Origin of the sequence: Agreia sp. VKM Ac-1783 (assembly GCF_900177765.1) — a bacterium.
Taxonomy (GTDB): Bacteria; Actinomycetota; Actinomycetes; order Actinomycetales; family Microbacteriaceae; genus Agreia.
This window is the reverse complement of sequence record NZ_FXWI01000004.1, coordinates 55,947-113,301: the sequence shown is the minus strand read 5'-3', so window position 1 is coordinate 113,301 and position 57,355 is coordinate 55,947. Positions and strand designations below refer to the sequence as shown.

Below are 57,355 nucleotides of genomic sequence, written 5' to 3'. Positions count from 1 at the left end.
CCGCGCCGGGAACGAAGAAGAAGTCGGGGTTCGGGTGCCACGACTCGGGGCCGGGGCCCTGGAATGCGGTCATCGCCGTGAGCGGCCGGCCGATGTCGCCGCGCGCGATGGCGCGGAGTGCGCTCTGCACGCCGGGGCCGAGAATGGTGTCGGGTGCGACGCCGATACGAAGACCGGATGCCGCGGCCTCGTCGAGCAGAGCCTGTCCGCTCTCGCGGTCGAGACTGATCGGCTTCTCGCTCCACACGTGCTTGCCGGCGCTGAGCGCGGCCGACGAGAGTTCGGCGTGCACGGCCGGGATCGTGAGGTTGATCACGATCTCGACGTCGTCGTCTTTCAGAACCTCGTCTGCGCGTCCGGAACGCGGCACGCCGTATTTCTCGGCCTGCTGCGCGGCTCGTGCGACATCCAGATCGCCGATCATCACGACGCGCACGTCAGGGAAGGTCGTGAGGTGGGTGAGGTACTGGTCGCTGATCGCGCCAGCGCCGATAATGCCGATGCCGACGGGGCCGGAACCGACAGGGCTGTAGGTGGCGGGGCTGTAGGCGGCGGTGCTCATCAGCGGAGACCCCTCTCGACGAGGAACTGTCTGGCTTCGGCGATGCCGGCGAAGAGGTCGCCCGAGTAGACGTCGAACTCGACGACGGCGAACTCGAGGTCGGGAACCGCGTCGAGGCCTGGGGCGAGGGGGACGACGCCCTGCCCTGCGGGGAGCTGGCTCGAGAGGTGCTCGGGCTGCTCGAGGGAGGCATGCCCGGCGGGTACCTGGTTGGGCAGGTCGCCGGTGAGCGATCCGTCTTTCACGTGGATGAACTTGATACGGTCGGCGTTGCGGGTGAGGAACTCGACGAGGTCTTCGCCTCCCGCGGCCACCCAGTAGGCGTCGACCTCGAGAACGACGGCGGGGTCGAGCAGGCTCGCGAAGTGGTCGAGGCCGGTGACGCCCTCGACGCGGTTGCGGATCTCGCCGTCGTGGTTGTGGTAGCCCACGCGCATGCCGCGGGCGGCGGCGGGCTCGACCGCGGAGTTGAGGCGGTCGGCGAGGCGGGCGATGTTGTCGGCGCTCTCCCAGAGGGTCGGCGGGGTGAACGACTCGATCACCGTCTTCACGCCCAGGCGCTCGGCCAGGTCGAAGGACTCCTCGAGCTCGCCGGTCGCGAGCGGCACGTGGGCGCTCGGTGCGCTGAGGCCGTGCTTCGGGAGCCCCGCGGCGTAGGCGTCGCCGAACTGCTGCAGTCCGTAGAGCTCGACGGCCGTGAAGCCGAGGTCGGCGATCCGCCCGAGCGTCGCATCCGGATCGGCGGCGAGCGCCTCCTTGACCGTATAGAGCTGGAGCGAAATGGTCGCGGTCATGCGTCTCCTCAGTGAGTGCGTGCGGGGTGTGCGACAAGCCTAGTTGGCGCGGTGGGATGCGCATACATTCCGGCCGTTAGCCATTGCGAAGTCGTCGCGTTGCCGACATCGTCGGTGACCGCGCGTCTATTGGGGTGGGACGTGTTTCCAGCGACCGCCGTGGCGCCGAGATTGGATCCGAGTGCGGTCGGCGCGAAAGATATCGTTGGCCAGCTCCATCCACGCGCCCGACTGGCTCTTCGTCATACGCCAGATGCTGAATACGGGATCTCCGGTCTCTATTCCGAGTTGGCTGGCCTGTGTCGCTGACGCGGCGATCACATCGATGGATTCGTCGGCTTCGACGGGACGTTGGTTGTAGCGATGAGCGAGCGTTTCGTAGAGGGATTCTGTGAGATCGTTCTCCGTCAGTCGGGGGTAGAGTTTGGCCGGCAGAACAGCTGTGTCAACGGACAGGGGAACATTGTCTGCTTCTCGGAGTCGTACGAGTCGGTAGACATTGTCTCCCTCGTCCAAACCGAGGTTGCGGCGTTCGAGCGGGGATCCGATCGTGATCGTGAATTCGAGGACGTGGGTTCGGGAGAGCATGCCTTGGCGCCGCAGCATGCTCGGTACGCCTTCGATGGTGTCCAGCTGTCGCTCGATCTTGCGGCTAGGGATGAAGATGCCCCCGCTTCGACCCATGGAGCGGTGGATCTCGCCGGAGGCCTCCATGATTGCCAGAGCAGCGCGAATCGCTGAGCGCGGCGCCTGCAACGCTTCCGCGAGAAGTCGTTCAGTGCCGATGCGTTCGCCTGCCGAGAATTCTTCGGCAGCGATCCACTCCCGAATGCGCTCGACAAGGTTGCTGGCCGTTGAACTCACGTAGCTCCCTCCTCCCGGATGGTTAGAGTTTTATCACAGGAGCGTCGACTTCTGATTCGGGTAGTAGTTCGCCAGAGGTCGCCCTGGCACGCCTGACAAGGAGCGCTACGACAAGTCCGGCCCCGTAGAAGACGGCGGCGATCGAGAAGAGAATGATGAATGTCGACGGCGGTAGGACACCGTCAGGCCTTGTCGATCCGCTGACTATTGCTGCGGTGGTCGCGATTCCGACAGAGTTGCCGACGGTCTGCATAACGACCGAGAGGGAGACGATCGTTGCCAGCAGGGCGGGCACATTGATGGTCGCGCCTTCGACGACAGCATTCATCACGGAGGCGAAAGCCCATCCGGCGCCGAGACCGGCAGCTGCCTGGATGACGTAGATGAATTCTGCGGGGAACGGAACCCATCCCATAACCAGTTGTGAGGCCGCTGCGATCCCGAAGCCGATCGCCATCGATTTTCCACTTCCGATGAGCCGTGTCACTACTCCGGAGAGTGGGGCGCCGAGCACGGCGAAGATCCCGGTGAAGGCGACGACCACACCGATCGCGTCGGATGTCCAGCCGAAGCCACGACCGCTTTCTGCCGGGTTTGCGAGGAAGTAGGGCAGCATGTAGTAGTCGAAGATCGTGGCGACGGAAAACAGAGTCACGAGCAGGAGTGACATCCACACGGACCGGGACTTCAACACGGCGAGTGGGATGAGCGGGTTGGCGGACCGGCGGCTGGAGACAACGAACCCGATGAATGCGGCGATGCTCAGCGCGATGCAGCCGACGAACGAGAGGGACGACACCCCCCAGACGTTCACTTCGCTGAGAGCGAGGATGAAGGTGAAGAATCCGATCGTCAGGAGCGAACTGGATTTCCAGTCCAGTGGTTGCCTGGTCAGATTCTCGTCCTTCTTAGCGAACACCAGGGTGAGGATGAGTCCAGCGGCGGCGAGGGCGGCGGGTATGGCGAAAACTGTCTGGAAGGGCAGATTCACGAGCAGGAAACCGCCGAGCAGCGCCCCTGTGAGAGAGCCGATGCTTTGGGAACCGTACTGCCAACCGATGGCGACGGGGACATGCTTGGGCGCGACCTGCTGCTGGATGATCGCGGATGCCAGGCTCGGTGTAGCCAGAGCGGCGCCTTGCAGGGTCAACGCGATCAGGAGCAGCCACGGGCCTCCCGCGATGAGGGCAAGTAGCGATCCGATGACGGACAAGGAGTAGAGGATGACCAAGACACGTTTCCGCCCATACGAGTCTCCAAGCCGGCCGGCGACCAGGGAGATCAGGACACTGAACATCTGGCCGCCAAGGAACAGCCAGCTGGTGAACTCGATTCCAGCTTTCAATTCTCCTTGGATTTGAACAATGCCGACGTTGAGAAAACCCAGCATGAATGCGTACTGGATCATGGACATCGACACGGCCAGAACGAGGAAGAAGGTCCCCGTAGGGCCTCTCGTCGAGGCTCCGGTAGGCGACGGGTGTGAATCAGTGACAGGTGCGTTGGAGCGGATTGGTGCAGGCATTTTTGGAGCCTTCCGGTTATTGTCTGCCAGGCGGGGCAGATGTTGCAGTGATTCGGCGAGGAGCGCCCTTCTCAAGAGGTGCGGGCGGCGGGTCTGAGCCAACCGTCCACCGGATGCCCGGTGGACGGTTGGGCGCAGAGGGTCAGAGCTGCAGCGACTGTGCGAAGGTTGCGGTATCGGGACTGGAGTCGCTGAGGATGATGGGCGTCACGGAGGGGCCGTCGCCGAAGACCGCGATCTCCGAGACCCCGTCCGGGCCCGGTCGGAGGCGCGCGTCGAACACGTGCGACGGGGCTGTTATCCACATCTGCCCCGCGTCCAGCCGCATAGTGGATTCCTGGTAGTAGCCGTCGAGGATGTAGAGGAAGGTCCAGCCCTCGTGGCGGTGATCGGGCCACTTGGGCATGTCTTCGCCGCCGGGGATAACCGTCTGGCTGAGGAACGGGTTCGAGCTGGCGACGATATCCGGGTGCGCGGGTCCGATCTTGTCGGAATCAATCCACCCCATCGGGCCGGACTCCCACAGCTTCGAGCTGTAGAACGGAGTGTTGAAGCGGTTCTTGTCGTTGTCGAGGTAGAACTCACGCTCGCCGGTCGGCGCCTCGATAGTCGACGTGAACGCGATCACATCGGGCTCGAATATCCCGAAAAGCCGCTGCAGCGTCTCGCTGTCGGCCGGAGCACTCGTCAGGTGAGGGTAGACGCCGGGGCCATCGTTGAAGAGGGTGAACTCCTCGTACCCGTCTGGTCCGCTGACGAATTCACCGGCCTCCGCCCATGGCGGAGAGATGATCACGTCGCCCGCTTTCAACGTGTGGCCGTCGACGGTTCCGCTTCCCGCGAGAACGTAGGTGGAGTACCACGATGAGTGCGCCGCTGCTGGAATCGTCATGCCCGCATCGATCTTGGCGTGAACGATGTGGGGGAGGGTAGAGGCAAGGCCAGGCCACACTGTCTCATCGCCGAACTCGCTGAGTTCGACGATGCGAAAGTCAACGCCGGCCCCACCAAGTCGCCTCTCGGACATTTCGAGCTTGATGTCGGAACTTGTCATTACCATGGGGTTCTCCTTGATGATCTTGTGTTGTTCCCCCGCGTTTCGGTGCGGGTGGGTCAAGCTTCCCGGGTGAGTGCCCGCCAGAAGCCGCTGAGTGTTTCGGGTGTGTGAACTAGTGGCCGTCGCATGTGAATGGCATGTTTCGGCTTCTATCCGTCTACGAGCCACGAGCTGTTCGCGAGGTACCGTGAAGCGATCTCGACGGTTCCTGGCGCATTTTCAGTCCACAGGTTCTTCGGCAGGGCGTCCTCGCGGTGGGTTGTTGCCCACCCGAGCATCGTCAGGCGTCGTATGACAGAGAGCGCCGCGGCGTGCTTGCGGTCCTGAATAGTCAGGGGAACCAGAGACGAATACCCCTCGATCCAGTTGGCCGCCATTTCTGGGGCCTCCGGGGTGTGTTCGTAGAAGGTCAAGGCTGAGGCGAAGTCGTAGAGGAACCAGCTGAAGCCTGCATCGTCGAAGTCGATGACTGTGAGTTCGTTCCCCTCGAGCATGAGATTCGAGGGACGAAGGTCGGAGTGGATAAGGCCCCAACTCCTCACTGATTTAGTGAGGCCGGACAGGTCGCTCAGAGCCTGCTCTTCGGCTCGCTTCACCAGCGCATGTTCTGCACGTTTCAGGGGCCAGTTCTCCCAGTTGCCCCAGCGGGCGGTAGGGCCGACCATATCGGTCAGGTTCCAGTCGAAGCGTTGGAACCCGGGAGGTAGTTTCCACGACCGGGCCTGCTGGTGAAGCACAGCGGTAAGCCTCCCGATCTGCGCGAAATGCGGCACCAGGTTCGTGTGCTCTTCAAGAATTCGGCCGGAAACGAATTCGAAAGCGACTGCGCTCCAGTTCCTGGAGTCCGGTCCCGGAAACGACTGGACGAAGTCGCCATCGACACCTCTGACGGGCGGTGGTGTGCGAAGCGGCGTGCTCGTCGAGATCGCTTCGACCCAGGTGAGTTCCGAGCGCGCGTTAGCCAGATCGCCGACATAACCCGGTCGGTGAAGGCGCACGACCATGCGTGGCAGTCCGTTGACCGAGACACGGAAGGTGGCGTTTTCGGAGACCGCGATCAGCACGGCATCAACGTTCATCTCAGCCAACTGCCAGCGAGCGCAGATGCCGTGCATGATCCAGGCGGGCGCCGCCGCTCCCCGCTGCAATGAGTCGAAGACAGTCAGCGGCGAAACGCCGCTGAGCGCGGAGGGAATTTCTTGATCGGTACTTATTACCACGATGAGCCCTTAGTGATCGGGCCCGGCGCCTCACCTTCAGAAGATTACGGCTGTCCTCGTCTTCGAGGGTGGTCTGGCGGTCGTTCTTAACATCGACTTAATCGGGGAAACAAACCATTCATGTTGGCCTCGGTCTCCGTTACATGACGGAAACCTAGCTGGGGCGCGAGCGCAAGTGTTTGCGGGATGGTGGGTGTTCACACCAATCAGAACCGGTCTGGTGCCTCACCTCGCCCGACTCAATGACAGCGCCTCCGGGCGCCGCCCCACTACGAACGGACTCCCCTTGTCGACACGATCCACCATCATGGACGGGAACAGCTTCCGCGCCGAGAACGAAGGAGGTCTCGACGAATCGACCCGGCTCATGACAGGCAAACGAGCCGATGTCCTCGGCGCGTCCTACCGACTGTTCTACCGAAATCCCGTCCATCTCGTCCGCGGTGCTGGCGCTTACCTGTGGGATGCCGACGGGCACAAGTACCTCGACATGTACAACAACGTGCCAAGCATCGGCCACGCGCATCCCCGCGTGGTCGAAGCAGTCACGCGACAGATGAAACTCCTCAACACGCACACCCGCTACTTGCACGATTCCGTCCTGGCATACGCAGACGACGTCCTGTCGACCCTGCCCGACGATATCGACCAGATCATGTTCATGTGTACAGGCTCGGAGGCGAACGACCTCGCTATCAGAGTCGCACGCGAATACACCGGAGGCCGAGGCATCATCGTGAGCAATGAGGCCTATCACGGCAACACAGAGCTCACATCCGCTCACTCGCCCGCACTCGGGTCGAATCAGCCCCAGGACGCCACATCGCGATCGATACAGGCACCCGACACGTATCGCCTAGGCCCCGACGTCGGAGCGGCGTTCGCTCAGGAAATGCAACGCACGATCAACAGAATGCGCGAGGACGGCGTTGCTTTCGCCGGGTTCATCGCGGATTCCGTGTTCTCCTCGGATGGCGTTTTCACCGGCAACCCTGGCATGCTCGCCCAGGCCATCGATGTCGTTCATGCAAACGGAGGAGTCTTCATCGCAGACGAGGTGCAACCCGGGTTTGCACGCACCGGTGAATCCTTCTGGGGCTTCGGTCGGCACGACGTCATCCCGGACATTGTCACCATGGGCAAACCTATGGGGAACGGGATGCCGATCTCTGGAATGGCAGCCCGACGCCACGTCCTCGAGGCTTTCAGCACCAAGATCCCGTACTTCAATACCTTCGGCGGCAACCCCGTCTCAATCGCAGCGGCACAGGCGGTCCTTGATGTCATTCGCGACGAAGGACTTCAGGATCGCGCGATGACGGTGGGAAATGAGGTCAGGCGCGGATTGGCTGATCTCGCACAGCGCCACGAGGTGATCGGCGACATCCGCGGTTCGGGACAATTCACCGGACTCGAGCTCGTCCTGGACCGATCATCGAAGACGCCAGCGACTCAACTCGCCTTGGATGTGGTCGAAGAAATGCGTAACCGACACGTTCTCACCTCCGTAGCGGGTCCGGGAGGTAGTGTCCTGAAACTGCGCCCCCCGTTGGCATTCGCCTCAACCGACATCGACTGGCTGCTTTCGAGTATCGACGCCGCAATCGGCGCGGCCACGCGGTAGCCCGGCGGGACAGGAGAGACTAGACCCCGCGCCGTGCAACGGCACACGAGAGGGAGGGGCGCCCCCCTGGGACTCATGTGACCAGTGGGCCGTTTTCCATGGTCAGTGCGACGAGCAGTTCGTATGACAGCCGATATTCCTCGGGGGACAGGTCGTCCCAGATGGACGAAACGGCGAGGCCCTCCGCCGCACGGGAGATCACGAGAACGCGCTGGGGGTGCAATCCGTCCTCTGCGAAACGTTCCCGCAGCCAGCGTTCATCTTCGGAGAGGAGCTCAGGTACGCCGGGAGCACTGTGCAGCGAAGCCCATAAGCCCGTAGGGTCGAACCACTCGCGCGCGCTCCGGGCGTCTAAAGCGGTGCGTAAGTATGCGCGCAATACTCTGCCCGGGCTATCGTCCTCCGAATCTATGCTGTTCAGCATTCGAGAACGAGTGAACTCGACGATGTCTTCCGCTACGGCAAGGAAAAGCGCATCCCGTGATGCGAAGTGGTGCAGGAGGCCGCTTTTGGACACACCTGCCGCCGCGGCGATCTCCGCGAGAGCGACTCCACCTCCGCGCTCTCTGATGACCTCTCGAGCCGCTCCAAGAATCGCCCGACGGGTTGTCTCAGAGTTTCTCCTACGGACGACTCCCGACATCTTTTGGCCCCTCGTACGGACGTGTATGGAACAGTAGCAGCCTCATGGACGGTCTTGGTCGCTATCGGCACGTCTCACTGCAGCCGCATCAGTGGCCATCAGAGGAGTGCCGAGTGGCTGGGATCAATCGCCACGCAATGACTGCCGCAATCGCTGTGAGAGCCGCCGCGATCAGCGACGTGTTCTGCATCGCCGAGACGAAAGATTCTTGAGCCATGAGATACAGGTGCTCGGGCGCGTGGCTCGCCGATGCCAGCGAGTCTCGAATCGTTGTCTCCGTCTTCGAGTCCAGTCCATCCGGGAGGCTGAGCCCCGAGCGATAGTTTGACGTGAGAATTGAGCCCAGGATAGCGATTCCGAGGGCGATTCCCAGTTCGTATGCTGTTTCGGAAACGGCCGACGCGGCGCCTGCCCGCTCGCGGGGAACGGCAGTCATGACGGCATCAACAGATACTGTCATGGCAACGCCGGCACCCACCCCGATCACCGTCAGCGCAAGAACCAATATGCCGATCCCCTCTAAGGGCTCACCGCCTGCCAAGATCACCATTCCGACGGCCGCTGTGCCGAGGCCGGCACCGATGACAGGACCTCGGCCCCACTTCGAGACCATGGTGCCGATGACGATGACGACAAGGAGCGACGCTATTGTGGCCGGAAGCTCGAGAAGGCCCGCCTGCAGAGGTCCAAAGCCGCGGACCAGTTGAAGGTACTGGGAGAAGAAGAAGAGAACTCCAACGAACGCGAAGATGGCCATGGTGTTCGAGATGACCGCCCCACTGAAGGCGGGTTTTTTGAAAAGGGCGATGTCGATCATCGGATGAGCGAGGCGTCGCTGGCGTAGAACGAATATCGCTCCACAGAAGGCGCCAAGTACAGCTGCGCCTACTCCCTCTGCCGAGACGCCGGCGGTCGCGAACGTCTTGGCGGAGTACACGATCGGAACTATTGCGCAGAGGGAGAGGATGGCGGACACGACGTCGATGCGACCGGCGCGGACATTCCGAGATTCCGGCAAGAGGAAGATCCCGGCTGGTACGAGGATCAAGACGACGGGGACGTTGATGAGAAATACTGATCCCCACCAGAAGTTCTCGAGGAGGACGCCCCCGACGAGAGGACCGACAGCGGCACCGCCCGTCGCTCCCGCGGACCAGATAGCTATGGCTCGGGTGCGCTGACGCGCGTCAGGGAAAAGGTTCCGCACGATCGACAATGTCGAGGGCATGATCGTCGCACCACTGATGCCGAGCAATGCGCGAGCCGCGATGAGCAGTTCAGGTGTGGGTGCGAAGGCGGCAATCGCAGAGGCCAGACCGAAGCCGACGGCCCCGATGAGGAGAAGGCGCTTGCGTCCTATGCGGTCGGCGACATTTCCCATCGTGATAAGAAGACCCGCCAGAGCCAACGAGTATATGTCGCCGATCCACAGGATCTGCGTTGCCGTGGGTGCAAGAGACTCCGTGAGAGACGGCACGGCTAGCGCAAGTACCGTCCCGTCTATGGCCAGAAGAACAACGGCGAGGGTCACGACGGCAAGAGCCATCCATTCTCGATGCCCTGCGCGGCGGACGGTGGCGGGTGGCTGAACACTCATGCCGCAATGCTAACCGACTAAATGGTCGGTAAAGAGATCCGTGATCGCCGGCGCGACGATCGTGACCACTTGTTTCAGGGGTGGGGCCAGGGTGCAGGCTTGAGCTAGTGAATGATGCGCTTGATCAGATTGAGGCTGGCGCCGATGTCGACCGAGGGGTCGAGGAGCCACTGAACCTGCAGTCCATCGAACGCAGCGAGAATGAGTGCGCTCACGTTCTCCAGGTCGACGTCTGTGAGGCTGTGTCGCGCCGACATCTCGCCTCTGAGGGCCTCTACAAGGTCGCGCCGCGCTAATTCGTACCTCTCGCGAAAGTACTTCGTCGCATCCTCGCTGTCTTGCTCGACGCTCATTGCCATGAGGCTGGTGAACAGCGCCACCAGGCCGGGAACTTGGATATTCAAGGCGGCACCGGCCATCATTCCATCGATGACCGAGGGCTGGCTCCCGATGTGTTCCTCGACGTCATTGTCGTGCTGGCGTATGACTTCCACCAATAGGGCTTCGCGGGAGCCGAAATAGTGTGTGAGTACCGAGTGCGAAACGCCAATGGTCTCGGCTATTGCTCGCAAAGAGGTCTGATGCACTCCGCGATTGACAACGACGTCAAGGGTCTTGTCGAGGATCTCTTGCCTGCGCCGGATCCCTTTCGCATAAGGCCCTCGAAGGCTCGCGCCTTCCCCGCGCGTCGCTGTCATCCTCCCCACGCTACACGCGGTCCCGAAGGCGACCCGTCAGATTGAAAGTATCCATGTGGCCATTTTGCTGATATGTTCCTCGCTTAGACGACTGTGCTAATACCCGGGTCGTTATTCGAAGAGGAGTCATCGTGGACGAACCCCGCGCATCATCACCGCTAGGCGAAACACCCGCTTTCCCGCTCTCGAGGATGCCCGAGACGAGAAGCGTCGGTGCCGTGCCTCAGGCGCTCTACCCCATGATTGCGATCCCCATAGCAATGCTGGGCCTGATGGTCGCGCTTCTGGCGCCCATGCTCGTAACGATCGCGCTCCGACTCAATGAGTTGGAACCGCAGAACGTCGCGGGGAACTTCAGTCTCGTGCTCGGCATCAGTGCGCTCTTCGCCTTTGTGGCCAATCCGATCGGCGGGCGGCTGTCAGACCGTTCGATGAGCCGATTCGGGATGCGCAAGATCTGGATTGTCATCGGCTCCGGGATCGGATACGCCGGGATCATCGCTACCGGCCTCGCGCCGAATGTGGTCGGGGTCGTGGCAGGCTTTTCACTCGCTCAAGTCGGTTTCAACTTCGCTCTCGCGGCGCTCATCGCCATGCTTCCCGACCAGGTTAGGTCGAGTCGCCGCGGTCGAGTCGCTTCCTTCGTCAGCCTCTCTCAGAATTTCGGATCGGTCGTCGCAACATTCCTGGTCCAGCTGATTCCTGCAGGATTGACGCAGAGCCTGCTTCCCAGTGCTATCGGCCTCGCATTGATGTTCGCTTTTGTTCTGCCGATGAAAGACAAGGTCCGAGCCGAGCGATCACCCGAGGCCTTCGGAGTCAAGGTCCTGTTCATGTCATTCGTCTTCAATCCGCGAAAGTACCCTGACCTCGGATGGGCGTGGCTCACACGTTTTTTGATGATCGCGGCGGGAACCGCAGGTGGAAGTTACCTACCTCTTTTTCTCATCGATCATCTTGGGGTGTCCGAGGCCGAAACTCCCAACCTTGTCTTCCAGGCGACACTCGCGAACGGCGTCGGCGTCATCGTCATGACTGTTCTCCTGGGCTGGTTGAGCGACAAACTCGGTCGTCGCAAGCCTTTCGTCATCCTCTCGGCGATCGCGGTCGTCATCGGGCTCGTGCTCATGGCGTTCGCAAATGACTTTTCTCAACTTCTCGTGAGCCAGGTCGTGCTCGGCGCTGGCTTGGGTGCATTCCTCGCGGTAGAACTTGCCCTTATCTCGGATATCCTGCCGAGTGCCGAAGACACGGCCAAGGACCTTGGAGTGGTGAATATCGCTCAGGCGCTGCCTCAATCGCTTGTCCCGGCTGGCGCCCCGGTACTTATCAATGCCTTCGGCTACCCCGGGCTCTTTCTTGGGGGCGCCCTCCTCGGCGCACTCGGGGCACTAACGATCACCCGCGTGAAGTCCGCTCGTTAGGACCTTCCGTATCAGTTCAGCGGTCATCCGACGGTGTGGCCTTACGAACAGCTCTGTCTCAACTACCGCCTGAACATCAAGGAGAACACAATCACATGGGTACCCTCTCGGACCGAGTATCGGATCTGACCCTTGACGAGAAAACGGAGATGCTCACCGGCCTCAGCTTCTGGCACACGGTCGCTGTTCCGAGACTGGGCATCCCCTCGTCGACCCTGACGGATGGCCCACACGGAGTGCGACTGCAGGGGGAGGAGGTGGACAACCTCGGCATCGGAGGGAGTGCACCAGCCACGGCGTTCCCCACCGGCTCCGCTCTCGGCTCGTCATTCGACCCCGAGCTATTGAGCGAAATCGGATCGGCGCTGGGGGCCGAGGCCCGCAATCTTGGAGTCGATGTTCTCCTCGGGCCGGGAGTAAATATCAAACGCTCGCCGTTATGCGGCCGCAACTTCGAGTACTTCTCCGAAGACCCGTTCGTGTCGGGAGTGTTGGGAGCTGCCTGGGTGCAGGGCGTGCAGTCCCACGGCGTGGGCGCTTCTGTCAAACACTTCGCGGCGAACAATCAAGAGACAAACCGAATGATGGTGAGTAGCAATGTTGACGAGCGGACGTTGCGCGAGATCTATTTTCCTGCTTTCGAGAAGGTCGTCCGCAAAGCCGACCCGGCTACGGTCATGTGCTCGTACAACAAGATCAACGGCATTTACGCGTCAGAGAATACCTGGCTTCTGAGCGATGTTCTCCGCAAGGATTGGGGCTTCGACGGCTACGTCGTTTCAGACTGGGCGGCCGTGGTCGATCCTGTAGCCGCGGTAGCGGCCGGTCTCGATCTGAGTATGCCGGCTGATGGTGGCGACGGTGCGTCAGCCGTACGAGAAGCAGTGAGGGCGGGGTCGCTCAGTGAGTCCATCGTCGACCGCGCCGTCGGCCGTCAACTCAGCACGCTTGACCGATTAGTTTCAGTTCGCTCCCACGCTCCCGAGGCGGTCGACTTCGATGCACACCATGACCTGGCTCGTCGAGCATCTGTAGATTCGGCAGTACTCCTCAAGAACGAGGGATTGCTTCCCTTGCCGCTCGACGCGAGCATTGCGGTCATTGGCGAGTTTGCGCGCACCCCCAGATTTCAAGGCGCCGGCAGCTCTCGCGTCGTTCCTACGCGAGTGGATTCAGCGTTGGATGAGATACGGCAGCTCGTGGGCGGCGGAGGAACGGTGACATTTTCTGCGGGCTTCACGCTCGACGACGAGGACAACGATGAGCGGCTCCTCGAAGAGGCTGTCGCCGCTGCAGAGAATGCGGGAATCGCCGTCATGTTCCTCGGCCTGCCTGACGCCGATGAGTCCGAAGGCTTCGACCGCACGGGGCTGAACATTCCCGCGAAGCAGCGTGAACTCCTGAAGGCTGTCGCCTCCGTGACGCCTCAGGTCGCCGTGGTCCTGTCCAATGGAGGTATCGTCTCCGCGGGTGAACTCATCCCCTACAGCAACGCGATTCTCGAAATGTGGTTGGGTGGTCAGGCTTCCGGTTCTGCGGCTGCTCACTTGCTTTTCGGCATCTCCTCTCCGGGCGGGCGTTTGGCGGAGACTATCCCGCGGCGGCTGAAGGATTCCCCGGCGCAGTTGAATTTTCCGGGAACGAGCTCCGACGTGTTGTACGGCGAGCGAATCTACGTGGGTTATCGGTACTTCGATTCGGTTGAGGTGGATGTCGCCTTCCCGTTTGGGCATGGTTTGAGCTACACCTCATTTGCGTATTCCGATCTCGAGGTAGATGTCCTGGACTCTGTCACAGGAGAGACGCGCGTGAGCCTTACTGTGACGAATGAGGGGAGCCGGAGCAGCAAAGAGGTCGTGCAGTTATATGTGAGCGATACCGAAAGTACGGTCGACCGGCCGGCGCAAGAACTCCAGGGCTTCACGAAGATTCTGCTCGAGCCCGGGCAAAGCCGAAGAGTGACGATCGAGCTTGACAGCAGGGCGTTCTCATACTGGCATCAGGAGCTCGGGCGATGGCACGTGGAGCAGGGCCGGTTCGAGATTCGTGTCGGGTCCTCATCCCGAGACATTCGCCTAACAGGAGACATGTGGCTGGAAGGGGAGGTCTTGACGTACTCCTTGACTATGGATTCGCCTGTGGGGCAATGGTTGAGGGACCCGGCCAGCCGTGAGCGCCTTCTGAACGCACTCGAGCGCTTGACCGGGTACACTGCAGCTCAGCATCTTGAGACTCTTCGAATGGTCGAGTCGCTGCCGGTTTCGCGGCTCCCGCGGATTCTTGACCAGGAGATGACGGAGGAGCTCAGAATCGCATTGACCCCGACTGACGAAGGGCCTGAGGCCGCTCTGTAAGCGGTAGCCACCTGCCTTTCAGACGAATTGTGTCTCGCTCTTGTGGGAGCTAACGGAATCGACCGCCGTGGTGAGGGTGCGAAATAACACAGAGATGTCGGCCGCCTCGAGGTTCTCGAGCAGCGTCCCCAACGCCGTGTCGACGAGCGGTTCGATTCGTTGCAGCAGTTCCAAACCCTCTTCCGTTACTTCGATGGGTTCGCGGCGACCCCCCTTTGCGGGAGCGCGTCGAATGTAGCCTCGCTTTTGCAGGCGGGTGCTCATTCGGCCGAGTGCCTGCGGTGTGATGAGCAGATACCGCGCCAGTTCGGCATTGCTCACGCCCGGGTTGGAGTGGACGTGGTCGAAGATCCCGTATTCGGCAGGGGTCAGGTCGAACGGTTTCAGCGCGGCTCCGACCACCTGGGCCAGCGCGCGTTGAAACCTGGTCGCCGCGACTCCGATGTCGTGCGGAAGAATTCGCTCGGTGCGCCGTAAGTAACCTAAGGTTATATCTGCCGCTGTCTGTTCAGAGATGGCCATAAAGAGAGGTTGGCACAATGACGAGTCAGTTCGAAGGCAAGGTTGCATTGGTGACCGGTGCCGGATCGGGGCTTGGCGAAGCTATCGCCATGAAGCTCGCTCACGAGGGCGCGACGGTGATCGTTGCAGATGTAAGCGGAAAGCAGGATGCCGTCGCTGCTGCTCTCGGTTCTCCGGCGGTGGCCCGGACGTTGGACGTCAGTTCGCAGCAGAGCGTTCTCGAGCTCGAAACGTGGATCACTGAAACGTACGGCGGCTTGGATGTACTCGCCAATAACGCCGGTATCGGCGGGCCGCAGGCTCTCACCCATGAGTACCCCATCGAAGCGTTCGATGCAGTGATGGCAGTAAATGTCCGAGGCGCGTACATGGTGTTGCAAGCGGGCTTGCGTCTTATGTTGGCCAGTGGTGGTGGCGCAGTCGTGAACACGGCTTCGATCGGTGGCTTCCGGGCGACACCCTACTCCAGCGGCTACATCACGTCGAAAGGGGCCAGCGTCATGATGACACGCACAGCGGCCCTCGAGTATGCGCAGCAGGGCATCCGAGTCAATGCGGTCGCTCCGGGCGTGACGCGCACGCCGATTCTCGACGGGAGTGACCCGGACGTGCTCCACATGCTCGAGAGCCAGGTTCCTCAGGGTCGACTTGGAGAGCCGAGCGATGTGGCAAACGTCGTGGCGTTCCTTGCAGACGATGCACTCGCCCCGCACATTACGGGCCAGATCTGGGCGATCGACGGCGGGCGGTCCGCGGGGTAATCCTGTGGGTGCCGGGCAGGTGATGTTCCCCGAAGTCCGGGCATGCGAGTCCCGGCTCGTTGTCCTCAACGTTTTTGCGGTGGACCGAGGAGCAGATCCTTGCTCGGCGGCAGCGGCGGCGTCCGTGGGGCCAGCACCCACGCCGAGCTTCTCGCCGTGGGCGACGCCTACGCCCGCTACTGGACCGACCGGGTCGATGCCGCAGGCTGTCAAACCACCAACCACGAACAACCTCACCCGCACTTCAGCGCGCGACGTATTCGCCTAGGCGTCGAAGCCGCGCTCGAGCGCGAGCAGAGCCGTGCGCCACGCGTCGGCGTCGACCGAGAAGTGGTGCGTCTCGCCGCTCTCGAGGTGCTCCAATGTCATGACGTGCAGGAGCCCCCCGACGAGCTCGGGCAGGTAGCGTATGCGCGCGTGCTCCGGGTGGCGGTGGATGACCGCGGTCACGACCTGCGCCATGTCGGCGATCTGGCTCCGGTAGAAGGAGGCCACGCTCGGCCTCTCCAGAAGGGCCTTGCGCACGCGGCGGCGGCGAATCGTGACCTCGTTGGGGTCGTCGGCGCCGTAAGCATCCTGCTCGATGGCGCGGATGAGTGCGCGTACGGGTGGCAGTCCCGCGGTCAGCGCCTCGTCCAGGTGATCGGCCAGTTCCTGAAAGACCCCACCGCTGAAGAGCACGGCCTCCTTGCAGGAGAAGTAGCGGAAGAAGGTGCGTCGACCGACAGACGCCTCGGCTGCGATGTCATCGATCGTCGTGGCGTCGAAGCCACGAGACTCGAACAGATCGAGGGCAGCGGCCCGGATGTCCTCGCGGGTGCGGTCCTTCTGTTCGGCCCTGGTCGCGGGCCGGGATGTCGTCGTATTCATGGCGTACGTGATTCCTCCTGAAGACGATCGTGCCATGCGAGAGCAGAATCTGGCACTGGTGCCACTTTCGTTCACCTTCCGTTCACCGGATGGAAAGTGGCACTGGTGCCACAATTCACGCTTCCTCCGTACCGTCGCTTGTGTGGTCATCCCGGCCACTCGACCAGGAGGACTTCCATGTTCCGACGCAGGGCATCCAGCGCCCTTATCGCAGCCACGATCATCGGGTCGCTCGCGCTCACGGCGTGCAGCGGCCCGGCCACCGGCGCCACCGGCGACGGCGCCGACACCCGCACCGCCGCTCCGGGCGGCACTCTCACCGTCGCCCTCGACAGGGAGCTTCCGACACTCGACGTGACGAACGGACTGCTCGCCACGCAGCCCGTGCTCATTCTCTCCAACGCCCTGTACGAGCCACTGATGGCACCCGCCGCCGGGGGAACATTCACCCCGGGGCTCGCCAAGTCGCTCGAATCCGACGAGACCGCCACCCACTGGACGCTGACCCTTCCCGACGATGTCACCTTCTCAGACGGCTCGCCGCTGACGACCGCGTCGGTCAAGGCCCACGTGGAGCGCCTGGCCGATCCGGCATCCAAGTCTTCGGCGGCCGGGCAGGCTGCCCAGATCAGCGCGATGACGATCACCGACGACACCACCATGGTCTTCGACCTGAAGGCGCCCAACGCCGACTTCACCTCCCTGCTCGCCCGGACCCTCGGCATGATCACGTCGACCACGGCGACCGACGAGTTCGGGTTCCCGCTCGGCGCCGGCCCCTTCGTCGTCAAGGACTTCACGCCGGGCGACTCGGTCACGGTCGTCCGCAACGACAACTACTGGGGTGAGCCCGCGACGCTCGACAGCATCACCTTCCGCATGATGCCGGATGCCGACTCCCGCTTCCAGAGCCTGCAGTCGGGCGACGTCGACCTCATCTGGACCGAGGTGACCAGCCAGTTCGAGCAGGCCAGGGCCGACGACTCGCTGCAGGTTCATGCAGAACCCGCCGCCGTGAGCAGCCTGCTGCTGAACCTCTCGAGCCCCAAGTTCGCCGATGTGAAGGTGCGCACCGCCCTCGCGCAGGCGATCGACCGCGACGCCGTCAACGCCGTCGTGAACCTCGGCGAGGGAACGCCGGTCGACAGCCCGTACAGCCTCCTCGGTGATGCGGCCCCCAAGGTCGACTACCCCGAGTACGACCTCGAGGCCGCGAAGAAGGTGCTCGAGGGGGCGGGGCTCAGCTTCTCCATCACCTCCGACAACTCTCCCGACTCGATCCAGCGCGCGACGGCGGTCAAGGACATGCTCGGCGAGGCCGGCGTCGACGTCGAGATCGTGCCCGTCGAGGGCGCCTCGTTCCTCTCCACGCTCACCGCGAAGGACTTCGAGGCCGCCCAGCTGGTCACCTCGATCTTCTCCGACCCCTCGGGCGGAGCGCTCGTGGCGACCTCGACCGGCCCGTACAATTTCACGGGCTACGCCAACGACGATGTCGACCAGCTGCTGAAGCAGGCCAGCGGGCTCACCGACGGAAGCGAACGGTCTGCGCTGCTCGCCGACGCGTCCGACCACCTCGCCACCGACCTGCCCATGCTCTGGCTCACCGCGAGCAATGCCGGCCTCATCGGCTCTAACAAGCTCGCAGGGTTCCCCGACCTCACCGGACTCACCCTCATCTCGGTGCAGCCGTCGACGATCGGCTGGGCTGCAGAATGACCTTCGCCTGGTTGCCGCGCGCAGGACGATCGCTGCTCGTGCTGGTCGTCATCGCGGCGCTCACCTGCCAGCTCGCCGTTCTCCTGCCCGGCGACCCGGCGCTCGTTCTCCTCGGACAGGAATCGACCGAGGCCCAGCGTGAGGCCCTGCGCCACACGCTGGGTCTCGACCAGAACGCCTTCGTGCGCTTCGTCTCGTTCGTGGGCGGTGTCGTGACGGGCGACTGGGGCACCTCGTTCACCTCGGGTCGCCCCGTGCTGTCGGAGATCCTCTCCCGAGTGCCGGCCACCGCCGAGCTCGTCATTCTGAGCCAGGTCGTGGCCCTCGCCATCTCCATTCCTCTCGCCCTGCACAGCGCGCGCGCCGTCGGCGGGCGTCTCGACCGCATCGTGTCGACCGGCACCTTCCTGCTGCTCGCCGTGCCGTCGTTCGTCGTCGGCATCCTGATGATCCAGTTCTTCGCGGTGCAGCTCGGGTGGCTCCCCGCCTCGGGCTACACGCCGTTCGCCGAGGATCCGGCGGGCAACCTCTCACGGATGGTGCTGCCCGTGCTGACCCTGGGAATCGCAGAGGGCGCCGTCTACGTTCGCGCACTCCGCGGCTCGGCCATCGAGGCACTGCGCGCCCCCTATGCCTACGCGTCGATCGTGCGCGGCGCATCCGACTCGCAGTTGCTCTGGCGGCGGATCCTGCGCCCCTCGTCGCCCACCCTGGTGGCGCTCGTGGCGATCAGCCTCGGGGTCTCGCTCGGGGGAACGCTTCTCGTCGAGAGCCTGTTCGCGATCCCCGGACTGGGCCGCCTCACCGTCAGTGCCCTCGGAGCGAGAGACCTGCCGGTCATTCAGGGCGTCGTGCTCTTCGCCGCAGTAATCGTGGTGGTGTTCGGCATTCTCGCCGACATCGCCGTCAGCCGCATCGATCCGAGGAGCACCCGTGTCCCTGTCTGACCTGGCGTCGCCGAACGTCGTGCCGCTCCCATCGACCGCATCCGCTTCATCGGCCAGCCGCCTCCGCATACCGCGTGTGGGCGTGACCATCGCGGTCGCGTGGCTCGCCGTCCTGGCCGTCGGCGCGCTTGCGGCCGCCGCCGGCCTCACCGCCGATCCGCTCGCCAACGACTACGCCGTCATCAGCCAGGCACCGAGCCTCGCCCACCCGTTCGGCACCGACAACCTCGGTCGCGACGTCTTCTCCCGCTCCCTGCACGGGGCAGGCGCCAGCGCCATCGTCGCGCTGGTGACCGTGACCGTGGGCGGCGGCCTGGGCATCCTGCTCGGCGTGTGGGCCGGCCTGCGGCGCGGTATTGCGGATGCGATCACGGGCTTCGTGACGGACGTCACGATCGCCCTGCCGTCGCTGATCATCGTCGCCACGATCGTCACCCTCGCCGGCCCCAGCCTTCCGACGATCGCGCTCACGATCGCCGCCTTCGCCATCCCCGTGTTCGCCCGCCTCGGCCGCAGCGCGACCCTCGCGGTCGCGACCGAGAACCACGTTGTGGTCGCCCGCACGCTCGGTGCGAGCGGATGGCGTATTCTCACCCGTGAGGTGCTGCCCGGGGTGCTGCCGGCGTTGATGCCGTTCGTGCTCACCACCCTCGCCACCGCGATCGTCGCCGAGGGCGCCCTGAGCTTTCTCGGATTCGGCCTGCGGCCGCCCGAGCCCTCCTGGGGAGGGCTCATCGCCGAGGGCCGCACGCAGCTCGCCCTCGCGCCGTGGGTCACGCTGATGCCCGCGCTGCTCCTCTGCGCCACCATCCTGTCGATCAACGTGCTCGGCGAACACCTCCGAGAGGCGAAGCGATGAACCGTGAAGCGATGAAGACCATCAGCTCGAATGATTTGATTCTCGAGGTGCGCGACCTCACCGCCACCGTGCAGCGCCACGGCAGCGAGCGCCCCGTGATCGAGGGCGTGACCTTCTCGCTTGCCCGCGGGCGATCGCTCGGCATCGTCGGCGAGTCCGGTGCCGGCAAGTCCATGCTCATCCGCTCGATCCTGGGCGTTCATCCGCCGGGCGTCACCATGCGCGTCACGGGCGAGGTGCGGCTCGACGGGCACGACATGCTGCGGCTCCGCGGCCGCGAGCGCCGGAGGGCGCTCGCGGCGAGCGTGGGCATGATCCACCAGGACCCGCTGCGCTCACTCAACCCCACGATCAGGGTGGGCGAGCAGCTCACAGAGACCCTGGCGTTCACGGGGCGCTCGACTCGCCGCGACCGGGCGGCACGAGGTGTCGAGCTCATGCGCAGCGTCGGCTTCCGCAACTCGGAGGACGAGTCGCGTCGCTACCCGCACCAGTTGTCTGGTGGGCAGCGCCAGCGCATCGGCATCGGCGCGGCCGCGCTGACGGAGCCCGCCCTGATCATCGGAGACGAGCCCACGACGGCGCTCGACGTCACCGTGCAGAAGCGTGTTCTCGATCTTATGCAGGAGACCCGCGAGCGAACCGGGTCGAGCATGCTGCTCGTGACCCACGACCTCGGAGTCGCCGCCGAGCGGTGCGACGAGATCATCGTTATGCGGGCCGGCCGCATCGTCGAGGCGGGCATCACGGCCGAGGTCATCGCCGCTCCGTCGCACCCCTACACCCGAGCACTTCTCGACAGCATCCCGCGGCTCGACGGGCCCCGTCTCAGACGGCTCCGCGTGCCCGAGACCGGAGCACTCTCATGACCGATTCCATCGATCCGACCCATCACACCGAGTCCACTCCCCGGGACCTGCTCGCGGTCGACGACCTCGTGGTCGGCTACGGCGACCGCATCGTGCTCGACGGCGTGAGTCTGCGTGTGCCGGCCGGCGGATGCGTCGGGCTGGTCGGCGAGTCGGGCTCGGGCAAGTCGACACTCGCCCGAACGATCCTCGGCCTCCAGAGGCCGCGCTCCGGCTCGGTGCACATCGACGACGGCGGAGCCGACCACCCCGTGCAGATGGTCTTCCAGGATCCGATCTCCTCACTCAACCCGCACCGCTCCACGATCGCCATCGTCGCCGAGCCGCTCACCATCCGCGGCGAGGGAACACGCCGCCAGCGCCGCGAGACCGCGCGCGAGCTGCTCGCCCGCGTCGGCCTCGATCCCGACCGTTTCGCGGATGCGCGCCCGGGCACGCTGTCGGGCGGTCAGGCGCAGCGGGTCGCCATCGCGCGTGCGCTTGTGGCCCGCCCCGCGCTGCTTCTCTGCGACGAACCCGTCTCGTCGCTCGACGTCTCGGTGCAGGCCCGCGTGCTCAACCTGCTCGCCGATCTGCGCGACGAGGTCGGCCTCAGCCTGCTCGTCATCTCGCACGACCTCGCCGTGGTGCGCATGATCGCCGACTCGGTGTCTGTGCTCTGCGATGGGCGCATCGTCGAGAGCGGCGACACCGAGAGCGTCATCTCGGCCCCGCAGCACTCCTACACCCGCCAGCTGCTCGAGGCAGCGCCACGAATCCCCGATTACTCCGAGAAGAGAGACACCGCATGACGAACACCTTCCCCGCAGGCTTCACCTGGGGCACCGGAACCTCGGCGTACCAGGTCGAGGGCGCCTGGAACATCGACGGCAAGGTGCCGTCGATCTGGGACACCGCGATGCACTCCGGTCTGACGACCCCCGACGGAACGAGCGGCGATCGCGCGATCGACCAGTACCACCGGCTCGCCGAAGACCTCGACCTGCTGAAGAGCCTGGGGGCGGGCGCCCACCGCTTCTCGGTGGCGTGGCCGCGAATCGTGACGGATGCGACGGGCACGGTCAACGAGGCCGGGCTCGATTACTACGAGCGGCTGGTCGACGGCCTGCTGGAGCGCGGCATCGAGCCGGCCCTGAACCTGTATCACTGGGACACACCGCAGTGGATGGAGGACCTCGGCGGCATGATGACCCGCGATTTCGCGGAGCACTTCGGCCGGCTGGCCACGGCGGTGGGGGAGCGCCTGGGCGACCGGGTCTCGCAGTGGTTCACCATGAACGAGCCGACCCATCCATCGCTCGCCGGTTACGTCGCCGGCTTCCTGCCGCCCGCTCGACGGGAGGGCGCCGCGGGTCTGGCGACCGTGCATAACCTGCTGCTCGCCCACGGAACGTCCATCCTCGCCCTGCGCGCGGCAGGCGTGGCCGGGCGGATCGGCACCATCCTCAGCATGAACGGAGTTGTTCCGGCGACGAGTCACCCCGACGATATCGCCGCGGCCGAACGCGCCGAGTACTTCGACGGCCGGCTTTTCCTCGACCCCATGCTGGGGCGCGGCCACCTTCCGGAGCTCGAGGCCGTGCTCGGTGACGTCGTGCGCGACGGCGACCTCGAGACGATCGCGCAGCCGATGGATGTGCTGGGCGTGAACTGGTACTCCACGTACAGTGTGGCCTCCTCCGAACGCGCCGCGGCACACCTCGCCGAGCTCCCGGTAAGAGCCGCGATGTTCGGCGGATTCGCGCCCGTGACGGCCGGACTCGGCTTCGCGATCGTGCCGGCACCCGGCCTGCCCTGGGGAGGGGCGCACCGGCAGCTCACACCGGGCGGGCTCCGCGAGGCGCTCGACTGGTTGGGGTCCACCTACCCTGATCACCCCGACGTGGTGATCACCGAGAACGGCGTGGGATACCCGGACGCGCCCGACGCGACGGGCGTCGTCGACGACGCCCATCGCATCCGGTATCTCACCTGGGCGATTCAGGAGGTCGCGGACGCCATCGCCGACGGCGCCCGAGTCATCGGTTACCACGCCTGGTCGAGCCACGACAATCTGCAGTACATGGCCGGCTTCACCCAACGGTTCGGGCTGATCCACGTCGACGCCGACACTCTTGTTCGCACGCCGAAAGCGTCGTTCGACTGGTACCGAGAGGTGGTCCGCACGGGTGCGGTGCCCGCTGCCGTCGAGACCTCGCCCGCCGGCGACCACAGGGGTATCGACATCGCCGGGGTGCACAACGCCCGAGGCATCGGGGGGCTCGAGACCATGGACGGTCGGCGGGTGCACGACGGACTGTTCTTCCGTACGGCCGGACTCCACGGCATCACGCTCGACGGCCGGCGGTCGCTGACGCTGCTGGGGGTCGATACCATCCTCGATCTGCGCGGCACGACCGAGGTGACGCAGGCGCCCGACGAGATCGAGGGCGCGCGACTCATCCATCTCCCCCTGCACGAACCGTCCGACCCCGAGGCCGGCCTGTTCGTGGGTGCTGCGGCCGACGACTCCGGTGAGTCAGGACTGGGCTCCATCTACCGGCAGATCGTGCAGACCAGGGGCGACGAGATCGTTCAGGCGCTGCGCGCGATCACCGCCGCCCAGGGCGCGGTGCTCGCCCACTGCACCGCGGGCAAGGATCGCACGGGCGTCTTCGTGGCGATCCTGCTGGCCGCACTCGGCGTGCGCGACGCCGACATCGTGCGCACCTACGCGGAATCGAGCGACCTGCTCGGCGCCGGGTTCCGGGCAGAGGTGTCGTCGCTGATGCAACTGACGTCGCCAGACGGGTCGCCCGTGCCGGATGCCGTTCTCGACGACCTGCTCGCATCGCCCCGCGAGCTCATCGAAGAGGTGCTCGGCGTCATCCGGCACGACCACGGCACGGTGACGGAATACCTGAGGTCGCACGGATTCTCCGCCGAGGATCTGACTGCTCTCCGGCGAAAAATGGTCGCCTGATCATGCCCCTCGACCCTCACCTCGCCGACAGGGTGCGCAGCATCCCGACCGACCCTGCGTGGAACGCGGATCGCTCCGATCCGGACAACGCCCGCGTCTATGCCGAGTTCTTCACCGACCCGGCGCCATACGAGCTTCCCCTGTCGGTGGACATCCGTGACGACGTCGTGCCGGGGCCGCACGGACCGATTCCGGTGCGGCTGTATCGGGCCGTCGGTGCTTCGGGCCCAGTGCCGGCGCTGCTCTGGAACCACGGCGGCGGCTTCGTCGGAGGCGACCTCGACATGAACGAGTCCCACGTCGTGGGCGCGGAGCTCGCCGCGCGATCGGGCGCCCTCGTCGTGGCCGTCGGCTACCGGCTCGCGAACGCGGGCGTTCGCTATCCGGTTCCGCTCGAGGATGTCGAGGCAGCCTGGCTCTGGCTTGCGGCTCACGCCGACGACCTGGGGGTGGATGCCCGCCGCATCGCGATCGGCGGCGGAAGCGCGGGGGCCAACCTGGCCGCCGCGACGGTCGTGCGGGTGCGCGGCAACGGCGGCCCGATTCCCGCGGCGCTGCTGCTCGCCTATCCGGCGCTCCACTTCCCCCTTCCCTCGGTCGACGACGAGGTTCACGCGGTGATGACGACGCTGCCGCGGGTGCTTCGGGCTCCCGCTTCGGCGGTGAGCGCGATGTTCGCCAACTACGCCGGGCGGCTCTCCGACCTCCCGGCCGAGGTGATTCCCGGCAACGCGCCGCTCGAGGGGTTCCCGGCCACACGCATCCTGATCAGCGAGTACGACGACTTCAGGCCGTCGGGAGAGCTGTTCGCCGAGCAGCTGGCCGAGGTGGCCGTTCCCGTCGAGACGCGGCTCGCGGCGGGAATGCTGCACGGACATCTGAACCGCACGCCGACGCTGCCGGAGGTCTCCCGGTCGCTCGACTTCTTCGCCGAGGCGCTGCGCGCAGGGACGACCGCCTGAGTTCCCCTTCGACAGGCTCAGGGAGCGGGAGTAAGGCTCAGGAAGGTCCGAAACACCCCGGCAACAACGCCGCACTAGGCTCGGGGCATGGTCGACCTGTTCGCCGGTTACGGCGCCACACTCAACCCTCGCTCCTCGCGTGGGTCCGCGAGCGCCTGGGACGAAATGTTCCCCGAACCCAGCTCTCTGGCGCCCGTAGAGGCCCGCGCCGCCTATAAAGACGTGTACCAGGCGCTGGCCCGCATGACGCAGGAGGAACTGCGCGGGCGCACCGATGCGCTGGCCAGTTCGTACCTCGCCCAGGGCGTCACCTTCGACTTCGCCGGCGAAGAACGGCCCTTCCCGCTCGACGCCGTTCCTCGGGTGATCGAGCAGAAGGAGTGGCTGAACGTCGAGGCCGGAATCAAGCAGCGCGTCAGAGCGCTCGAGGCCTTTCTCGCGGACATCTACGGCCCCCAGCACGCGGTGCGCGACGGCGTCATCCCCGCGGGCCTGATCAGCTCGTCGAGCCACTTCCATCGTCAGGCCGCCGGCATCGTCTCGGCGAACAACGTGCGCATCCAGGTGTCGGGCATCGACCTCATCCGCGATGAGAAGGGCGCCTGGCGGGTGCTCGAAGACAACGTTCGCGTACCGAGCGGGGTCAGCTACGTCATCTCCAATCGCCGCGTCATGGCGCAGACCCTGCCCGAGCTCTTCGTCAGCATGCGCGTGCGTCCCGTCGGCGACTACCCCAACAAGCTCCTGCAGGCCCTGCGCGCCTCGGCGCCCGCCGGAGTAGACGACCCCAACGTCGTTGTGCTCACCCCCGGCGTCTACAACTCGGCCTACTTCGAGCACACCCTGCTGGCCCGACTCATGGGCGTCGAGCTCGTCGAGGGCCGCGACCTGTTCTGCTCGGGCGGCAGGGTCTGGATGCGCACCACGGCCGGTCCCATGCGCGTCGACGTGATCTATCGCCGGGTCGACGACGAGTATCTCGACCCGCTGCAGTTCCGCGCCGACAGCCAACTGGGCTCGCCCGGCATCATGATGGCGGCACGGCTCGGGAATGTCACGATCGCCAACGCGGTCGGCAACGGCGTGGCCGACGACAAGCTCGTCTACACCTACCTGCCCGACCTCATCCAGTACTACCTGGGCGAGAAGCCGATCATCCCCAACGTCGACACGTGGCGCCTCGAAGACCCGGCCTCGCTCGAGGAGGTGCTCGACCGCCTCGACGAACTCGTCGTGAAGCCCGTCGACGGATCCGGCGGCAAGGGCCTCGTGGTGGGACCGGCGGCATCCAAGACCGAGCTCGAGACGCTGCGCAAGCGGCTGCTCAAAGACCCGCGCGGCTGGATCGCGCAGCCGGTCGTGCAGCTCTCGACGATCCCCACGCTGGTCGAAGACGGGATGCGGCCGCGTCACGCAGACCTGCGGCCGTTCGCCGTCAACGACGGCAGCGACATCTGGGTTCTGCCCGGTGGGCTCACGCGGGTCGCGCTTCCCGAGGGCGAGCTCGTCGTGAACTCGAGCCAGGGCGGCGGATCGAAGGACACGTGGGTCATCGGCCTCGAGCCCGATTTCTTCCAGGAGTCCTCGGCCCGCAACATCCAGGGCCTGGTGGCCGACCAGGCGGCGAACACGCAGTCGATTCCGATCGTGGGCAAGCACGCGGTCGATCACTCGCCTCAAGACAAGCCGAACAACGACCAGCAGCAGCAACAGCAGCAACAGAGCGGCAACGATCTCGATACGGCCGCGGGCGGCCTACTCGATCAGCGCAGCAGCGCTGGTCGAGTAGTCGGCGAGGAACGAGCCGACGTATCGAGACCATCCTTCGACGAACGGAATGAAGGAGCAGACAAATGCTGAGCCGCATCGCCGAGAGCCTCTTCTGGATCGGGCGCTACATCGAGCGCAGCGACGGCACCGCCCGCATCCTCGACGTGCACCTTCAGCTCCTGCTCGAAGACCCGTGGATCGAAGAGGACCTCGCCTGCCGCTCGCTTCTTGCGCTCATGGGCAGCGAGGTCCCCGGACCCGAACGTGAACTGACGCGACAGGACGTGCTCGCCACCCTCGCGGTAGACCGCACGCATCCCGCATCCATCGCCTATTCGCTCGGAGCGGCCCGCGAGAACGCCCGCCGGGCGCGCGAGATCGTGTCGACCGAGCTGTGGGAGTGCCTCAATACGACCCGTGCCAAGATGCCGCGCAAGGTCGCGGCCGAGAAGACCCACGAGTTCTTCGGCTGGGTACGCGAGCGTGCCGCGCTCGCGGTGGGCATCGTCGAGGCGGGAACCAGCCGCGACGAGGCCTGGCACTTCTTCAACCTCGGCCGCTCGCTCGAGCAGGCCGACATGACGGCCCGCCTGCTCGCGACGAGAAGCCTCACCGAGGCATCCGGCCCCAGCTGGACGACCATTCTGCGGTCGTGCGGCGCCTACGAGACCTACCTGCGCACCTATCGCGGCGTGCCCTCGGCGCGCAACGCGGCCGAGTTCCTGCTGCTCGACCGTCTCTTTCCGCGCTCGATCATCTTCTCGGTGTCTCGGGCAGAGGAGTCGTTGCGAGCCATCGAGCCCCGCAACGACCGCGTCGGGGTCACCGACAGGGCCCAGCGCCTGCTCGGCCAGATCCGCAGCCAGCTCGAATACCGCCCGATCATGGACATTCTGCACGAGCTGCCAAAGCACATGGACAGCGTGCAGGATGCCACGTCGACCGCGTCCGAGGCGATCAGGCAGAGATACTTCCCCACCAACGCGGCTCCTTCCTGGACGGGAGAGAACACATGAACCGGCTCCGCATCCGACACGTGACCGGCTACCGCTACGAGGGCGAGGTCGCGGCCTCGTACAACGAGGCGCGCATGCTCCCCGTCTCGAGCACAGACCAGTTCGTGCTGTACTCCAACCTCGAGATCGCGCCCGTCTCGAGCAACCACAACTACCTCGACTACTGGGGCACCCGGGTGTCGAGCTTCGAAGTGCTGACTCCGCACAAGGAGTTGTCGCTCACCGCCAACAGCCTCGTCGAGGTGCGCCCCCGCGCACACAAGCCCCACGCTGTCGGGTGGGAGGCGTTGGCCGACGCGTCCGCGAAAGCCACCTCGTTCGTCGAGCATTCCAAGCAGACGAGGCTCACCGACCCGGCTGACGACATCGTCGAGCTGGCCGGCGAGATCGCCTCGCGCTACGACAGCCCGTGCGAGGCCGCCCTCGAGATCTGCTCGGCGATCGGCGACCAGATGCAGTACGTGCAGGGCGTCACACACGTGCACTCCACGGCGAAGGACTCCTGGGCCGACAAACGGGGCGTCTGCCAGGACATCGCTCACATCGCGCTCGGCGCCCTGCGCTCCGTCGGAATCCCCGCGCGCTACGTGTCGGGCTACCTGCACCCCAAGCCGAACGCGGAGATCGGGGAGACCGTCGCCGGGGAGTCGCACGCCTGGGTCGAGTGGTACTGCGGAGAGTGGCGGGGCTTCGACCCCACGAACTCCATCGACATCGGCGACCGCCACGTCACGGTGGGCCGAGGTCGCGACTACAACGACGTGGCGCCGCTGCGCGGTGTCTACGCCGGCCCCTTCGGATCGAGCCTCTTCGTCACGGTGGAGATCACCAGAGAGAGCTGACCCGGAGCTGACCGCCCCGCTCCCCGTGCTTCCCTGTTCGCGGATGAGGAAAAAGTGAAGACACGCCGGCTGGCCCTGAGCTTGCAGCGGGGTGTCGCGCTTTTTTCCTCATCCGCGAAGGGAAGGCAGAGGCCGGGCGCGGGTGCACAATGAACGGGTGCCCCAGTTTCTCAGCGACCACGGCGTCGCCATCAGCTATTCCGCCTGGCCCATCGAGAACCCGCGCGGTGTCGTGCAGATCGTGCACGGCCTGGGCGAGCACTCGGGCAGGTACGCCGAACTCGCGGGCCGACTGAACGCATCCGGATACGCCGTGTACGCGCACGACCTGCGTGGCCATGGCGAGACCGCCCGACTGCCCGGCGGCGAGACGCAGCCCGGCCAGCGCATGGGGCCTGACGGCGTGCGCACGGCGGGCGCCGACATCCTGCGTTTCACCAGGCTGCTGCGCGACGAGGTGCCCGGCGTTCCGCTCTTCGCGATCGGCCACAGCCTCGGATCGCTGCTGCTGCAGCGCGTGATCAACACCCGATCGACGGCGTTCGATGGCGTGGTGCTCACCGGCACGGCGTTGCGGATGCCGGGGTCGATGGATGGCGGCGACCTGACGCGGCGTCACCGCCCGGCCCGCGGCCAGGGCACGGGGTTCGAGTGGCTGAGCCGCGACGTGGCCATTCAGGCGGCTGCCGCGGCCGACCCGTTCATGTTCGATGCGAAGGCGCTGGAAGAGCTCGGGGTGCGCGACGGTCTGCTGCTGTTCGGGCTGCCGGGGCGCGATATCCGCCGCGATCTGCCGGTGCTCATCATGGGCGGCAGCGACGACACACTGGGTGGAACCGTCAGCATGCGTCGACTCGCCCGCGCCTTCACGCGGCGGTCGAGGCTCTCTGACGTGGAGGTCGTCGTCTTTCCCGAGGCGCGGCACGAGGTCTTCAACGAGACCAACCGCGCGGCGGTGGCCGACCGCCTCGTCGACTGGCTCGAGCGCCGCGCGCGCTGAGTTCGGGTTCGAGCGAAGTGTGGCAAATGCACCTTCGTTCCGTCGCCGAAGGGGTTTTTGCTGCACTCGCTCCGCGGGGCGGCAATCGAGTTGCGGCAAAACGCCGTTCGCCTTCAGAACGAAGGGGTATCTGCCGCACCTCGACGCGCCACATCCGCTGCGCGCCTCGGCGGCTTCCTCGCACCGAGACGAGTTCTGACCCTCGCGGCGTAGGCTGGCTGCATGCATGGTGAGTACAAGGTTCCGGGCGGCAAACTCGTGGTCGTCGACCTCGATCAAGTCGATGGTCGCATCGCTAACTTCCGCCTGGCGGGTGACTTCTTTCTCGAGCCCGACGACGCTCTTCCGCTGATCAACGCGGCGATCGAGGGTCTGCCGGTCGAGTCCGACGCGGCTACCATCGCCACCGCCGTGAAGGCCGCGCTGCCCGAGGGTGCGCAGCTTCTGGGCTTCTCGCCCGAGGCCGTGGCGGTAGCCGTGCGGCGCTCGCTTGCCAAGGCCACCGGATGGCGCGACTACGACTGGCAGGTCATCCACTCGAAGGCCGTCCCGCCGGTCGAGCAGATGGCTCTCGACGAGGTGCTCGCGGTCGAGGTGGGCGAGGGTCGGCGCCAGCCCACGATGCGCATCTGGGAGTGGGAGTCGCCCGCCGTCGTCATCGGCAGCTTCCAGTCGCTCAAGAACGAGGTCGACCTCGAGAACGCGGCCAAGCACGGCTTCGACGTGGTTCGGCGCATCTCGGGAGGCGGGGCCATGTTCATGGAGGCCGGCTCCGTGATCACCTACTCCATTTACGTGCCCGCGGCGCTGGTCTCGGGAATGACCTTCGCCGACTCCTATGCCTTTCTCGACGAGTGGGTCATCATCGCGCTCAAGGCGCTCGGAATCGACGCGCACTACGCGCCGCTGAACGACATCACGAGCCCCACGGGCAAGATCGGCGGGGCAGCGCAGAAGCGACTCGGCAACGGCGCCGTGGTGCACCACGTGACCATGAGCTACGACATGGACGGCGAGAAGATGGTGCAGGTTCTGCGCATCGGCCGCGAGAAGATGAGCGACAAGGGCACGAAGTCGGCTGCGAAGAGGGTCGACCCGCTGCGCAGCCAGACGGGTCTGTCACGCGCCGAGATCATCGACAAGATGATCGCGACCTTCACGGGCCTCTACGGAGCGACGCCCGGCGACATCACCGACGAGGAGTACGCGAAAGCCGAAGAGCTCGTGCGCACCAAGTTCAGCACGCCCGAGTGGATCGCCCGCGTTCCCTAGGGCTCAGTGCCAGGTGAGAGGGCTCAGCGCGTGGTGAGCGGCTGGTACTCGTCGTGATTGTCGATGTAGCTCGCCACGAACGGGCATGCGGGAATCACGCGCTCTGTGCCCTGGGCGATCTGGTCGAGCATGCCCTGAACGAGCACGCTGCCGAGACCTCCGTGCTGCTTGCTGGGATCGATCTCGGTGTGCGTGATGGCGATCGCGTCGCCCCGCATCTCGTAGTCGGCGAGGCCGACCTGTTCACCGTCGATCCAGAGGGTGTAGCGGCGGGCATCGGGTTCATGGCGCACTTCGCGGCTCTGCATTCAACGAACGATACGCCTCGGCAAGACCTGCCACAATTGCAGGATGCCCGATCATCCGACAGACCCGGCGTCTGACCAGGGAGTCAGCCGGATCATCCAGGGTGACAATCTTCCGGTCCTCGCCGGCCTCGCCGATGAGGCGTTCACACTGATCTATCTCGACCCGCCGTTCAACACGGGCCGCGTGCAGAAGCGGCAGTCGACGACATCCGTTCGCACGCAGGCCGGAGTCGGCTCGGTCACCGGGTTCAAGGGTCGCAGCTATGAGCGCATCAAGGGCGACCTGCTCGCCTATGACGACGTGTTCGAGAACTACTGGGAGTTCATCGAACCCCGCCTGATCGAGGCCTGGCGCCTGCTCGCCCCCGACGGAACGCTGTATCTGCACCTCGACTACCGCGAAGCCCACTACGCCAAGGTGCTGCTCGATGCGCTGTTCGGGCGAGAGTCGTTTCTCAACGAGATCATCTGGGCCTACGACTACGGGGCCAAGTCGAAGAGCCGCTGGCCGGCGAAGCACGACACGATCCTCGTCTACGTGAAAGACCCTGCGGGCTACTACTTCGATTCGTCGTCGGTCGACCGCGAGCCGTATATGGCGCCCGGTCTCGTCACGCCTGAGAAGGTCGAGCGCGGCAAGCTGCCCACCGACGTGTGGTGGCACACGATCGTGTCGCCCACCGGCCGCGAGAAGACGGGCTATCCCACCCAGAAGCCCGAGGGCATCCTGCGCCGCATCATTCAGGCGTCGAGCCGTGAGGGCGACTGGGTACTCGACTTCTTCGCGGGCAGCGGCACGACCGGCGCCGTCGCTCAGGCGCTCGGTCGACGATTCGTGCTCGTCGACCAGAACCCCGAGGCGATCCAGGTGATGCACGACCGCATGCCCGACGTGCCCCTGCACGACGCCTGAACGCATCCGCGCCCGTTCGGCGCATCCGCCACCGGTCGAGAGGCAGCGGATGCGCCGAACGGGCGCGAACAGGGTCGAGCGCGGCGGCCCTAGTGAACGGGCATCGGCACGGCGTCGGATGCGTCGGCCTGCGCGGCCGGTGCCGCAGGGTGCGCGGAGAGCGACAGCCCCTGGCCGCGTCGGCGGAACAGCAGCGCGGAGACGACCGCACCGAGTGCGAAGAAGCCGGCACCCCACCAGTACGCGGTCGCGTAGCTCGCGATGGCGGCGTTCGCGGCCACCGCCGCGGTGACGGGTGCGTTCGCCGTAAGGTAATCGGCGGCGGCCGTGGCTGCCAGAGTGTTGAGCAGCGCGACGCCGATCGATCCTCCGACTTGCTGGCTCGTGTTCACCATGGCCGACGCGACGCCGGCGAACTCGCGGTCGACGCCGAGCGTTGCGGTCTGCATCGATGCGGGCATGATCGTGCCCATTCCGAAGCCCATGACCATCAGGGCGGGAAGCACGTTGGCGGCGTAGCTGCTGTCGAGGTCGAGTCGGGTGAGCAGGATCATGCCGATCATGGCGAGGATCATTCCGGTCGGAACCATGATCTTCGGGCCGAACCGCGGCACGAAGATGTTTGTCGACAGCTGCGCGGCGAGCACGAGCATGCCGATCATCGGCAGGAAGGCGAGGCCCGTCTGGATCGGTGAGAAGGCCAGCGACGTCTGCAGGTAGTAGGTGACGAAGAGGAAGATGCCGAATATGCCGGCGCCCGCGATGAGCACCGAGGCGTATGCCGCGCCGCGGTTGCGATCGAGCACGATCTTCAGCGGTAGCAGGGGGTGGGCGGCTCTGCGCTGCCAGAGCACGAAGGCGACGAGGAGTACCGCGGCGCCCGCGAGCATGCCCCACGTGAGCGGCGAATCCCAACCGTCGGTCTCGGCGTTGGCGAAGCCGTAGACCAGGCCGAAGAGGCCGCCGGAGATGAGGACGGTGCCCGGGATATCGAGCTTCGGTCGCGGACCGGTGCGCTTGGACTCCGACACGTAGATGACGGCGCCGATCACGCCGATGATCGCGATGAAGACGTTGATGTAGAGGTTCCAGCGCCAGTCGAAGCGCTCCGTGAGGAATCCGCCGAGGAGCAGTCCGACCGCACCGCCGGCTCCGGCGATTGCACCGAAGATGCCGAAGGCGCGGGCGCGTTCCTTGGGGATGGTGAAGGTCGTGGTGAGAACCGCGAGGGCGGTCGGGGCGAGAAGAGCTCCGAAGACTCCCTGCAGGGCGCGGGCGGCGACGAGTGTGCCGAAGCTGTCAGCAGCACCTCCCAGTGCAGAGGCCACCGCGAATCCGACGAGCCCGATGATGAACGTGCGCTTGCGGCCGATGAGATCGGAGAGGCGGCCGCCGAGGAGGAGCAGGCTGCCGAAGGCGAGGGAGTAGGCGGTCACAACCCATTGGCGGTCGCCGTCACTGAATCCGAGATCGGTCTGTGCGGCGGGGAGGGCGATGTTGACCACGGTCGAGTCGAGCACGACCATGAGCTGGGCGAGGGCGACGACGGTGAGCGTCAGCCAGCGGCGTTGGGAGACCTTCGCGGCGTCGGCGACGTCCGAGGGCGATGAAGTGATCTGGGTCATACGAAGGAGCATATACGGAACTCTGCAGTTCCGGATAGATACAGTTTCGAATTTGTTCAGTTTCGGATCTCGACGGTTCCCGAATTGATAGGGTAGAGGCGAAGCGCTTGCTAGATGACAGAAAGAGACGGCCGCAATGACGCAGCTCGACAGTGATCAGAAGGCGGCGGACGACGCCCCCAAGCTCGGCCGGCGACGCGATCCTGCGAAAGATCAGCAGATCCTGGATGCCGCGGTGGACGTTCTCGCCGAGACCGGCTTTGATGGCATGACCATCGACATGGTTGCGGCCAGAGCCGGCGCGGGCAAGGCCACGGTCTACCGGCGCTGGGCCTCGAAGAACGAGCTGGTGCTCGACGCGGTCGCGTGTCTCAAGAAAACCGACCTCGACTCCATGCCGATCCCCGACACCGGAACGCTGCGCGGCGACCTGGTCGCCATGATCCGCCCGCCCACGATCGATGACGCCGAGCGCAAACTCAAAGTGATGGCGGGCCTCGCGTCGATGCTCTCGTCTGCTCCCGATCTCGCCGAAGCGGCCAACGAGGCCATCGTCGAACCGCGTGCCCGCATCAACCGCATGCTGCTCAACCGCGCTGTCGAGCGTGGTGAGATCTCCGCGGACGTCGACATCCAGCTCGTCTCGCTGATCTCTCCGTCGATGGTGGCCTACCACTCGCTCATCCAGCGCAAGCCGGTCGACCGGGAGTTTCTGATCACGGTCATCGACGGAGTCATCCTCCCCGCGGTCGGCCTGCGGCCGGCACCGGCGCGTTAGAGCGTCGTCGACTCCCTGACCACGAGGTTCGTCGGCATGATCGTCGCCCGTTCGATCTCCTCCTTGGCGATCAAGCGAACGAGAGCCGCCGCCATGCCGGCTCCGAGCTCTGACGATGGTTGGTGCACGCTCGTGAGGGTCGGGCTCAGCGCGGTGCCGAGGGGATCGTCATCGAAGCCCGCGACGGCGATGTCTCGAGGAATCGAGAGTCCCCGCTCGCGAAGCACCGGGTACGCGCCGGCCGCCATCTGATCGTTCGCGAAGAAGACGGCATCGATCGACGGATCGCGATCGAGCAGCCGACCCATCGCATCCGCACCCGACGCGGGAGAGAAGCCGCCGATCTCGACGAGGTCGTCGGCGAGGTCGGCGGCATGCAGCGCCTCGCGCCACCCGCGCAGGCGGTCGACGCCGGGCGGCATGTCTTGAGGGCCGGCGACCGTGGCGATGCGGCTGCGGCCGAGCGAGATGAGGTGCTCGGTCGCCGCCCGGGCGGCGGCGACATTGTCGACGTCGACGAAGAAGCTGTCGTCGAGCTCGGGGGTGAGGGGGCGTCCACCGAAGACGATCGGCAGTTTCTGGCCGAGCCGCGTGTACGAATGGTCGCCCGAATGGTGCGACACGACGAGGGCGCCGTCGACGTTGCCCCCGAGCAGGTAGCGACGGGTCTTGTCGCTCGAGGTCTCCGACGCGATGAGCAGGTTGAGCGTGTAGTCGGTGTCGTTGAGGTACACGGCCACGCCCTGGATGACGGCGGCGAAGAAGGGGTCGCTGAACACGATCGACGTATGCTCGGGAACGATGAGCGCGATCACATTCGTGCGCCGACTCGCCAGCGAGCGTGCCGCTCGGTTGGGCACGTAGTTGAGCTTCTCGATGGCGGCATTCACGACGGCCGTCACCTGCGGGGTCACCGCGGTCGACCCGTTCACGACGCGCGATACGGTGGCCCGCGAGACGCCGGCTTCGTGCGCGACCATCTCGAGCGTGGGCGCCTGCGGAATCGTCTGCTCGGGGGTGTCGATCGACATTGACAATGCCCTTCTCCTGCGTGGACACCAGTCTAGGAGCGCGAGTCGTGGCCGCCTCACAGGCCACGTCGCTCAGGTGCGGGATATGGCCGCTTAGAAGCCGCAGGATGCAGCCGTATCCCGAACCTCAGCGGTCTTCCCCGTCGCGGGGGTTCCTCTTACGCTCGGAGTATGACCGAATCGATTCCGCCCACCTCTGTTCGCCAGCTCCGACTCGTGGTCGAGGCTGATGATTACGACGCGGCCGTCGCCTTCTACCGCGATGCGCTCGGACTTACGGAGCAGGCCGCCTACGAGGGTGAGGGTGACGCCAAGGTGATGATCCTCAACGCCGGGCTCGCGACCCTCGAGATCGCCAACCCCGCCCAGGTGCGCATGATCGACCGGGTCGAGGCCGAGGGAAAGCCGAGCGCGCGCATCCGGATCGCCTTCGAGGTCGACGACTCGCCATCCGTGACCAACGATCTCGTCGACGCGGGGGCCGAGCTGCTCGCCGAGCCGCGCAAGACTCCGTGGCGCTCGGTCAACTCGCGTCTAGAGGCTCCTGCGGGCCTGCAGTTGACCGTATTCCACGAGCTCGAGTCGCTGAAATCGCGGGAGGCCAGCCCCGAGTTCACGACCGGCGACTGACTTCGGGCAACCGGATGCGCAGAGCGGGGGCATAGTTGCGGTTTGGCGCCGGTCGGCGCAAATGCCGACGTGTCGTGAGCGGGGCCGCCGTGTCACCATCACCTCATGGCAGACAGGGCGGCGGACATGTCATCACCCCGAGTTGGTCGCGGCTGGGTCTTCGGGTTATGGGCGCTCGGTAGTTGTTCGGGCCTCGCGCTGCTCTGGCAAGTCTTCGATGTCTATTTCAACCTGGGGAGTCAGCCCGTCGTCCCGTCGACATCAGACATCGCGAGACACGACCTAACGGCGATACTGTGCGTCGGCAGCGTGATTGCCGCTCTGGTGATCTCGATAACTCGAAGATCAGTGTGGCTAGTCGTACTGAGCGGCATCCTGGTGGTTGTGGCCCTGGGCGGTTCGGCGGTGTTCTCGGTGCCGGCGGGCAGATGGTTCCCTCCGGAACCGACGAGCGAGCCTCTGTCGCCGTACTACAAGCCGTGTTACAGCGGCAGCGGCGACTGCAACTGATGCTCGCCCAGCTACTCCGCCGCGGGCCGCCCAGCGAATACGGCAGCGAACGCGCGCCCCGAGTCCTTGATCGTGCGCTCCTGCGAGTCGTAGTCGACGCGCACGATGCCGAAGCGCTTGTCGTAGCCCCAGGCCCACTCGAAGTTGTCGAGCAGTGACCACACGAAGTAGCCACGGACATCCGCACCTTCGGCGATCGCCTCGGCGACGGCGGCCACGTGAGCCAGGATGAAGGCTGCCCTCTCGGGGTCGTGCACGGCGCCGTCGGGCGACACGACGTCGTCGTAGGCCGCGCCGTTCTCGGTCATGTACAGCGGCGGCAGGTTCGGGTACTCGTGACCGAGGCGCACCAGCAGGTGCCGCAGACCGTCGGGGTTCACCTCCCAGTCCATGGCGGTGCGCGGCAGGCCGCGGCTCGGGAAGGTCAGGAACTCGCTGCCGACGAACGGCGACGACAGCGGCCGCCCGTTCTCGACGAGGTGGGGGTCGATGGTGCCGGCCTCCAGCGGATGTCCGCTCACGACATCGTCGTGATAGTGATTGATGCCGAGGAAGTCGATGGGCGCCGAGATGATCTCGAGGTCGCCGTCGTGCACGATCTCAGACAGCTGGATGCCGACGGCCGCCAGATCGTCGGCCACATCGACGGGGTAGGCACCACGCAGCACGGGGTCGAGGAAGATGCGGTTCATCATGCCGTCGAGGCGGCGCGCGGCGTCGAGGTCGACGGGGTCCGCGGCATCGGCTGGGATCGCGTTGGTCAGGTTGTACGTGACGCCCAGGTTCTGCGCGCCGAGCTCGCGCAGGCGGTTCACGGCGAGACCGTGCGCGAGGTGATGGTGATGCACGGCCTGGATCGCGGCGAGGGGCTCGCGGCGACCCGGCGCGTGCACGCCGGCTCCGTAGCCGAGCAGCGCCGAGCAGAACGGTTCGTTGAACGTGGTCCAGTGCTCGACGCGATCGCCGAGGACCGCGTAGACGCCCTCGGCGTAGTCACGGAAGCGGAAGGCGGTGTCGCGGTTGGCCCATCCACCGAGTTCCTCGACCACCTGAGGCAGGTCCCAGTGATACAGCGTGAGCCACGGCAGGATGCCGGCCTCGAGCAGGTCGTCGACCAGGCGCGAGTAGAAGTCGAGCCCGGTGCGGTTGAATTCGCGGTCGCCCGGCTTGATGCGCGACCAGCTCGTCGAGAACCGGTAGGAGTCGAGGCCCAGCTCTTTCATGATCGCCACATCGCCTGCGAAGCGGTGGTAGTGGTCGACCGCGACCTCGGGGGTGTCGCCGTTGATGATCGCGTTGGGCACGCGAGCGAACGCGTCCCACACCGAGTCATCTTTGCCGCCCTCGTGGGCTGCCCCTTCGATCTGCGCGGCGGCCGTGGCGGAGCCCCAGATGAAGCCTGGAGGGAAAGACGTGAATGTGGGTGTGTCGAGCGACATAGTGGTGACGGGCTCCTCAATTGCGGCGAGAGAGCGCTCTCTCGGCATTCTCACCACGCTAGGCGACCACTCCGACAGGTGTCAAACCTGCCGGAGCGGTCGGCGAGCCTAGGCCTTGGGCTTCTGCGCCGGAACGCTGCCGGTCGCTGGTTCGACGAGCGCTCCGAAGGTCTCTGCCGCACGCGTCGATCCAAGCTGCAGTTGGAGTTCGCCCTCGGACTCGGGGCTCGCGCCATCGGCCTTCGCGGCGGCAGCAGCCTGGGCGTCGTCGTTGGCCTCCTGCAGAGCCGACTTCTGCCGCAGCGGAGTGGCCTTGAGGAACCAGCTGAGGAGGAAGGCGACGAGCACCACGCTGAGGCTGATCCAGAAGCCCGTGACCATGGCGGTCGAGAAGCCCTCGAGGAACGGCCGGGCCAGGCGCGGATCGATGAGGTTCAGGAACGAGGTGTCGCCGTTGAGCGCACTGCCCAGGGTGTTCGGCTGTCCGGACTGCGCGAGCTGCATCTGCGTCAGGATGTCGACGTTGGCCGGGTTGGTGAGCACCTTCGGGTCTTGACCTGCCGCTGCGATGCCGGCCACGACATCCGGCGTCTTGAACGCGTCTTGAATGGCGCTGGGAGCGCGCGAGAACACGACGGAGAAGATGACGGCCGTACCGAGCGTTCCACCGATCTGGCGGAAGAAGGTCGCGGCGCTCGTGGCCACTCCGATGTCACGAGGCCCGACCGAGTTCTGCGTCGCGATCGTGAGCGTCTGCATGAGCTGGCCGAGTCCCAGACCCAGCATCAGCATTCCACCCATGATGTAGACGACGCCGCTGGTCGCGGTGGCGAACGTGAGGTAGAAGAAGGCCGCCGACATCAGGAAGGTTCCGACGATCGGGAAGACCTTGTACTTGCCCGTTCGAGCGATGATCTGTCCCGACACGATCGACGCGATCATCAGGCCGACGACCATCGGGATCATCAGCAGGCCCGACTCGGTGGGGGTGGCCCCGTTGACGATCTGCAGGTAGAGGGGGATGGTCAGCATGCCGCCGAACATTCCGAAGCCCACGAGAGTTCCGATGATGCTCGCCATCGAGAACGTCGATGACGAGAACAGCGAGAGCGGGATGAGGGCGTTGCTGCCCATGCGGCGCTCGGTGAGGATGAACGCGACGATGCCGACGACGCCGATGACGTAGCAGGCGAGTGCGCCCGCCGAGCCCCAGCCCCAGTCGCGGCCGTTCTCGGCGACGAGGAGCAGGGGCGCGATGCCCATGACGATGAACGCGGCACCCCACCAGTCGATGCGCGCGTCGCGGCGGGTGTGCGGAATGTGCAGGAAGCTGACCACGAGGATCATCGCGATCGCGGCCACGGGCAGGTTGAGGAGGAAGATCCAACGCCATCCGGTGATGAAGAAGATCTCGGGGGTGCCCGAGATCAGGCCGCCCAGCAGCGGGCCGAGCACGCTCGAGACACCGAAGACGGCGAGGAAGTAGCCCTGATACTTGGCCCGCTCGCGGGGAGCGAGGATGTCGCCCATCACCGTGAGTGCCAACGACATCAGTCCACCGGCGCCCAGGCCCTGGATGGCGCGGAAGCCGGCGAGCTCGATCATCGACGTGGAGATGCCAGCGAGGAGCGAGCCGAGGATGAAGATCGAGATGGCGATGATGTAGAGCGGGCGGCGACCGAAGATGTCGCTGAGCTTGCCGTAGATCGGCGTGGCGATGGTCGACACCACGAGGTAGGCCGTGGTGACCCACGCCTGCTGGTCCTGGCCCTTCAGATCGTCGCCGATGGTGCGCATCGACGTGCCCACGATGGACTGGTCGAGCGCGGCGAGGAACATGCCGGCCATGAGGCCGAAGATGATGAATTGGATCTGCCGCGGAGACAGCTGGCCTCCGGATTCGGCGGCTGCCCGAGCGCGATCGGCGCTGGACTTCTTCGAGCTCCGAGGAGCGCGCGATGCTGAGGTCATGAGATTCCTGACGGGGAGAGAGGGTAAACGGGGAAAAATCGCACGACAGAAAAATTGCGCAGAGTGCAAAGTTACACCGAGTGAAAGGGCTTCTCAACTGCTCGACGGTGCGACCTCCAAGAAAAGAACGGATCGCGCCCGTATTGTGGGACGGTGACTGAGTTGAGACCGCGCCGCGAACTGCGTAGCCGCGAACCCGCTCGTCGCCGCGAAGCTCCTCGACGGAGTGAAGCTCCTCGACGGAGCGAATCGACCCGCCGCGAGCTGTCTCGCCGCGACGTCTTCCTTCGTGAACCCTCTCGTCGGTCGAAAGTCCGCGTGCTCACCGCCGGTCTGGCTGCCATCCTGCTCGTCATCGTCGGCGAAACGGCCCTGTGGAGCGCGACGGCACAGCGCACCGCGCCCGCGGCATCCGTGACCGCCGATTCGTTGCCGAACGATGCCTCGGCTCCGGCGCAGATCACGATCCCCGCGCCCATCCAGACAGCGGTGCCGCTCGCCGCTCCCGCAGAACCCGCGCCCGCGGCGCCCGCTGGCTTCAATAAGGCGGCGCGCTCGATCGACGACCCCACGAGTATCTGGTTCGTCGTCAACAAGACACGCCCGATCCCCGACGCGGCGAACTACGAGCCACCGGACCTCGTCCCGCTGCGATCCGACATTCCGAATCCCAACGGATTCCCTCTGCGTCAAGAGGCGGCCGATGCGCTCGCAACGATGGTCGACGCGGCGGCCGCCGAGACCGGACAGCAACTCGTGGCTCAGAGCGGATATCGCTCCTACGGCATCCAGGTCAACGCGTACAACCGATACGTGAACCAGCTCGGCACCGCCGGCGCAGACCTCACGAGCGCACGCCCCGGTTTCAGCGAACACCAGACCGGAATGGCCATCGACCTTCTCGCGACGGGCAGCGGATGCTCGCTCGACGGTCCGTGCTTCGGCGACACGACAGCGGGGCAGTGGCTCGCCGCCAACGCCTACCGGTTCGGCTTCCTGCTGAGCTATCCGGCCGACAAGACGGCCGTGACCGGCTACGAGTACGAGCCGTGGCACTTCCGCTACATCGGAGTCGACCTCTCGAACGAGATGCACAACGAGGGCGTCACCACCCTCGAAGAGTTCTTCGGCCTGCCCGCTGCTCCCGGCTACCTTGACTAGGCCGGAGGCCGCCGCGCGCCCCCAGGGCATTCTCGACAAGCCGTATCGCCTGGTGAGCATCGGCGCGTGCGCGCTCATCGTGATCGCCGCCTTCGAGCAGCTCGCTGTCACCACGATCATGCCCGCGATCGCGCGCGATCTGGATGGGCTGGCCCTCTACGCCCTCGCCTTCGCTGGCCCGCTGGCGTCGGGCGTGATCGGCATGGTGCTGGCCGGGGACTGGTCAGATCGCCGCGGGCCGGTGAAGGCGCTCTACGCATCCGTCGCGCTCTTCGCCCTGGGCCTCGTAATTGCGGGAACCTCGCCGACGATGCCGCTCTTTCTCGCCGGACGCCTGGTTCAGGGTCTCGGTGGCGGCGCACTGACCGTCGCTCTCTACGTCATCGTCGCGAAGATCTATCCGCCCCGCTTGCAGCCCAAGATCTTCGGAGCCTTCGCGGCGGCATGGGTCGTTCCCGCTCTAGTCGGGCCGTTCATCGCGGGCGTTGTCGGACAGTACCTGGGGTGGCGCTGGGTCTTTCTCGGCGTCGTCGTGCTCGTTCTACCGGCGATGGCGATGGTGCTGCCGGCCATGCGCAGCATGGCGCCGCACGATCGCCTCGAACCCGACGGCCGTAGCAGCACCGCGCGTGCGCTCTGGGCCGTGCTGCTGGCCGTCGCCATCCTGGGCCTGAACATCGCGGCCGATCTGGATGGCGTGGCCCGCTGGGCTCTGGCCGCCGGGGGCCTGGCCGTCGCGCTCGTGGCCCTCCGGCCGCTTCTGCCCGCGGCCAGCCTGCGTCTGCGCCGTGGGCTGCCGAGTGTGATCGCGCTGCGCGGTCTGCTCGCCGGGGCGTTCATGAGCGCCGAGGTGTATCTGCCCTATGTGCTCACCGAACGCTTCGGGCTGACGGCGGCGCTCGCCGGACTCGCGCTGAGCTTTTCGGGCGTCGCCTGGGGATCGTCGTCGCTGGTTCAGGGGCGGCTCGGAGACCGGGTGTCTCATCGCACCGCCATCCGCATCGGCATACTCGGCGCGACCGCGGCGATCGGCGTCGTGCTGCTCGTCACCGCTCTCGACCTACCGGCCTGGGTGATCATCGGTGGCTGGTTCCTCGGAGGAGCGGGCATGGGGTTCGCCTACCCGCGCATCACCGTGCTGACGTTCGACTACTCGGCCCCTGCTGAGCAGGGCTTCAACTCGTCGGCGCTCGCCATCGCCGACTCGGGCGGTTCGGCCATCGCGCTCGCGTTGGGCGCGGTCGCGTTCTCCGTGGCGGGCGAGCCCGGAAGCCAGCCTTCTTTCGTGGCGACCTTCGCCTTCTCGCTGGTGGTCGGCATCCTGGCTCTGCTCGTGAGCACGCGGGTGTCGCAGCGGGCCAGAGCGGCGTAGCGGCTAACACAGCACATCTCTCTGCGTAACCCTTTAGGGGGCGTCCAGAAAGCTGTGTTCGAATAGTCGAACCCGATTTCGCGCTCGTTTTTGCTCCTCATGCGCCCCTGAAGATTTCTCTGGAGGACATCATCATTCGCCGCACGCGCACCACCCGTTCTGTTCTTGCTTCCCTGTTCGTGGCGGCCTTCGCGCTCACCGGCTGCGCGGCGGTCGAAGAGACTCACACCGAGGGGTCTGAGCAGTCGAGGAAGACCGACGCGACTCGCATCGATACGATGTCGCCGGCATCCGGTTCTCTTCTCGGCGGCGAGACGATCACGCTCACCGGCGAGGGGCTCGACCATGTGTCGAGCGTGGTCTTCGGAGGCGTCGCGGCGTCGTCGATCACCGTGGCCGACGACAACCAGCTTCAGGTCGTGGCTCCCGCGGCCCTCGATTACGCCGAGGGCGCGGTGAGCGTGACCGCCGCCAGCGAAGAGGGGGAGGTCATCGCGAGTGCGGCCGACTACGACTATCAGGTCGTCACGGCGGTCGACGCGCAGATGCAATACGCCTTCGCCCACTGGCAGGACTACAACGACGAGGTCTGGGGCACTTTTCCCGACAACGACTGCGGCAACTTCGTGAACCAGACCCTGATCGCACGCGGCTGGGTACAGACAGACGACTGGTACAGCGAGTGGAACACCACCGGCGACTTCAGCGACAGCTGGGCGCGCGGCCCCGCGATGGACGCGTGGTTCGCGTCGCAGACAGACCGAGCGACGCGGCTCTCTCTCGAGCAGCGTGCACAGGCGAAAGTCGGCGACGTCGTGATGTTCGACTGGGATCCGGCGAACGAGAACGGCGTCGACCACACGATGCTCATCTCGAAGGTCGACGCGGCCACGGGTGCGATCAACATGGTGGGGCACACCATCGATGCTCAGTACCGTGACCTCGATCAGGCCATCACGATCGAGAATCCCGGCGCTACCGCCTGGTTCTACAGCATCGCGTAGCGGGCGCTACTCCGCGAGCGCCTCGTCGACGATCGCCTTGGCCTCTTTCTGCACCTGGCGCAGGTGCTCCTCGCCCAAGAAGCTCTCGGCGTAGATCTTGTACACGTCTTCGGTGCCACTGGGACGCGCCGCGAACCACGCGTTCTCGGTCACGACCTTCACGCCGCCGATGGCCGCTCCGTTACCGGGCGCGTGGCTGAGCTTCGCGATGATCGTCTCGCCCGCGACCTCGGTTGCGGTGATCGCGTCGCCGTCGAGCTTGCCGAGCCGGGCCTTCTGCGCTTTCGTGGCCGCCGCATCCACTCGCTCGTAGGCGGGCGAGCCGAACTTCTCGGTGAGCTCGGCGTAGAGAACGCTGGGTGTCTTGCCGGTGACCGCGAGAATCTCTGCCGCGAGCAGGCACAGGATGATGCCGTCTTTATCGGTCGTCCACACGGTGCCGTCGAAGCGCAGGAAGCTCGCGCCGGCGCTCTCCTCGCCGCCGAAGGCAACGGTTCCGTCGACCAGCCCGGGCACGAACCACTTGAAGCCCACGGGCACCTCGAGCAGCGTGCGGTCGAGCTCGGTGGCGACGCGGTCGATCATGCTCGACGACACGAGGGTCTTGCCGATCGCGGCGTCGGGCTTCCAATCGGCGCGGTTCGCGTAGAGGTATTGGATGGCGACGGCCAGGTAGTGGTTGGGGTTCATGAGGCCGCCATCCGGGGTCACGATGCCGTGCCGGTCGGCGTCGGCGTCATTGCCCGTGAGGAGGTCGTAGTCATGCTGGTGGGCGAGCACGGATGCCATGGCGCTGGACGACGACGGGTCCATGCGGATCTTGCCGTCCCAGTCGAGGGTCATGAAGCCCCACTGCGGGTCGACGACGGGGTTCACGACGGTGAGGTCGATTCCGTAGCGCTCGCGGATGGCCTGCCAGTAGTAGACGCTCGCGCCGCCCAGGGGGTCGGCGCCGATGCGGATGCCCGACTTCTTGATGGCCTCCATGTCGATGATGGTGCCGAGGTCGTTCACGTAGTTGTTCATGAAGTCGTAGGTCTCGACCGCGCTGGGCTCGGCACGCTTCACGCCGCGCAGACCGTCGGCGAGCAGTTCATTGGCGCGGTTCGCGATCCAGCCCGTGGCGTCGCTGTCGGCCGGGCCTCCGTGAGGCGGGTTGTACTTGAATCCACCATCCGCCGGCGGGTTGTGGCTGGGGGTGACGACGATGCCGTCGGCCTGCGGCTCATTCGGATGCGCCAGGTTGTACGCGATGATCGCGTGGCTGACGGCGGGGGTCGGGGTGAAGCTGTCGAACTCGTCGACGAGCACACGCACCTCGTTGCCGACGAGCACCTCGAGTGCCGTCGTCTGCGCAGGGCGGCTGAGCGCGTGCGTGTCGATGCCGATGAAGAGGGGGCCTGTGATGCCCTGGCCCGCACGGTACTCGACGATGGCCTGCGTGGTCGCGGCGATGTGGTCTTCGTTGAAGGCGGTGTTCAGCGATGAGCCGCGGTGGCCGCTCGTGCCGAAGACCACTTTCTGGTCGGCGATCGTGACATCGGGCTTCAGCTCGTAGTAGGCGCGAACGAGCGCCTCGACATCGACCAGGTCTTCGGGGAGGGCAACGGTGCCGGCGCGGTTTTCCATGCCTCCCAGTCTGGCACTTCGACACGGCGCAGAGGAGGGGCCGCCCGTATTCAGGAGAAACGAGCTCGCCGCGTGCGAAAACCGCGATCTCGGCCCGTTTTTCCTGAGTAGGAGCGCGGTGCAGGGCTAGTCGGCAGTGGGCGGCAGCTTTTTCGCAAGGTGGAAGTCGGCGTAAGGAGAACTCGAGAAGGGCTCGACCGTCTCGTAGCCGAGCCGCTGGTACAGCCGGTGTGCTTCGACGAGATCGCCGCGCACCGTCAGCCTCAGGGTGCGCACGCCGCGGCTGGCGCTCATCGACTCGAGTTCGCCGATCAGAGTGCGACCTGCGCCACGGCCCCGGACAGTCTTGTCGATGAAGATCCGGGTGAGTTCGCCGACGCCCGGTTCGATGAGGCGCACGCCTCCGCATCCGACCACGTGCACGCCGTCCTGAACCACGAGCAGAAACCCGCTGTCGCCGCGAAGGTCGTCGCTCGGCTCGTCGAGCATGGCCCGCTCGATCTCGGCATCCGTCGCGGGACGGCCCCAGTACCGGCCGACGATGTCGGCGTAGAAGCGCCTCACGACCGCTCGGCCTTCTGCGGATCGAGGGTCGACGAGTTCTGTCGTGAGCGCATCGCCGCTGCGTGCAGTAGTCACGGGCCCTCTCCCTGTTGGCGATAGGCGTTTTCGCGCCCGCGCCACTCTACAAAATCGCCGCGCCCTTCCCTGATGGTCCGCGTGCCGCCCTATTCAGGAGAAACGTGCCCGCCGCGCGCGACAACCCCAGTTTCGGCCGGTTCTTCCTGAATAAGAGCGCCGGTGCGAGAACCGCTGACACCACGGGGAAATGGTCGCGTCCAATAGGCTCTGAGCCATGTCCGATGCACCGCAGAACGCCGCCACCACCGAGAGCTACAGCTACCTGGGTCCTCGGGGCACGTTCACCGAGGCGGCGCTCGCGCAGGTTCCGGATGCCCGGGGCAAGATCTGGCGCAGCGTCAACAATGTGGGTGAGGCCCTCGACGACGTCGTCACCGGGCGCAGCGTCGCGGCGATGATCGCGATCGAGAACTCGATCGAGGGCGGGGTGAATGCTACGCAGGATGCTCTGGCGAACATCCCGAATCTGCGCATCGTGGGCGAGTACCTCGTGAAGGTGCAGTTCGTTCTGGTGGCGCGCCCGGGAACGACGCTGGCCGATGTGAAGGTCGTCAACGCGCATCCGGTGGCCTACACGCAGTGTCACCACTGGCTCGACGCGAATCTGCCGAGCCACGGACATATCCCGGCCACGTCGAACGTGGCGGCGGCCGCCTCTCTGTTCGAGAACGACCTGGCCGACGCGGCCGTCGCGCCTCCCGGAATCGTCGACCACTATGACCTCGACGTGCTCGCCGAGAACATCGGTGACAACGACAATGCGGTCACCCGCTTCGTGCTGGTGAGCAAGACCACCGCCATTCCGCCCCGCACGGGTGCAGACAAGACGAGCCTCATCGTCGAACTGCCCGACGACCGCGCCGGAGCGCTACTCGAACTGCTCGAGCAGTTCTCGACCCGCGGTGTGAACATGAGCCTGCTCGAATCGCGGCCCATCGGCGACGCCCTCGGCCGGTACCGTTTCGTGATCGACGCCGACGGGCACATCCTCGACGAGCGCGTGGCCGACTCTCTGCTGGGCGTACGCCGATTCAGCCCGAAGGTGATCTTCCTCGGTTCGTACCCGCGTGCAGACAAGGCGCCCATCGAGTACATCCCCCGCTACGACGACGACGTGTTCATCGAGGCGCGCGACTGGCTGCGCGGAGTCATCTCGGGCGAGCCGGAGTAAGCATTTCGTTGGTCGAGTAGGTCGCCCGCGACCGTATCGAGACCGGGTCGTTGATGGTCTCGATACGCTCGTTCCTCGCTACTCGACCGGCGCAGGAGCTACGCCGGTACCTTCACGCGCAGCGCGCCCGGTTCGACCCAGCTGTGCACCGCGGTGACCTCGCCGAACTCGTCACCGTCGAGCTGGAACTCCTCCGGCTCGGCGACGACCAGCTGCAGGTCTTTGCCGGTGCGGTAGGTTACCGAGCGCACATCCTTCGACAGATCGATGATCTTCCGCCCAGCCGCTGACTTGCGCAGCACACCGTTCTCCCACGCGATCTTGTTCCACACCTTGAGCCAGCCGAACGGACCTTCGGGCCGCAACGCCATGATGTCGAGCACGCCGTCGTCGAGCTTGGCATCCGGAATGAGGAGCACGCCGCCGGGGAGCACGCCGCAGTTGCCCACCATCACGGTGTGCGCCGACGTGGACTTCCAGGGCGCCCCGTCGATCGAGAAGCGGAACTTCACCGGGCGCAGCTCGGGCAGCGAGCGGCCGACGCCGTCGACGTAGGCCAGCCATCCGACGGCCTTCTTGAGCCTCGAGTTGGTGTTCGCGATCATCTTCGCGTCGAGGCCCAGGCCCGCCATCACCAGAAAGACGTGTTCTTGCACGTCGCCGTCGGCTCGGGTGATCGAGGCCAGACCCAGGTCGATGACCCGGTCGTGACCGGTGAAGATGATGCCGAGCGCCCGCTCGGTATGCGGAACGCCCATGTCGAGGTTGCGAGCCAGCAGATTGCCGGTGCCGCTCGGAAGCAGGCCGAGTGCCGCCCCGGAATTGCGCAGCCCTTCTGCCACGGCCCTGACCGTGCCGTCGCCGCCCGCCGCGATCACGACGGTAGCGCCCTGCTCGACCGCCTGCCGGGTGAGGTTCTGACCGGCCTCGTCGATCGTGGTCTCGAACCAGAGCGTCTTCTCGAAGCCGGCTTTCGCGGCGGCCCGGTTGATCTCGACGCGCAGCTTCGTGACATCCACTTTGATCGGGTTGTACACGACAGCGGCCCGTTGGGGCTCTGCGGGTTCTTCGATTGTGGCCACGAGTGTAAAGCTACCGCGTTGTTCACCCGCCGCCATCCGGGCGCGCGCGCCGCAAAAGGTAGGCTTGAGCGGTGATCGATCCCGTACTCTTGCGCGAAAATCCCGATGTCCTCCGCCAATCGCAGGCGGCGAGGGGCGACTCCGTCGATCTGGTCGACGCGGCTCTGTCAGCGGATGCCGCCCGCCGAGCCGCCATCGGCGAGTACGAGAACCTGCGAGCGAGCCAGAATGCCTTCGGCAAGAAGGTCGCGCAGGCCGCCAAAGAAGAGAAGAAGGCCCTCGTCGCCGAGGCCCAGTCGCTGGCCGCCGAGGTCAAGGCCGCGAGCCAGCGGGCGTCGGATGCCGAGGCCGAGTTCACGACGATCGTTCGGCAGATCGCCAACCCGATCATCGACGGCGTGCCCGCCGGCGGCGAGGACGACTTCGTGACCCTCCGCGAGGTCGGGGAGCGTCCGTCGTTCGACTTCGAGCCGAAAGACCACGTCGAGCTCGGCGAGACCCTGGGCATCTTCGACCTGGCGCGGGGCGCCAAGGTCTCGGGTGCGCGCTTCTACTACCTCACCGGAATCGGTGCCCGACTCGAACTCGCCCTGATGACGCTGGCGCTCGACCGTGCTGAGAAGAACGACTTCGTGCCGCTGATCGTTCCGACGCTCGTGCGCCCCGAGATCATGGCCGGCACCGGGTTCCTCGGAGAGCACTCCGACGAGATCTACTACCTTCCCGCCGACGACCTCTACCTCACCGGCACGAGCGAGGTGGCGCTCGCGGGCTTCCACTCCGACGAGATTCTCGACCTCGAGGGCGGCTCGAAGCGCTACGCCGGATGGTCGACCTGCTACCGCCGCGAGGCCGGCTCGGGCGGAAAAGACACCCGCGGCATCCTGCGCGTGCACCAGTTCAACAAGCTCGAGATGTTCAGCTATGTGCTGCCCGAGAACGCCGAGAACGAGCACCTCGCCCTGGTGTCGTTCCAGGAGCAGATGATGCAGGATCTGGGTCTGAGCTACCGCGTGATCGACACGGCCGCGGGCGACCTCGGCTCGTCGGCCGCGCGAAAGTACGACATCGAGGCGTGGATTCCCACGCAGGATGCGTACCGCGAACTCACGTCGACCTCGAACTGCACGACCTTCCAGGCTCGTCGCCTCGAGACCCGCTACCGCACTGAGAGCGGCAAGACCGCGCCCGTCGCCACATTGAACGGCACCCTGGCGACCACTCGTTGGATCGTCGCTATTCTCGAGACGCATCAGCAGGCAGACGGATCGGTGATCGTGCCCGAGGTGCTTCGCCCGTACCTCAACGGAGTCGAGAGAATCGAGCCGAAGTGACCGACGATCGCTGGTTGCTCGCCCTCGACATCGACGGCACGATCATCCACGAAGACGGCACCCTGACCGACGCGGTTCGCGACGAGGTCGCCCGCGTTTCAGGCCTCGGACACGAGATCATGCTGGCGACCGGGCGGTCTGTGGCGTCGACCCTGCCGATGCTCGACCAGCTGTCGATCACGCCCGAGTACGTGGTGTGCTCGAACGGTGCCATCACGCTCAAGCGCGATGAGACCGCGCCGCTGGGCTATCGTCGCGAGTTCGTCGAGACCTTCGACCCGGGGCCCGTGCTCACGAAGATCAGGGCTCATCTCGCCGAGGCGAGTTTCGCCGTCGAAGACGAAGAGGGCAACTTCTGCTACTACGGCACGTTCCCCGTGTCTGCGGCCGATCTCGGCAGCCGAGCGGTGCCGTTCGAGCAACTGCTCGCCATCGAGGCGACTCGGGTCGTCGTGATCTCGCCCGATCACGACATGGAGGACTTTCTCTCGCTGGTCGAGCGCATGGGCCTGCACAAGGTGAGCTACGCCATCGGCTGGACGGCCTGGCTCGACATCGCGCCCGACGGCGTGAACAAGGCCACGGGCCTCGAGCGGGTGCGCGAGCTCCTGGATGTTCCGCGCGAGCGGATCTTCGCGATCGGCGACGGTCGCAATGACGTCGACATGCTGACCTGGGCCGGCGAACACGGCCGCGGCGTCGCGATGGGCCAGGCGCCCGACGACGTGCTGGCCGTGGCCAGCGAGGTGACGGCATCCGTGCACGACGACGGCCTGGCCGTCGCCCTTCGTACGTTTGTGTAGAAACTGCCGGACCCACTGACCGATGAGGTTCGGTTAGAATCGTGGCTTGTCTGGTTTTGCCGGGCATGGAGGGCTGTCCGAGCGGCCGATGGAGCCAGTCTTGAAAACTGGTGGGCAGAAATGTCTCTAGGGTTCGAATCCCTAGCCCTCCGCCATTCCACCCCGATGACCATGGTCTACCCGAGACCGTGTGCGTGAAAGGACCGAGTGAGAGCAGATTCTTCGCCTCGCGGCGCGCGCTCGCCTCGACCGACCGCGATTCGGCACGGACGTCAGCGCACCTCGAACGTCGTCTCCTCTTTCTTCAGAGTCGTGGGCCTGGTACTGGCCGTCTTTCTCGTCAGCGGGGTCTCGATCGCGGCGATCGCCACGTGGGATGTGCGTAAAGATCTGACCGTCGTCGCCCTCGAGGGTGACAAGACAGATGCTCCGCCGCCCAACATCGCGGCGATCGACGGGGGAGTGAATCTGCTGCTCGTCGGCAGCGACAGCCGCGCTGGTCAGGGCGAGGCGTACGGAGACGAGACATCGAACCTGAACGACGTCACGATGCTCCTGCATATCTCGCAGGACCACTCGAGTGCGTCTGTCGTCAGCTTTCCGCGCGACCTGGTCGTCTCGATTCCCGAGTGCCCAGACGGCGATGGCGGCACGAGCGATGCGATGTCGGCGCAGCCGATCAACGTCACCCTGCTCTACGGCGGCCTGCCCTGCACCGTGCTCACGGTCGAGAAGCTCACCGGACTCGAGATTCCCTTCGCCGCCGAGATCCAGTTCAACGGCGTCATCGAGATGTCGAACGCCGTCGGAGGCGTGCCGGTCTGCGTCGCGTCGCCCATCGACGACGAGTGGACGAACACCCACCTGACCGCGGGCACGCACCAGCTGCAGGGCATGGATGCGCTGCAGTTCTTGAGGACCAGACACGGCGTCGGCGACGGCAGCGACCTGGGCCGCATCAGCTCGCAGCAGGTCTTTTTATCGTCGCTCGTGCGCACGATCAAGAGTTCGGACACGCTCACCGACGTCACCAAGCTCTACGGTCTGGCGAAGGCAGCCGCCAGCAACATGCAGGTGTCCACGAGCCTGAGTTCGCCCGACACCATGGTGTCGATCGCCGTGGCTCTCAAAGACATTCCGCTCGACAAGATCGGCTTCTACGCGTATCCAGGGTCGACCGGCGGCTCCGGTGTGTACGCCGGCAAGGTGCAGCCGAACGCCGCAGATGCGGAAGCGATGTTCGCCGCGATCCGAGCAGACCAGCCCATCGTCGCAGAAGCCGGCAACACCGGCCTGGGCGCCGAGGTCGATCCGAATGCGCTGCCCCCGGCATCCGGCGCCACGGCCGACCCGGGCACCGGCGAATCGTTGACCGGCGAATCGGATGCGGCAGCAGACCTGACCCAGGCCGGTCAGCCCGGCTCGGCTGCGACGGTGCTGCCGAAGAGCATCACCGGCCAATCGGCCGCGGAATACACGTGCACCAAGGGCTTCGATTACTGAGCTACAGGCCGAAAGTAGAGAATCGGCCGACGTCGGCTATGATTGCTGAGGCGCAAGCCAAGGAGACGTCGCATAGTCCGGCCTAGTGCACCACCCTGCTAAGGTGGAGTGGGGGAAACCCCACCGAGGGTTCAAATCCCTCCGTCTCCGCACTGTGTGTTCATCACTACGTGAAACCCGCTCGGCCCGTCGTGGCTAAGCGGGTTTTTGTGTTTCTACAGGGTCGCGTGCACCTCAGTCAGCAAGGAGTCGGTTAGGTGAGTTCGCGCGCGGCGACGGTCTCGAGCCGATGCCAGGTTGCCCAGTAGATGAGCGCCGCAGCCGTCGAGAAGGCGCCCGCCAACACCTGGGTGGCCAAGAAGGCATTGTGGTCGCCCGACCCGGAGGCGAGCTCTTGATCGATCGACACCCACGCGAGAAGTGCTCCGAGCGCCAGCGAGATGACCGCCAGAATCGTCCCCACGACGACGTAGACGACGCGTCCGCCGTATCGACGTTGTTCCGAGACACGCACGAGCCCTCGTCGGTGCAGCCAATACGCCGCGACGCTGCCGAGGATCAACGCGATGAGGTCGGCGCCGACGGTGTCCGACAGCCGGTGCCAGTGCGCGGTGACGGTGTACTGGCCGATGCTCGTCGCCCACGTCATGACGAGGAACATCGCCCAGCCGCGCCACCGGTAGGGCACGACGAGAAACACCGCAACCATGGTCGTCATGGCAATGGCCGTGTGGCCGCTCGGAAAACTGTTCTCGACGAGATCCGCAGGCGCTGCCACGAGGTCCGGCCGGGGCAGGATCCATCGCTTCAGCACTTCTGTGCCACCGGCACCCGCGAGAACAACGGCGAGGGCGACGATTGATGTGAGTAGTTGGCGCCTGATGAGGCCGATCACCGCTATCGCGATCAGAGCAGCCGCGAGAGACCAGATCTGAATCGCCGCCAGGGCATCCAGAGCCTGGGCTTTTTCGTCGGGCGACGCGCGCCCGGACCCCGTCAGAGCAGCGTTCTCCCATCGTTGCCCTCCCGGTGTGAGTACGGCGACGACGTAGACGAGGAGCAACAGTGCCGCTGCGACCACGGCGGTGACTATCCACCGGCGGCCCGGCCGACCGGCTGCGCCGGATTTCGACCGTGCATCAGCGGGGTGCGGAGCCGCCTCTCCGCGACTCGCCGAATGTGATGACGTCATGCCCAAGCACACTAGCTGTTGTCAGACGCGTGCGGCGCCCCCGGGCGCTGCGCACAGCAATCGTGCCGGCGGTGAGCAGTGCGAGAGCGAGGCCGATGAGCAGGTCGCGCTCCGTCGCATCCTCGCCTGTCGCCGCGAGCGTCGCCGCGCCACCAGTGCCGACGGCGACGGGAAGGGCTGGATCGGAGATCGCGCTCGGGGGAATGACGGAGGCGTCCGCGACCTGCCCCGTGATGCAGCGGCGCACCTCGCTCACGTCGTAGAAGAGGGAACCGGGGGCGATCGGTGTGCAGCTAGAGCGGAAGGCGATCTCGCGCTCGTTGTAGAGCATGCGCACGATGGCGCGACCGCTGGCGTCGCGAAAGACGTCCCACTGCACGTTCGCTGCCATGGGGGTGACCGTCTCGCCGCGCCACGCGTTCGTCGTGTATGAGTACGGCGCATCCGGTGTCACGGGCTGGGTCGAGCCGGGCAGACCGATCAGGGCCGCGAACGGGATGATCGTCTCGGCGTGAGCGAAGCGGAACGTCGCCGCCGTCGTGGAGCCAGCGAGCCGGGCGTCGATCGAGTCGAGAAAGTCGGTCAGCAGGGGCGTGGCCATCTTGTACGTGATGTCGCTTCCCGCGAAGGCAGGGCCCTTGCCGTAGAAGTCGTCGGAGTCGAGCAGGTACGCGAACCACTCGGCGTCTGCGCCAGCGAAGTAGCGGTCGAAGTCGACCTGCACCTCCTCGGTCATGTCGGGCGCGATGATGTAGAGGTTGTAGAGCATCATCGCCGCGTCTACCTCGTTGTCGACGGTCGTCTTGCCGTCGCCGCCGTCGACGAAATGGTACGCGCCGGCCGCGAGTCGGTCGACGAAGGCCGGCGTGTAGACGCGCTCGAGCACCTCGCGAGCGGCCTCGTGGCTGCGCGGTTGCGCGTAGATGGCGTCGACCGCGTCGCTGACCTTCGCGCTGTCGGCGTACTCCTGGTAGTCGGCGTTGATGTCCGCTTTGTGAAAGTAGAGGGTGTCGGGGCGCTTGACGATGGCGGCGGGCAGGTGGCTGGAGATCAGCGGGTCGGCCTGCTCGAGCCCCTGCTCGAACGCCTTGCCGGATGCCGTGGCCCTGGCCTCGCCGGAGCTCTCGACCGCCACGGTGTCGGTTCCGGCATCAATGCCCGCGAACAACGAGGGGAGCCGTTCGACGACCCTGCTGCCGATGCCGCGGTGCTGGGTGGCTCCCTGCCCGGTGAGGTTGCCGTAGCCGAGTTTCTGGTTCGCAGCGGTCAGCTTCTGCACCTCGGGGCCGAGCGTCGTTCCGAGCTCGGTGAGCGCACCCTCCGAACGCGCCTGCTCCCAGACCTGTGTTGTGAGCGAGTCGTACTTGAAGCTCGACAGCGCTCGGGAGCCGTGGCGGGCAACCGATTCCGTGTAGACCGGCAGGAATCCGGCGGGTGCTGTCTGCAACTCGGCCGGGCTCTGCTGCGGTACATAGGGGGTCTTGCTGCTGTAGTAGGTGCGGCCCGACGCGGGGTCGGTTGCCGTGCCGGATGCCGCCAGGGCGGGTGCCGCCGAACCCGCGAGCACCAGAACGAGTGCGCTCGCGGCGACGAGGAGTGTGCGGGATCGAGCTCGGGAGCTCGCGGAGAAGGGGGTGTTGGGAAGCATTGGGATCCTGTGTGGGACGGTCGCGCACGCGGGGGTAAGCAGGTGGCGCGAGACGGGTGGTCGCATTCACGACAGGCGAAGAGTATGTCGCCCATGTGGCCTGCTGCTGTCGTAGACATGAACACAGAGCGTCGCCGCGCCCGGTGTGTGCTGAGATCCGCGATCTCAGGCTTCGGCCAGGACGGCCCCCGAAAATGAACTGCCCGCGAGGAGCGGCCCCACCGTCGACGGCATCGCCTCGACGCGAAGCAGACAGGGAACGTTCGTGAACGAACCGGAATCGCCGTCGACCGAGATTCTCGCCAGCATCCAGAGCCCCGACGGAAGCCGGTTCGAGGTGCGCCGCGTGATCCTTCCCAGCGGTACGTCGACCGGATGGCACTATCACGACGGCTGGCAGACGGGCTTTCTGCTGCGCGGCGCCATCAGTCACTCCACCGAAGACCGCAACACCGTCTTCCCGATCGCCGCGCCGCTCGCCGAGGAGCCCGACATCGCCCACATCGCGCGCAGCACGGGTGACGACGAGGCGGAGCTTCTCGTCCTGTCGCACATTCCGGCGGGGTCCGAGGTTGCCGTTTCGTGCGAGGCCCCGAGCGATCGTGCTTCAACAGTCACGCCTCGACCGGGCGCTTCGTCGATCTCTGTGCCGCTCGGCGCACCCGTCTCCGCGCAGGCCTTCCGCTACACCGCGATGTACGGGCCCAAGCCGTTCCCCGAGGCTCTGCTCATCTATCTCGACAACGGCGCATACAAGATCCTCTCTCCGGGTGAGGAGCACTACGGCAGCTACGTCTCGGCCACTCCACTCGGCGACGGCATGCCACCCCGGCACGTCTCGTTCCTGTCGTGGCCGTCGGATGACTGGGATCGAAACGTGGCGTCGCACACGCTGACCTTCAACGTCGACACGGGCGCCTACATCCAGACCCTCGTCCTTCCCGGCGACCCGGTGCCGCATGCCCAGGCGGGCTACGCGCTGTCGATCGATGACCCGACGCGCATCGACATGGGCGCCTCGTGGGAGCAGGTGCGCGTGAGCTACGCCGAGGTGTTCGAGCAGCTCATCGAGGCAGAACAGGGCCGCGCAACGCCGCGATAGGCCTCGGTCAGGCGCCCAGTGCTGCGCGAACCGCGCTCGCAGACCGGGCGAGCCGCTCGGCCACCGCGGCTGCCTCGTGCCCGTTCGGCAGATACACGGCCGCGATCGCAGCCGGCGCACGACCCCGAATCGAGAGGGGAACCGCCACGGCGTGCAGGCTCGAGATGACCTCGTTCTGGCTCTCGGCCCACCGCCTCTCGGCTGCCTCGCGCACCTCGGCGGCCAGCGCCTGGTCGACTCCCGCGGGCCAGGCGCTCTCCGGCATCTGAGCGAGTATCGCCTTGCCCGGCGCTCCCGCGGTGACCGGATGCCGCGTGCCCGGCCGCTGAGCGACCGTCGCGACCGCGTGGCGCGGCTCGACGCTTGTGAGAGTCACGCACTCGTCGCGGTCGAGTACGACGAGGAAGCAGGTCATGCCCAGATCGTTCGCGGCGGCGGTGAGTTCGGGGAGAGCCTCCGCCTGCAGGTCGTGGGCGACTCCGGCGGCCAGAGCGGCGAGACGGGCACCGAGCTGCAGTCTGCCCGAGGCCTCGCGCACCACGAGCCCGTGCGCTTCGAGTGTGCGAATGAGCCTGTAGGCGACCGAGCGATGTACCTCGAGAGCGGCCGCGATGTCGTCGATACTCTGCGGGTGACGAGCGTCTGCCAGCAATTCGAGGATGCGGATGCCCCGGTCGAGGGTCTGCGAGACCGAGCCGGCGGCGGTTTCGGCGGTGCTCATAGTGCTCCCGGGGTTGACCTCGTTGCATCGACGCGGATGGCGCGTTACGCTCCAGCGAACGATAATCGAACAGTGTGTTCGATTATAGAACGTTACCTCCCGGCGTAACAAGGCCGGCGACGGCCCGGTCAATGAAGACGGAGCAGGCAACTCATGCAATTCCACCACCATGGTTACGTATCCGGCGATCCCCGTATCGCGGCCGCCGCGGGTGTCGGGCTGAATCGTCCGACCGAGCTGCCCGACCATGTCGACGTGCTGATCGTCGGATCGGGTCCCGCCGGAATGATCCTGGCGGCTCAGCTCGCGCAGTTCCCCGACATCGACGCTCGCATCGTCGAGCGCCGGCCCGAGAGGCTGGCCATCGGCCAAGCCGACGGCATCCAGGCCCGCAGTGTCGAGACGTTTCAGGCCTTCGGTTTCGCCGATCGGATCACCGCCGAGGCATACCAGATCAGCGAGATGGCCTTCTGGGCGCCCGACCCCGCAGACCCGCGCCGCATCCACCGCTCGGGCCGGGCGGTCGATGACGCTACGGGCGTGAGCGAGTTTCCCCACCTCATCGTGAATCAGGCCCGCGTTCTCGACTACTTCGCGGAGGTGGCACGCAACGCACCGGCACGCATGGGCGTCGACTACGGCTTCGAGTTCGTGACCCTGGTGGTCGACGACGCGGCCGACTATCCCGTGCTCGTGACTCTTCGGGAGACCGCGGGCGAGCGCACCGGGCAGACCCGACAGGTGCGTGCCAAGTACGTGGTCGGATGCGACGGCGCCCGCAGCGGGGTGCGCGAGGCGATCGGCCGCAAGCTCGTGGGCGCCTCGGCCGCGCACGCGTGGGCGGTCATGGACACCCTGGCCGTCACCGACTTTCCCGACATCCGCACCAAGTGCGCGATCCAGTCGCAGTCGGGCAGCATCCTGCACATCCCGCGCGAGGGCGGCCACCTGTTTCGTATGTACGTCGACCTCGGCGAAGTGGCCGCGGGCGACAACGGCGCCGTGCGCACGACGACGGTCGAGACGGCGATCGAGAAGGCGAACGCGATCCTT

At 65.8% G+C, this 57,355-nt stretch carries 51 protein-coding genes and 2 tRNA genes (2 of these 53 only partly in view); 31 read left to right on the top strand and 22 right to left on the bottom strand.

Going from position 1 to position 57,355, the window contains the following annotated elements:
- The 6 genes from CCK87_RS14650 to CCK87_RS14625 form a co-directional block, all read right to left on the bottom strand.
- Positions 1–562 carry the 5' portion of a Gfo/Idh/MocA family oxidoreductase gene (locus tag CCK87_RS14650; RefSeq protein ID WP_086462161.1) on the bottom strand. The gene continues 575 nt to the left of window position 1, outside the view, so only the first 562 of its 1,137 coding nucleotides appear in the window; the start codon lies at positions 560–562; its stop codon lies beyond the left edge, outside the window.
- Positions 562–1,356 carry a sugar phosphate isomerase/epimerase gene (locus tag CCK87_RS14645; RefSeq protein ID WP_086462160.1) on the bottom strand — a complete coding sequence of 265 codons (795 nt, stop codon included), beginning with the start codon at positions 1,354–1,356 and terminating at the stop codon, positions 562–564. Before CCK87_RS14645 ends, CCK87_RS14650 begins: the two co-directional genes overlap by 1 nt.
- A gap of 126 nt (positions 1,357–1,482) precedes the next feature.
- Positions 1,483–2,220, bottom strand: a complete 738-nt coding sequence (locus tag CCK87_RS14640) for a GntR family transcriptional regulator (RefSeq protein ID WP_086462159.1) — start codon at positions 2,218–2,220, stop codon at positions 1,483–1,485.
- Between the two features lie 22 nt (positions 2,221–2,242).
- A complete protein-coding gene (locus CCK87_RS14635) occupies positions 2,243–3,745 on the bottom strand; it encodes an MFS transporter (RefSeq protein ID WP_086462158.1) in 1,503 nt (500 codons plus the stop codon).
- A gap of 142 nt (positions 3,746–3,887) precedes the next feature.
- Positions 3,888–4,799 (bottom strand): hypothetical protein, encoded by a 912-nt coding sequence (locus CCK87_RS14630; protein WP_086462157.1) that lies wholly within the window; start codon positions 4,797–4,799, stop codon positions 3,888–3,890.
- A 152-nt stretch (positions 4,800–4,951) separates the two neighbouring features.
- Positions 4,952–5,917: a phosphotransferase gene (locus tag CCK87_RS14625; RefSeq protein WP_086462156.1), complete on the bottom strand. Its 966-nt coding sequence runs from the start codon at positions 5,915–5,917 to the stop codon at positions 4,952–4,954.
- 412 nt (positions 5,918–6,329) lie between these two features.
- On the opposite strand from CCK87_RS14625, the gene CCK87_RS14620 reads away from it, so the two are divergent.
- Entirely contained in the window at positions 6,330–7,646 is a 1,317-nt protein-coding gene (locus CCK87_RS14620; protein WP_212638246.1) for an aminotransferase class III-fold pyridoxal phosphate-dependent enzyme, read from the top strand.
- A 73-nt stretch (positions 7,647–7,719) separates the two neighbouring features.
- Here CCK87_RS14620 and CCK87_RS14615 read toward each other — a convergent pair whose 3' ends face one another.
- From CCK87_RS14615 to CCK87_RS14605, 3 genes are all read right to left on the bottom strand, one after another.
- Positions 7,720–8,289 (bottom strand): TetR/AcrR family transcriptional regulator, encoded by a 570-nt coding sequence (locus CCK87_RS14615; protein ID WP_086462154.1) that lies wholly within the window; start codon positions 8,287–8,289, stop codon positions 7,720–7,722.
- Positions 8,290–8,377: 88 nt separating this feature from the next.
- Positions 8,378–9,886 (bottom strand): MFS transporter, encoded by a 1,509-nt coding sequence (locus CCK87_RS14610; RefSeq protein ID WP_086462153.1) that lies wholly within the window; start codon positions 9,884–9,886, stop codon positions 8,378–8,380.
- Between the two features lie 104 nt (positions 9,887–9,990).
- Complete coding sequence (locus CCK87_RS14605) at positions 9,991–10,584, bottom strand: TetR/AcrR family transcriptional regulator (RefSeq protein WP_086462152.1); 594 nt, start codon at positions 10,582–10,584, stop codon at positions 9,991–9,993.
- A gap of 191 nt (positions 10,585–10,775) precedes the next feature.
- Here CCK87_RS14605 and CCK87_RS14600 point away from each other — a divergent pair, with 191 nt between their 5' ends.
- Positions 10,776–12,008, top strand: coding sequence for an MFS transporter (locus tag CCK87_RS14600; protein WP_086462151.1), 1,233 nt, complete (start codon positions 10,776–10,778; stop codon positions 12,006–12,008).
- A 95-nt stretch (positions 12,009–12,103) separates the two neighbouring features.
- Entirely contained in the window at positions 12,104–14,362 is a 2,259-nt protein-coding gene (locus tag CCK87_RS14595) for a glycoside hydrolase family 3 C-terminal domain-containing protein (protein WP_086462150.1), read from the top strand.
- Between the two features lie 18 nt (positions 14,363–14,380).
- Here the strand turns inward: CCK87_RS14595 and CCK87_RS14590 are convergent, their stop codons facing one another.
- On the bottom strand, positions 14,381–14,884 hold the full coding sequence (locus tag CCK87_RS14590) for a MarR family transcriptional regulator (protein ID WP_170927307.1): 504 nt from the start codon (positions 14,882–14,884) through the stop codon (positions 14,381–14,383).
- Between the two features lie 17 nt (positions 14,885–14,901).
- Here CCK87_RS14590 and CCK87_RS14585 point away from each other — a divergent pair, with 17 nt between their 5' ends.
- Positions 14,902–15,645 (top strand): SDR family NAD(P)-dependent oxidoreductase, encoded by a 744-nt coding sequence (locus tag CCK87_RS14585; RefSeq protein ID WP_086462148.1) that lies wholly within the window; start codon positions 14,902–14,904, stop codon positions 15,643–15,645.
- A 264-nt stretch (positions 15,646–15,909) separates the two neighbouring features.
- Here the strand turns inward: CCK87_RS14585 and CCK87_RS14580 are convergent, their stop codons facing one another.
- Positions 15,910–16,515 carry a TetR family transcriptional regulator gene (locus tag CCK87_RS14580; RefSeq protein ID WP_086462349.1) on the bottom strand — a complete coding sequence of 202 codons (606 nt, stop codon included), beginning with the start codon at positions 16,513–16,515 and terminating at the stop codon, positions 15,910–15,912.
- A gap of 177 nt (positions 16,516–16,692) precedes the next feature.
- Here CCK87_RS14580 and CCK87_RS14575 point away from each other — a divergent pair, with 177 nt between their 5' ends.
- From CCK87_RS14575 to CCK87_RS14520, 12 genes are all read left to right on the top strand, one after another.
- Positions 16,693–18,234, top strand: a complete 1,542-nt coding sequence (locus CCK87_RS14575; protein WP_086462147.1) for an ABC transporter substrate-binding protein — start codon at positions 16,693–16,695, stop codon at positions 18,232–18,234.
- A complete protein-coding gene (locus tag CCK87_RS14570) occupies positions 18,231–19,181 on the top strand; it encodes an ABC transporter permease (protein WP_086462146.1) in 951 nt (316 codons plus the stop codon). The genes CCK87_RS14575 and CCK87_RS14570 overlap by 4 nt, the downstream gene beginning before the upstream one ends.
- Entirely contained in the window at positions 19,168–20,040 is an 873-nt protein-coding gene (locus CCK87_RS14565) for an ABC transporter permease (protein ID WP_170927306.1), read from the top strand. Before CCK87_RS14570 ends, CCK87_RS14565 begins: the two co-directional genes overlap by 14 nt.
- Positions 20,041–20,051: 11 nt before the next feature.
- Complete coding sequence (locus CCK87_RS14560; RefSeq protein WP_170927305.1) at positions 20,052–20,909, top strand: ABC transporter ATP-binding protein; 858 nt, start codon at positions 20,052–20,054, stop codon at positions 20,907–20,909.
- Complete coding sequence (locus CCK87_RS14555) at positions 20,906–21,700, top strand: ATP-binding cassette domain-containing protein (protein ID WP_086462143.1); 795 nt, start codon at positions 20,906–20,908, stop codon at positions 21,698–21,700. The genes CCK87_RS14560 and CCK87_RS14555 overlap by 4 nt, the downstream gene beginning before the upstream one ends.
- Positions 21,697–23,871 carry a family 1 glycosylhydrolase gene (locus CCK87_RS14550; RefSeq protein ID WP_086462142.1) on the top strand — a complete coding sequence of 725 codons (2,175 nt, stop codon included), beginning with the start codon at positions 21,697–21,699 and terminating at the stop codon, positions 23,869–23,871. Before CCK87_RS14555 ends, CCK87_RS14550 begins: the two co-directional genes overlap by 4 nt.
- A 2-nt stretch (positions 23,872–23,873) precedes the next feature.
- Positions 23,874–24,833, top strand: a complete 960-nt coding sequence (locus CCK87_RS14545; RefSeq protein ID WP_086462141.1) for an alpha/beta hydrolase — start codon at positions 23,874–23,876, stop codon at positions 24,831–24,833.
- An 87-nt stretch (positions 24,834–24,920) separates the two neighbouring features.
- Complete coding sequence (locus CCK87_RS14540; protein ID WP_086462140.1) at positions 24,921–26,693, top strand: circularly permuted type 2 ATP-grasp protein; 1,773 nt, start codon at positions 24,921–24,923, stop codon at positions 26,691–26,693.
- Positions 26,687–27,619, top strand: a complete 933-nt coding sequence (locus CCK87_RS14535; protein WP_086462139.1) for an alpha-E domain-containing protein — start codon at positions 26,687–26,689, stop codon at positions 27,617–27,619. The genes CCK87_RS14540 and CCK87_RS14535 overlap by 7 nt, the downstream gene beginning before the upstream one ends.
- Positions 27,616–28,461: a transglutaminase family protein gene (locus tag CCK87_RS14530; protein ID WP_086462138.1), complete on the top strand. Its 846-nt coding sequence runs from the start codon at positions 27,616–27,618 to the stop codon at positions 28,459–28,461. Before CCK87_RS14535 ends, CCK87_RS14530 begins: the two co-directional genes overlap by 4 nt.
- Before the next feature lie 157 nt (positions 28,462–28,618).
- Positions 28,619–29,461, top strand: coding sequence for an alpha/beta hydrolase (locus tag CCK87_RS14525; RefSeq protein WP_249273919.1), 843 nt, complete (start codon positions 28,619–28,621; stop codon positions 29,459–29,461).
- A 222-nt stretch (positions 29,462–29,683) separates the two neighbouring features.
- A complete protein-coding gene (locus CCK87_RS14520; RefSeq protein WP_086462136.1) occupies positions 29,684–30,733 on the top strand; it encodes a biotin/lipoate A/B protein ligase family protein in 1,050 nt (349 codons plus the stop codon).
- 23 nt (positions 30,734–30,756) lie between these two features.
- On the opposite strand, the gene CCK87_RS14515 is transcribed toward CCK87_RS14520, so the two are convergent.
- Complete coding sequence (locus CCK87_RS14515) at positions 30,757–31,041, bottom strand: GNAT family N-acetyltransferase (RefSeq protein ID WP_055776721.1); 285 nt, start codon at positions 31,039–31,041, stop codon at positions 30,757–30,759.
- A 43-nt stretch (positions 31,042–31,084) separates the two neighbouring features.
- Here CCK87_RS14515 and CCK87_RS14510 point away from each other — a divergent pair, with 43 nt between their 5' ends.
- On the top strand, positions 31,085–31,954 hold the full coding sequence (locus CCK87_RS14510; protein WP_086462135.1) for a site-specific DNA-methyltransferase: 870 nt from the start codon (positions 31,085–31,087) through the stop codon (positions 31,952–31,954).
- An 89-nt stretch (positions 31,955–32,043) separates the two neighbouring features.
- On the opposite strand, the gene CCK87_RS14505 is transcribed toward CCK87_RS14510, so the two are convergent.
- Positions 32,044–33,579, bottom strand: a complete 1,536-nt coding sequence (locus CCK87_RS14505; RefSeq protein WP_086462348.1) for an MFS transporter — start codon at positions 33,577–33,579, stop codon at positions 32,044–32,046.
- A 136-nt stretch (positions 33,580–33,715) separates the two neighbouring features.
- On the opposite strand from CCK87_RS14505, the gene CCK87_RS14500 reads away from it, so the two are divergent.
- Positions 33,716–34,357: a TetR/AcrR family transcriptional regulator gene (locus CCK87_RS14500; protein ID WP_086462134.1), complete on the top strand. Its 642-nt coding sequence runs from the start codon at positions 33,716–33,718 to the stop codon at positions 34,355–34,357.
- On the opposite strand, the gene CCK87_RS14495 is transcribed toward CCK87_RS14500, so the two are convergent.
- Entirely contained in the window at positions 34,354–35,388 is a 1,035-nt protein-coding gene (locus CCK87_RS14495; protein WP_086462133.1) for a LacI family DNA-binding transcriptional regulator, read from the bottom strand. The two genes, CCK87_RS14500 and CCK87_RS14495, sit on opposite strands and share 4 nt — an antisense overlap.
- Positions 35,389–35,559: 171 nt before the next feature.
- On the opposite strand from CCK87_RS14495, the gene CCK87_RS14490 reads away from it, so the two are divergent.
- On the top strand, positions 35,560–36,018 hold the full coding sequence (locus CCK87_RS14490) for a VOC family protein (RefSeq protein WP_086462132.1): 459 nt from the start codon (positions 35,560–35,562) through the stop codon (positions 36,016–36,018).
- A gap of 105 nt (positions 36,019–36,123) precedes the next feature.
- Positions 36,124–36,528 carry a hypothetical protein gene (locus CCK87_RS14485; RefSeq protein ID WP_086462131.1) on the top strand — a complete coding sequence of 135 codons (405 nt, stop codon included), beginning with the start codon at positions 36,124–36,126 and terminating at the stop codon, positions 36,526–36,528.
- Between the two features lie 11 nt (positions 36,529–36,539).
- Here the strand turns inward: CCK87_RS14485 and CCK87_RS14480 are convergent, their stop codons facing one another.
- Positions 36,540–37,967, bottom strand: coding sequence for a family 1 glycosylhydrolase (locus tag CCK87_RS14480; RefSeq protein WP_086462130.1), 1,428 nt, complete (start codon positions 37,965–37,967; stop codon positions 36,540–36,542).
- A gap of 108 nt (positions 37,968–38,075) precedes the next feature.
- Positions 38,076–39,938, bottom strand: coding sequence for an MDR family MFS transporter (locus CCK87_RS14475; RefSeq protein WP_170927304.1), 1,863 nt, complete (start codon positions 39,936–39,938; stop codon positions 38,076–38,078).
- 318 nt (positions 39,939–40,256) lie between these two features.
- Between CCK87_RS14475 and CCK87_RS14470 the strand changes: the two genes are divergently transcribed.
- The 3 genes from CCK87_RS14470 to CCK87_RS14460 all read left to right on the top strand — a co-directional run bounded on the left by CCK87_RS14470 (position 40,257) and on the right by CCK87_RS14460 (position 43,475).
- Complete coding sequence (locus CCK87_RS14470) at positions 40,257–41,099, top strand: M15 family metallopeptidase (RefSeq protein WP_249273918.1); 843 nt, start codon at positions 40,257–40,259, stop codon at positions 41,097–41,099.
- Complete coding sequence (locus tag CCK87_RS14465) at positions 41,092–42,471, top strand: MFS transporter (protein ID WP_086462129.1); 1,380 nt, start codon at positions 41,092–41,094, stop codon at positions 42,469–42,471. The genes CCK87_RS14470 and CCK87_RS14465 overlap by 8 nt, the downstream gene beginning before the upstream one ends.
- Before the next feature lie 179 nt (positions 42,472–42,650).
- The gene (locus CCK87_RS14460) at positions 42,651–43,475 is read left to right on the top strand and encodes an amidase domain-containing protein (RefSeq protein ID WP_086462128.1); all 825 of its coding nucleotides are present in this window, start codon (positions 42,651–42,653) and stop codon (positions 43,473–43,475) included.
- A gap of 6 nt (positions 43,476–43,481) precedes the next feature.
- Here CCK87_RS14460 and pgm read toward each other — a convergent pair whose 3' ends face one another.
- Together pgm and CCK87_RS14450 are read right to left on the bottom strand one after the other, a co-directional pair.
- On the bottom strand, positions 43,482–45,104 hold the full coding sequence (gene pgm, locus CCK87_RS14455; RefSeq protein WP_086462127.1) for a phosphoglucomutase (alpha-D-glucose-1,6-bisphosphate-dependent): 1,623 nt from the start codon (positions 45,102–45,104) through the stop codon (positions 43,482–43,484).
- A 126-nt stretch (positions 45,105–45,230) separates the two neighbouring features.
- Positions 45,231–45,743 (bottom strand): GNAT family N-acetyltransferase, encoded by a 513-nt coding sequence (locus tag CCK87_RS14450; RefSeq protein ID WP_086462126.1) that lies wholly within the window; start codon positions 45,741–45,743, stop codon positions 45,231–45,233.
- A 217-nt stretch (positions 45,744–45,960) separates the two neighbouring features.
- On the opposite strand from CCK87_RS14450, the gene pheA reads away from it, so the two are divergent.
- Entirely contained in the window at positions 45,961–46,917 is a 957-nt protein-coding gene (gene pheA, locus CCK87_RS14445) for a prephenate dehydratase (RefSeq protein WP_086462125.1), read from the top strand.
- 98 nt (positions 46,918–47,015) lie between these two features.
- On the opposite strand, the gene CCK87_RS14440 is transcribed toward pheA, so the two are convergent.
- Positions 47,016–47,999: a diacylglycerol kinase family protein gene (locus tag CCK87_RS14440; protein ID WP_249273917.1), complete on the bottom strand. Its 984-nt coding sequence runs from the start codon at positions 47,997–47,999 to the stop codon at positions 47,016–47,018.
- A gap of 71 nt (positions 48,000–48,070) precedes the next feature.
- On the opposite strand from CCK87_RS14440, the gene serS reads away from it, so the two are divergent.
- The 5 genes from serS to CCK87_RS14415 all read left to right on the top strand — a co-directional run bounded on the left by serS (position 48,071) and on the right by CCK87_RS14415 (position 51,789).
- Positions 48,071–49,333 (top strand): serine--tRNA ligase, encoded by a 1,263-nt coding sequence (serS, locus tag CCK87_RS14435; RefSeq protein WP_085483170.1) that lies wholly within the window; start codon positions 48,071–48,073, stop codon positions 49,331–49,333.
- Positions 49,330–50,136, top strand: coding sequence for an HAD family hydrolase (locus CCK87_RS14430; protein ID WP_086462123.1), 807 nt, complete (start codon positions 49,330–49,332; stop codon positions 50,134–50,136). The genes serS and CCK87_RS14430 overlap by 4 nt, the downstream gene beginning before the upstream one ends.
- A 67-nt stretch (positions 50,137–50,203) precedes the next feature.
- Positions 50,204–50,291 (top strand) — tRNA-Ser (locus CCK87_RS14425).
- Positions 50,292–50,343: 52 nt separating this feature from the next.
- Positions 50,344–51,639 carry an LCP family protein gene (locus CCK87_RS14420; protein ID WP_249273916.1) on the top strand — a complete coding sequence of 432 codons (1,296 nt, stop codon included), beginning with the start codon at positions 50,344–50,346 and terminating at the stop codon, positions 51,637–51,639.
- Between the two features lie 61 nt (positions 51,640–51,700).
- Positions 51,701–51,789: transfer RNA gene (locus tag CCK87_RS14415), tRNA-Ser, on the top strand.
- A gap of 103 nt (positions 51,790–51,892) precedes the next feature.
- On the opposite strand, the gene CCK87_RS14410 is transcribed toward CCK87_RS14415, so the two are convergent.
- Both CCK87_RS14410 and CCK87_RS14405 read right to left on the bottom strand, forming a co-directional pair.
- Positions 51,893–52,720 carry a phosphatase PAP2 family protein gene (locus CCK87_RS14410; RefSeq protein WP_170927303.1) on the bottom strand — a complete coding sequence of 276 codons (828 nt, stop codon included), beginning with the start codon at positions 52,718–52,720 and terminating at the stop codon, positions 51,893–51,895.
- 58 nt (positions 52,721–52,778) lie between these two features.
- Positions 52,779–54,479: a histidine-type phosphatase gene (locus CCK87_RS14405; RefSeq protein WP_249273915.1), complete on the bottom strand. Its 1,701-nt coding sequence runs from the start codon at positions 54,477–54,479 to the stop codon at positions 52,779–52,781.
- 265 nt (positions 54,480–54,744) lie between these two features.
- On the opposite strand from CCK87_RS14405, the gene CCK87_RS18620 reads away from it, so the two are divergent.
- Positions 54,745–55,581, top strand: coding sequence for a cupin domain-containing protein (locus CCK87_RS18620; RefSeq protein WP_249273914.1), 837 nt, complete (start codon positions 54,745–54,747; stop codon positions 55,579–55,581).
- Between the two features lie 7 nt (positions 55,582–55,588).
- On the opposite strand, the gene CCK87_RS14395 is transcribed toward CCK87_RS18620, so the two are convergent.
- A complete protein-coding gene (locus tag CCK87_RS14395; protein WP_086462121.1) occupies positions 55,589–56,302 on the bottom strand; it encodes a helix-turn-helix domain-containing protein in 714 nt (237 codons plus the stop codon).
- 153 nt (positions 56,303–56,455) lie between these two features.
- On the opposite strand from CCK87_RS14395, the gene CCK87_RS14390 reads away from it, so the two are divergent.
- Positions 56,456–57,355, top strand: the 5' portion of a protein-coding gene (locus tag CCK87_RS14390) for an FAD-binding monooxygenase (RefSeq protein ID WP_086462120.1). Its footprint extends 999 nt past the window's final position; 900 of the gene's 1,899 nt are visible here — the first part of the coding sequence; it begins with the start codon at positions 56,456–56,458; its stop codon lies off the right edge, out of view.

Bases quoted from the DNA above. Each gene is read 5' to 3' on its own strand.
- CCK87_RS14535 (WP_086462139.1), top strand. From the start codon at position 26,687: ATGCTGAGCCGCATCGCCGAGAGCCTCTTCTGGATCGGGCGCTACATC.
- CCK87_RS14505 (WP_086462348.1), bottom strand. From the start codon at position 33,579: ATGACCCAGATCACTTCATCGCCCTCGGACGTCGCCGACGCCGCGAAG.
- CCK87_RS14595 (WP_086462150.1), top strand. From the start codon at position 12,104: ATGGGTACCCTCTCGGACCGAGTATCGGATCTGACCCTTGACGAGAAA.
- CCK87_RS14630 (WP_086462157.1), bottom strand. From the start codon at position 4,799: ATGACAAGTTCCGACATCAAGCTCGAAATGTCCGAGAGGCGACTTGGT.
- pheA (WP_086462125.1), top strand. From the start codon at position 45,961: ATGTCCGATGCACCGCAGAACGCCGCCACCACCGAGAGCTACAGCTAC.
- CCK87_RS14605 (WP_086462152.1), bottom strand. From the start codon at position 10,584: ATGACAGCGACGCGCGGGGAAGGCGCGAGCCTTCGAGGGCCTTATGCG.
- CCK87_RS14610 (WP_086462153.1), bottom strand. From the start codon at position 9,886: ATGAGTGTTCAGCCACCCGCCACCGTCCGCCGCGCAGGGCATCGAGAA.
- CCK87_RS14475 (WP_170927304.1), bottom strand. From the start codon at position 39,938: ATGACCTCAGCATCGCGCGCTCCTCGGAGCTCGAAGAAGTCCAGCGCC.
- CCK87_RS14570 (WP_086462146.1), top strand. From the start codon at position 18,231: ATGACCTTCGCCTGGTTGCCGCGCGCAGGACGATCGCTGCTCGTGCTG.
- CCK87_RS14645 (WP_086462160.1), bottom strand. From the start codon at position 1,356: ATGACCGCGACCATTTCGCTCCAGCTCTATACGGTCAAGGAGGCGCTC.
- CCK87_RS14530 (WP_086462138.1), top strand. From the start codon at position 27,616: ATGAACCGGCTCCGCATCCGACACGTGACCGGCTACCGCTACGAGGGC.
- CCK87_RS14485 (WP_086462131.1), top strand. From the start codon at position 36,124: ATGGCAGACAGGGCGGCGGACATGTCATCACCCCGAGTTGGTCGCGGC.
- CCK87_RS14590 (WP_170927307.1), bottom strand. From the start codon at position 14,884: ATGGCCATCTCTGAACAGACAGCGGCAGATATAACCTTAGGTTACTTA.
- CCK87_RS14545 (WP_086462141.1), top strand. From the start codon at position 23,874: ATGCCCCTCGACCCTCACCTCGCCGACAGGGTGCGCAGCATCCCGACC.
- CCK87_RS14515 (WP_055776721.1), bottom strand. From the start codon at position 31,041: ATGCAGAGCCGCGAAGTGCGCCATGAACCCGATGCCCGCCGCTACACC.
- pgm (WP_086462127.1), bottom strand. From the start codon at position 45,104: ATGGAAAACCGCGCCGGCACCGTTGCCCTCCCCGAAGACCTGGTCGAT.
- CCK87_RS14500 (WP_086462134.1), top strand. From the start codon at position 33,716: ATGACGCAGCTCGACAGTGATCAGAAGGCGGCGGACGACGCCCCCAAG.
- CCK87_RS14575 (WP_086462147.1), top strand. From the start codon at position 16,693: ATGTTCCGACGCAGGGCATCCAGCGCCCTTATCGCAGCCACGATCATC.
- CCK87_RS14495 (WP_086462133.1), bottom strand. From the start codon at position 35,388: ATGTCGATCGACACCCCCGAGCAGACGATTCCGCAGGCGCCCACGCTC.
- CCK87_RS14540 (WP_086462140.1), top strand. From the start codon at position 24,921: ATGGTCGACCTGTTCGCCGGTTACGGCGCCACACTCAACCCTCGCTCC.
- CCK87_RS14395 (WP_086462121.1), bottom strand. From the start codon at position 56,302: ATGAGCACCGCCGAAACCGCCGCCGGCTCGGTCTCGCAGACCCTCGAC.
- CCK87_RS14560 (WP_170927305.1), top strand. From the start codon at position 20,052: ATGAAGACCATCAGCTCGAATGATTTGATTCTCGAGGTGCGCGACCTC.
- CCK87_RS14580 (WP_086462349.1), bottom strand. From the start codon at position 16,515: ATGAATACGACGACATCCCGGCCCGCGACCAGGGCCGAACAGAAGGAC.
- CCK87_RS14635 (WP_086462158.1), bottom strand. From the start codon at position 3,745: ATGCCTGCACCAATCCGCTCCAACGCACCTGTCACTGATTCACACCCG.
- CCK87_RS14520 (WP_086462136.1), top strand. From the start codon at position 29,684: ATGCATGGTGAGTACAAGGTTCCGGGCGGCAAACTCGTGGTCGTCGAC.
- CCK87_RS14615 (WP_086462154.1), bottom strand. From the start codon at position 8,289: ATGTCGGGAGTCGTCCGTAGGAGAAACTCTGAGACAACCCGTCGGGCG.
- CCK87_RS14620 (WP_212638246.1), top strand. From the start codon at position 6,330: ATGGACGGGAACAGCTTCCGCGCCGAGAACGAAGGAGGTCTCGACGAA.
- CCK87_RS14490 (WP_086462132.1), top strand. From the start codon at position 35,560: ATGACCGAATCGATTCCGCCCACCTCTGTTCGCCAGCTCCGACTCGTG.
- CCK87_RS14550 (WP_086462142.1), top strand. From the start codon at position 21,697: ATGACGAACACCTTCCCCGCAGGCTTCACCTGGGGCACCGGAACCTCG.
- CCK87_RS14585 (WP_086462148.1), top strand. From the start codon at position 14,902: ATGACGAGTCAGTTCGAAGGCAAGGTTGCATTGGTGACCGGTGCCGGA.
- CCK87_RS14480 (WP_086462130.1), bottom strand. From the start codon at position 37,967: ATGTCGCTCGACACACCCACATTCACGTCTTTCCCTCCAGGCTTCATC.
- CCK87_RS14510 (WP_086462135.1), top strand. From the start codon at position 31,085: ATGCCCGATCATCCGACAGACCCGGCGTCTGACCAGGGAGTCAGCCGG.
- CCK87_RS14405 (WP_249273915.1), bottom strand. From the start codon at position 54,479: ATGCTTCCCAACACCCCCTTCTCCGCGAGCTCCCGAGCTCGATCCCGC.
- CCK87_RS14625 (WP_086462156.1), bottom strand. From the start codon at position 5,917: ATGCACGGCATCTGCGCTCGCTGGCAGTTGGCTGAGATGAACGTTGAT.
- CCK87_RS14555 (WP_086462143.1), top strand. From the start codon at position 20,906: ATGACCGATTCCATCGATCCGACCCATCACACCGAGTCCACTCCCCGG.
- CCK87_RS14600 (WP_086462151.1), top strand. From the start codon at position 10,776: ATGCCCGAGACGAGAAGCGTCGGTGCCGTGCCTCAGGCGCTCTACCCC.